Origin of the sequence: Rhizobium sp. WCS2018Hpa-16 (assembly GCF_031843705.1) — a bacterium.
Classification (GTDB): Bacteria; Pseudomonadota; Alphaproteobacteria; order Rhizobiales; family Rhizobiaceae; genus Agrobacterium; species Agrobacterium tumefaciens_C.
The window spans coordinates 281,795-338,573 of record NZ_JAVTIX010000001.1; the positions used below are offsets into that span (position 1 = coordinate 281,795).

Annotated in this window: 56 protein-coding genes (2 of these 56 cut by a window edge); 23 read left to right on the forward strand and 33 right to left on the reverse strand. The window is 57.9% G+C overall.

The features are described from left to right. Positions 1-408, forward strand: the 3' portion of a protein-coding gene (locus tag RQI55_RS01420) for an ATP-dependent Clp protease proteolytic subunit (protein WP_042617342.1). It extends 174 nt beyond the left edge of the window; 408 of the gene's 582 nt are visible here — the last part of the coding sequence; its start codon lies off the left edge, out of view; the stop codon is at positions 406-408. 62 nt (positions 409-470) lie between these two features. Here RQI55_RS01420 and RQI55_RS01425 read toward each other — a convergent pair whose 3' ends face one another. Next, the gene (locus RQI55_RS01425; RefSeq protein ID WP_243255291.1) at positions 471-2,030 is read right to left on the reverse strand and encodes a B12-binding domain-containing radical SAM protein; all 1,560 of its coding nucleotides are present in this window, start codon (positions 2,028-2,030) and stop codon (positions 471-473) included. 183 nt (positions 2,031-2,213) lie between these two features. After that, complete coding sequence (locus RQI55_RS01430) at positions 2,214-3,275, reverse strand: SDR family oxidoreductase (protein WP_243255292.1); 1,062 nt, start codon at positions 3,273-3,275, stop codon at positions 2,214-2,216. 99 nt (positions 3,276-3,374) lie between these two features. Between RQI55_RS01430 and RQI55_RS01435 the strand changes: the two genes are divergently transcribed. Continuing rightward, a complete protein-coding gene (locus RQI55_RS01435; RefSeq protein WP_243255294.1) occupies positions 3,375-3,758 on the forward strand; it encodes a helix-turn-helix domain-containing protein in 384 nt (127 codons plus the stop codon). A 2-nt stretch (positions 3,759-3,760) separates the two neighbouring features. Here RQI55_RS01435 and RQI55_RS01440 read toward each other — a convergent pair whose 3' ends face one another. Then, positions 3,761-4,435, reverse strand: coding sequence for an MnmC family methyltransferase (locus RQI55_RS01440; RefSeq protein WP_243255296.1), 675 nt, complete (start codon positions 4,433-4,435; stop codon positions 3,761-3,763). 163 nt (positions 4,436-4,598) lie between these two features. On the opposite strand from RQI55_RS01440, the gene RQI55_RS01445 reads away from it, so the two are divergent. Then, positions 4,599-5,783 carry a benzoate/H(+) symporter BenE family transporter gene (locus RQI55_RS01445; RefSeq protein ID WP_243255298.1) on the forward strand — a complete coding sequence of 395 codons (1,185 nt, stop codon included), beginning with the start codon at positions 4,599-4,601 and terminating at the stop codon, positions 5,781-5,783. 299 nt (positions 5,784-6,082) lie between these two features. Beyond that, positions 6,083-7,789, forward strand: coding sequence for a 2-isopropylmalate synthase (leuA, locus tag RQI55_RS01450; protein ID WP_243255300.1), 1,707 nt, complete (start codon positions 6,083-6,085; stop codon positions 7,787-7,789). Between the two features lie 58 nt (positions 7,790-7,847). On the opposite strand, the gene RQI55_RS01455 is transcribed toward leuA, so the two are convergent. Continuing rightward, on the reverse strand, positions 7,848-8,807 hold the full coding sequence (locus RQI55_RS01455; RefSeq protein ID WP_243256932.1) for a metallophosphoesterase: 960 nt from the start codon (positions 8,805-8,807) through the stop codon (positions 7,848-7,850). A gap of 228 nt (positions 8,808-9,035) precedes the next feature. On the opposite strand from RQI55_RS01455, the gene RQI55_RS01460 reads away from it, so the two are divergent. Continuing rightward, positions 9,036-9,434 carry an NUDIX domain-containing protein gene (locus tag RQI55_RS01460; protein ID WP_243256933.1) on the forward strand — a complete coding sequence of 133 codons (399 nt, stop codon included), beginning with the start codon at positions 9,036-9,038 and terminating at the stop codon, positions 9,432-9,434. A gap of 2 nt (positions 9,435-9,436) precedes the next feature. Here RQI55_RS01460 and RQI55_RS01465 read toward each other — a convergent pair whose 3' ends face one another. Then, positions 9,437-10,429, reverse strand: a complete 993-nt coding sequence (locus tag RQI55_RS01465; RefSeq protein WP_243255302.1) for a glutathione S-transferase family protein — start codon at positions 10,427-10,429, stop codon at positions 9,437-9,439. A 294-nt stretch (positions 10,430-10,723) separates the two neighbouring features. Between RQI55_RS01465 and RQI55_RS01470 the strand changes: the two genes are divergently transcribed. Further along, positions 10,724-11,290 carry a GNAT family N-acetyltransferase gene (locus tag RQI55_RS01470; protein ID WP_042617334.1) on the forward strand — a complete coding sequence of 189 codons (567 nt, stop codon included), beginning with the start codon at positions 10,724-10,726 and terminating at the stop codon, positions 11,288-11,290. Between the two features lie 4 nt (positions 11,291-11,294). On the opposite strand, the gene RQI55_RS01475 is transcribed toward RQI55_RS01470, so the two are convergent. Genes RQI55_RS01475 through RQI55_RS01495 form a run of 5 tightly spaced genes read right to left on the reverse strand, consistent with a single transcriptional unit; the run spans position 11,295 to position 18,566 of the window. After that, positions 11,295-11,717: an N-acetyltransferase gene (locus RQI55_RS01475; RefSeq protein WP_243255303.1), complete on the reverse strand. Its 423-nt coding sequence runs from the start codon at positions 11,715-11,717 to the stop codon at positions 11,295-11,297. After that, a complete protein-coding gene (locus RQI55_RS01480; protein ID WP_243255304.1) occupies positions 11,717-13,798 on the reverse strand; it encodes a hypothetical protein in 2,082 nt (693 codons plus the stop codon). The genes RQI55_RS01475 and RQI55_RS01480 overlap by 1 nt, the downstream gene beginning before the upstream one ends. A 1-nt stretch (position 13,799) precedes the next feature. Continuing rightward, positions 13,800-16,613, reverse strand: coding sequence for a DUF4159 domain-containing protein (locus tag RQI55_RS01485; protein ID WP_243255305.1), 2,814 nt, complete (start codon positions 16,611-16,613; stop codon positions 13,800-13,802). Next, positions 16,610-17,530 (reverse strand): DUF58 domain-containing protein, encoded by a 921-nt coding sequence (locus RQI55_RS01490; RefSeq protein ID WP_243255306.1) that lies wholly within the window; start codon positions 17,528-17,530, stop codon positions 16,610-16,612. The genes RQI55_RS01485 and RQI55_RS01490 overlap by 4 nt, the downstream gene beginning before the upstream one ends. Positions 17,531-17,555: 25 nt before the next feature. Beyond that, a complete protein-coding gene (locus tag RQI55_RS01495; protein ID WP_042617330.1) occupies positions 17,556-18,566 on the reverse strand; it encodes a MoxR family ATPase in 1,011 nt (336 codons plus the stop codon). Positions 18,567-18,746: 180 nt separating this feature from the next. Here RQI55_RS01495 and RQI55_RS01500 point away from each other — a divergent pair, with 180 nt between their 5' ends. From RQI55_RS01500 to RQI55_RS01510, 3 genes are read left to right on the forward strand one after another with little or no spacing between them, the layout of a single operon-like run. Beyond that, the gene (locus RQI55_RS01500; RefSeq protein ID WP_243256934.1) at positions 18,747-19,370 is read left to right on the forward strand and encodes a DUF1285 domain-containing protein; all 624 of its coding nucleotides are present in this window, start codon (positions 18,747-18,749) and stop codon (positions 19,368-19,370) included. Next, positions 19,367-19,996, forward strand: coding sequence for a CoA pyrophosphatase (locus tag RQI55_RS01505; RefSeq protein ID WP_243255307.1), 630 nt, complete (start codon positions 19,367-19,369; stop codon positions 19,994-19,996). The genes RQI55_RS01500 and RQI55_RS01505 overlap by 4 nt, the downstream gene beginning before the upstream one ends. Continuing rightward, entirely contained in the window at positions 19,993-21,255 is a 1,263-nt protein-coding gene (locus tag RQI55_RS01510; RefSeq protein WP_243255308.1) for a CCA tRNA nucleotidyltransferase, read from the forward strand. The genes RQI55_RS01505 and RQI55_RS01510 overlap by 4 nt, the downstream gene beginning before the upstream one ends. Here the strand turns inward: RQI55_RS01510 and RQI55_RS01515 are convergent. The 3 genes from RQI55_RS01515 to hemF form a co-directional block, all read right to left on the reverse strand. After that, the gene (locus tag RQI55_RS01515; RefSeq protein ID WP_311272414.1) at positions 21,246-21,434 is read right to left on the reverse strand and encodes a DUF1059 domain-containing protein; all 189 of its coding nucleotides are present in this window, start codon (positions 21,432-21,434) and stop codon (positions 21,246-21,248) included. The two genes, RQI55_RS01510 and RQI55_RS01515, sit on opposite strands and share 10 nt — an antisense overlap. A gap of 99 nt (positions 21,435-21,533) precedes the next feature. Then, positions 21,534-21,803 carry a hypothetical protein gene (locus RQI55_RS01520; RefSeq protein WP_243255309.1) on the reverse strand — a complete coding sequence of 90 codons (270 nt, stop codon included), beginning with the start codon at positions 21,801-21,803 and terminating at the stop codon, positions 21,534-21,536. Positions 21,804-21,922: 119 nt separating this feature from the next. Then, entirely contained in the window at positions 21,923-22,834 is a 912-nt protein-coding gene (hemF, locus tag RQI55_RS01525; RefSeq protein WP_243255310.1) for an oxygen-dependent coproporphyrinogen oxidase, read from the reverse strand. Positions 22,835-22,956: 122 nt separating this feature from the next. Between hemF and RQI55_RS01530 the strand changes: the two genes are divergently transcribed. Continuing rightward, positions 22,957-23,235 (forward strand): hypothetical protein, encoded by a 279-nt coding sequence (locus RQI55_RS01530; protein ID WP_042617324.1) that lies wholly within the window; start codon positions 22,957-22,959, stop codon positions 23,233-23,235. Here RQI55_RS01530 and RQI55_RS01535 read toward each other — a convergent pair. Next, positions 23,232-24,887, reverse strand: a complete 1,656-nt coding sequence (locus tag RQI55_RS01535) for a Na/Pi cotransporter family protein (protein ID WP_243255311.1) — start codon at positions 24,885-24,887, stop codon at positions 23,232-23,234. The two genes, RQI55_RS01530 and RQI55_RS01535, sit on opposite strands and share 4 nt — an antisense overlap. Positions 24,888-25,081: 194 nt before the next feature. Beyond that, positions 25,082-25,543, reverse strand: coding sequence for a tRNA (cytidine(34)-2'-O)-methyltransferase (locus RQI55_RS01540; RefSeq protein ID WP_243255313.1), 462 nt, complete (start codon positions 25,541-25,543; stop codon positions 25,082-25,084). Between the two features lie 407 nt (positions 25,544-25,950). On the opposite strand from RQI55_RS01540, the gene RQI55_RS01545 reads away from it, so the two are divergent. Beyond that, a complete protein-coding gene (locus RQI55_RS01545) occupies positions 25,951-27,807 on the forward strand; it encodes an ABC transporter ATP-binding protein (RefSeq protein WP_243255315.1) in 1,857 nt (618 codons plus the stop codon). Positions 27,808-28,047: 240 nt separating this feature from the next. Continuing rightward, positions 28,048-29,925 carry an ABC transporter ATP-binding protein gene (locus RQI55_RS01550; RefSeq protein ID WP_243256935.1) on the forward strand — a complete coding sequence of 626 codons (1,878 nt, stop codon included), beginning with the start codon at positions 28,048-28,050 and terminating at the stop codon, positions 29,923-29,925. On the opposite strand, the gene RQI55_RS01555 is transcribed toward RQI55_RS01550, so the two are convergent. After that, positions 29,922-30,857, reverse strand: coding sequence for an endonuclease/exonuclease/phosphatase family protein (locus RQI55_RS01555; protein ID WP_243255317.1), 936 nt, complete (start codon positions 30,855-30,857; stop codon positions 29,922-29,924). The genes RQI55_RS01550 and RQI55_RS01555 overlap by 4 nt on opposite strands. Positions 30,858-31,162: 305 nt before the next feature. On the opposite strand from RQI55_RS01555, the gene petA reads away from it, so the two are divergent. The 4 genes from petA to RQI55_RS01575 all read left to right on the forward strand — a co-directional run bounded on the left by petA (position 31,163) and on the right by RQI55_RS01575 (position 34,676). Further along, positions 31,163-31,741, forward strand: coding sequence for a ubiquinol-cytochrome c reductase iron-sulfur subunit (petA, locus tag RQI55_RS01560; protein ID WP_042617320.1), 579 nt, complete (start codon positions 31,163-31,165; stop codon positions 31,739-31,741). Positions 31,742-31,753: 12 nt separating this feature from the next. Further along, on the forward strand, positions 31,754-33,037 hold the full coding sequence (locus RQI55_RS01565) for a cytochrome b N-terminal domain-containing protein (RefSeq protein ID WP_243255320.1): 1,284 nt from the start codon (positions 31,754-31,756) through the stop codon (positions 33,035-33,037). 22 nt (positions 33,038-33,059) lie between these two features. After that, positions 33,060-33,944, forward strand: a complete 885-nt coding sequence (locus RQI55_RS01570) for a cytochrome c1 (RefSeq protein ID WP_243255323.1) — start codon at positions 33,060-33,062, stop codon at positions 33,942-33,944. 189 nt (positions 33,945-34,133) lie between these two features. Further along, complete coding sequence (locus tag RQI55_RS01575) at positions 34,134-34,676, forward strand: adenine phosphoribosyltransferase (protein ID WP_042617317.1); 543 nt, start codon at positions 34,134-34,136, stop codon at positions 34,674-34,676. 47 nt (positions 34,677-34,723) lie between these two features. Here the strand turns inward: RQI55_RS01575 and RQI55_RS01580 are convergent, their stop codons facing one another. From RQI55_RS01580 to RQI55_RS01615, 8 genes are all read right to left on the reverse strand, one after another. After that, positions 34,724-35,191: a MaoC family dehydratase gene (locus RQI55_RS01580; RefSeq protein WP_243255325.1), complete on the reverse strand. Its 468-nt coding sequence runs from the start codon at positions 35,189-35,191 to the stop codon at positions 34,724-34,726. Further along, complete coding sequence (locus RQI55_RS01585) at positions 35,188-35,643, reverse strand: MaoC family dehydratase (RefSeq protein ID WP_311272312.1); 456 nt, start codon at positions 35,641-35,643, stop codon at positions 35,188-35,190. Before RQI55_RS01585 ends, RQI55_RS01580 begins: the two co-directional genes overlap by 4 nt. 156 nt (positions 35,644-35,799) lie before the next feature. Then, complete coding sequence (gene ychF / locus RQI55_RS01590) at positions 35,800-36,903, reverse strand: redox-regulated ATPase YchF (protein ID WP_243255329.1); 1,104 nt, start codon at positions 36,901-36,903, stop codon at positions 35,800-35,802. A gap of 116 nt (positions 36,904-37,019) precedes the next feature. Continuing rightward, positions 37,020-37,646: an exopolysaccharide biosynthesis protein gene (locus RQI55_RS01595; RefSeq protein WP_243255331.1), complete on the reverse strand. Its 627-nt coding sequence runs from the start codon at positions 37,644-37,646 to the stop codon at positions 37,020-37,022. A 119-nt stretch (positions 37,647-37,765) separates the two neighbouring features. Then, positions 37,766-38,482, reverse strand: a complete 717-nt coding sequence (gene pth, locus RQI55_RS01600) for an aminoacyl-tRNA hydrolase (protein WP_311272311.1) — start codon at positions 38,480-38,482, stop codon at positions 37,766-37,768. A gap of 84 nt (positions 38,483-38,566) precedes the next feature. Further along, complete coding sequence (locus RQI55_RS01605; RefSeq protein ID WP_311272310.1) at positions 38,567-39,283, reverse strand: transporter substrate-binding domain-containing protein; 717 nt, start codon at positions 39,281-39,283, stop codon at positions 38,567-38,569. A 24-nt stretch (positions 39,284-39,307) separates the two neighbouring features. Continuing rightward, entirely contained in the window at positions 39,308-41,698 is a 2,391-nt protein-coding gene (locus tag RQI55_RS01610) for an EAL domain-containing protein (RefSeq protein WP_311272309.1), read from the reverse strand. Between the two features lie 311 nt (positions 41,699-42,009). Next, positions 42,010-42,624 (reverse strand): 50S ribosomal protein L25/general stress protein Ctc, encoded by a 615-nt coding sequence (locus RQI55_RS01615; protein ID WP_042617309.1) that lies wholly within the window; start codon positions 42,622-42,624, stop codon positions 42,010-42,012. A gap of 285 nt (positions 42,625-42,909) precedes the next feature. Here RQI55_RS01615 and RQI55_RS01620 point away from each other — a divergent pair, with 285 nt between their 5' ends. Continuing rightward, complete coding sequence (locus tag RQI55_RS01620; RefSeq protein WP_042617308.1) at positions 42,910-43,869, forward strand: helix-turn-helix domain-containing protein; 960 nt, start codon at positions 42,910-42,912, stop codon at positions 43,867-43,869. A 135-nt stretch (positions 43,870-44,004) separates the two neighbouring features. After that, positions 44,005-45,522: an aldehyde dehydrogenase gene (adh, locus tag RQI55_RS01625; protein ID WP_311272308.1), complete on the forward strand. Its 1,518-nt coding sequence runs from the start codon at positions 44,005-44,007 to the stop codon at positions 45,520-45,522. 82 nt (positions 45,523-45,604) lie between these two features. Here the strand turns inward: adh and RQI55_RS01630 are convergent, their stop codons facing one another. The 6 genes from RQI55_RS01630 to lgt all read right to left on the reverse strand — a co-directional run bounded on the left by RQI55_RS01630 (position 45,605) and on the right by lgt (position 51,594). Beyond that, entirely contained in the window at positions 45,605-46,537 is a 933-nt protein-coding gene (locus RQI55_RS01630) for a ribose-phosphate pyrophosphokinase (protein WP_042617306.1), read from the reverse strand. A 242-nt stretch (positions 46,538-46,779) separates the two neighbouring features. Then, complete coding sequence (locus RQI55_RS01635; protein ID WP_243255339.1) at positions 46,780-47,490, reverse strand: hypothetical protein; 711 nt, start codon at positions 47,488-47,490, stop codon at positions 46,780-46,782. Positions 47,491-47,575: 85 nt separating this feature from the next. Beyond that, entirely contained in the window at positions 47,576-48,727 is a 1,152-nt protein-coding gene (locus tag RQI55_RS01640) for a Xaa-Pro peptidase family protein (protein ID WP_243255340.1), read from the reverse strand. A 1-nt stretch (position 48,728) separates the two neighbouring features. Further along, positions 48,729-49,523 carry a peptidoglycan editing factor PgeF gene (pgeF, locus tag RQI55_RS01645; protein WP_243255341.1) on the reverse strand — a complete coding sequence of 265 codons (795 nt, stop codon included), beginning with the start codon at positions 49,521-49,523 and terminating at the stop codon, positions 48,729-48,731. Between the two features lie 145 nt (positions 49,524-49,668). After that, the gene (locus RQI55_RS01650) at positions 49,669-50,769 is read right to left on the reverse strand and encodes a class I SAM-dependent methyltransferase (RefSeq protein WP_243255342.1); all 1,101 of its coding nucleotides are present in this window, start codon (positions 50,767-50,769) and stop codon (positions 49,669-49,671) included. 15 nt (positions 50,770-50,784) lie between these two features. Next, a complete protein-coding gene (lgt, locus tag RQI55_RS01655; RefSeq protein WP_192064477.1) occupies positions 50,785-51,594 on the reverse strand; it encodes a prolipoprotein diacylglyceryl transferase in 810 nt (269 codons plus the stop codon). 134 nt (positions 51,595-51,728) lie between these two features. On the opposite strand from lgt, the gene RQI55_RS01660 reads away from it, so the two are divergent. From RQI55_RS01660 to RQI55_RS01680, 5 genes are all read left to right on the forward strand, one after another. Continuing rightward, on the forward strand, positions 51,729-51,905 hold the full coding sequence (locus RQI55_RS01660) for a hypothetical protein (RefSeq protein ID WP_243255343.1): 177 nt from the start codon (positions 51,729-51,731) through the stop codon (positions 51,903-51,905). Further along, positions 51,902-52,165, forward strand: coding sequence for an accessory factor UbiK family protein (locus tag RQI55_RS01665; RefSeq protein ID WP_042617301.1), 264 nt, complete (start codon positions 51,902-51,904; stop codon positions 52,163-52,165). Before RQI55_RS01660 ends, RQI55_RS01665 begins: the two co-directional genes overlap by 4 nt. 452 nt (positions 52,166-52,617) lie before the next feature. Next, positions 52,618-53,118, forward strand: a complete 501-nt coding sequence (locus RQI55_RS01670; RefSeq protein ID WP_042617300.1) for a YbjN domain-containing protein — start codon at positions 52,618-52,620, stop codon at positions 53,116-53,118. A 4-nt stretch (positions 53,119-53,122) separates the two neighbouring features. Beyond that, entirely contained in the window at positions 53,123-53,941 is an 819-nt protein-coding gene (proC, locus tag RQI55_RS01675) for a pyrroline-5-carboxylate reductase (protein ID WP_243255344.1), read from the forward strand. An 11-nt stretch (positions 53,942-53,952) separates the two neighbouring features. Next, positions 53,953-54,294, forward strand: coding sequence for a tRNA-binding protein (locus tag RQI55_RS01680; protein ID WP_243255346.1), 342 nt, complete (start codon positions 53,953-53,955; stop codon positions 54,292-54,294). Between the two features lie 20 nt (positions 54,295-54,314). On the opposite strand, the gene RQI55_RS01685 is transcribed toward RQI55_RS01680, so the two are convergent. The 3 genes in view from RQI55_RS01685 to RQI55_RS01695 are tightly spaced (at most 57 nt apart) and all read right to left on the reverse strand, a layout consistent with a single transcriptional unit that may run on beyond the window. Then, positions 54,315-55,676, reverse strand: coding sequence for an ATP-binding protein (locus tag RQI55_RS01685; protein WP_409233674.1), 1,362 nt, complete (start codon positions 55,674-55,676; stop codon positions 54,315-54,317). A gap of 57 nt (positions 55,677-55,733) precedes the next feature. Continuing rightward, positions 55,734-56,447, reverse strand: coding sequence for a response regulator (locus tag RQI55_RS01690; protein WP_042617296.1), 714 nt, complete (start codon positions 56,445-56,447; stop codon positions 55,734-55,736). 1 nt (position 56,448) lies between these two features. After that, a protein-coding gene (locus tag RQI55_RS01695) for a MarR family transcriptional regulator (protein ID WP_311272307.1) crosses the window boundary here: on the reverse strand, positions 56,449-56,779 show its 3' portion. It continues 188 nt past the right edge of the window; only the last 331 of its 519 coding nucleotides appear in the window; its start codon lies beyond the right edge, outside the window — the gene reads right to left on this strand; the stop codon is at positions 56,449-56,451.

Consider the following 56,779-nt stretch of genomic DNA (forward strand, 5'->3'; position numbering starts at 1 on the left):
GTCTACGTGAACTCGCCCGGCGGCCACGTCGAATCCGGCGACAGCATTCACGACATGATCAAGTTCATCAAGCCGAAGGTTTACATCATCGGCACGGGCTGGGTCGCTTCCGCTGGCGCGCTGATCTATGTGTCGGTTCCGAAAGAGCGTCGTCTCTGCCTGCCAAACACCCGCTTCCTGCTGCATCAACCATCCGGCGGCACGCGCGGCATGGCATCCGATATCGAGATCCAGGCACGCGAAATCATCAAGATGAACAAGCGCCTGATCACGATCTTCTCCAAGGCCACAGGCCAGACGGAAGAAAAGATCGCCAAGGATATCGATCGCGATTACTGGCTGGGCGGCGAAGAAGCCAAGGCATACGGTCTCGTTGGCCGCATCGTTGAAAGCCAGTCCGAACTTTAAGAGTTCGACATTTGAAATTTCAAAAGCCCGCGCTGGTCTCAAACCGGCGCGGGCTTTTTCGTTTATGTTACGCCTGTGTGCGTCATGTCATCGCCCGCCACTTCATGCCCCGGGACCGTTTTGTGAGTGCTGTTTGCACCCGCGGCCTGCTTGGTGAGGCGAGGGGTCTTGCCAAACCACTCGGCCAGCGTCATGGGGCCCTTTTGGGGTGGAGGCTGGCGGATGAATTCGGCAATTTCTGCCCGCCATACCCGGAAACTGAACCGGAAGCTCCAGCGCATATGTTTGCGCAACTCCTTGTCCGGATGGAATAGGATGCGCCACAATGCGCGTGGTCGACAGTGGACGGCCACCTCTAGCATTTTCACCATCGCAAAAATCATGCCCGGTGACAGGTGGCGGGATGACAGCAACTGATGTCGGTAATCCCACTTGCTGCGGTCGGTTTCGATGACGCGGCGTTCGCCATTTTCCGCCGTCCAGTCAGACCAGCTGTGGGGTGTCAGATACATGGCGTTCAACAAGTCCGGGTCATACAGGCTGATCTGACGCAGGGCACGGAGATAGTCGGCGAAGCGCTCTTCTTCAAAGCCGACGATATGGCCAAGCATGGACAGGATGCCATGCTGGCGGAGAAGCGTGACCGCCTGCTGGTCTTCACGGGTCGTCGAACCCTTTCGAATGGCTGCAAGCGTGGTCGGGTCGGTTGTTTCGATGCCCATCAGCACGCAGATCATGCCGGCTTTCTTCATCAAAGGCAGAAGGTCTGCATCGCGCACGATGTCGGTTGCACGGATCGTTGCAAACAGTCGCACTGGGACGTTTTCCTCGACCAGCGCCTCCAGAAATTCGCGCCACAGGCGTTTCGATGAGGTCGGGTTTTCATCCGCGAGGTCAACAAAGCAAACGCCGTGCGTGCGATGCAGCCAAGCAATTTCAGCCGCAACCGCTTTGGGAGCGCGGTAGCGCCAGCGGCTCCAGAACTGATACTGGCCGCAATAATTGCATCGGTGCGGACAACCACGCGAAAACTGGATGATGGCTGCGCGGCCAAGGCCGAAACACTGGTACAAGTCCCAATCTTCGATCAGCTCCCAGCCAATACGCCATTCGTTCAGGTCCTTGATCGTGGCGGCTGGTCTGGTTTCGACGTGACTGCTATTTTCGCGGTGGACGATGCCCGCGACGGTGGCGGGTGACACGCCGTCTGCCAGAGCCTGCACAAGCGCAAGTGCTATCGCTTCGCCTTCGCCTTTGATGATGATGTCGACCGACGGTTCACGCACCATGATGGCGGCGGCGTGATAGGTCGGGTAAACACCCCCATAGACCGTCAATGCCTGCGGACATGCACGCTTGGAAGCGTCAAGAACCAACATGCAGGCCGGGTGGGCAGGGGTGGAGCCAGCGTGCCCGGTCATAACCATATCCGGTGCGAACGCCTTGATCGCTACCTCGATTTCGTCCGCCGTCATGTGGTGGCGTTCTGCGTCGATCAGCTGGCACTCATGTCCTGCATCGATCAGCGGACCTGCGACGCAAAGGAGACCAAAGGGGATCTGGTGGCCAACGCCACGGGATGTGAGGGAGATGTAGGGTGGATTGACGAAGAGTATACGCACGAAGTCTTCCTTTCCAGCGCGCCAAGGTGGAGGTGGGATGGGGCGCGCGCTGTGATGGCTTCTGCAACCAGAATTTCTTTTTTCTACCGTGCGTTTATGTCTTGATGGTAATCAAGCGTCAAATAAAAAACCGCATTGGTCGGGCCAATGCGGTTTCGTTGAGCGAGGATCAGATAGTTCGCGTCAGGGAATGAGGCGATCCTTGCGTAGGGTCTCAAACAAGGAAAAGAACGCGTCATCCGTCGGCTGGTAGTCCTTGAAGCCTAGGCGTCGGCTTTTGCCCATGTCGGTGACGACCTCAAGAGGGCGACCGAGATCGGCGTCCGTGTGCCATGGCGATGCCAGGCGGTTGAGGTCGGGTTCGGCAAGGTTTTCGCGGAGCGCGATTTTCTGCCAGATTTCGGCATCATCCTTCATCTGCGCTTCCAGCGGAATGACAGTGCCATCGAATGGAGCGGCCTCAATGCCAAACCAGTCGGCGATGCGTTCCCACATCCAGCTCCAGCGGAAAATGTCGCCGTTGACGATGTTGAACGCCTCGTTCTTCGCTTCTGGCGTTTCCGTGGCCCATAGCAGTTGCTTTGCCAGAATTTTGGCATCCGTCATGTCCGTCAGGCCGTTCCACTGGGCAGATGAGCCGGGGAACCGGAAGGGGCGGCCTGTTTCGCGGCACAGGGTCGCATAGACGGCGAGTGTCGTGCCCATGTTCATGGCATTGCCGACTGCCTGACCGATGACGGTGTGCGGGCGGTGGACGCTCCATGAAAAACCATCACGTTTGGCCGCTGAGAAGACCTCGTCCTCCTGCGCGTAATAGAAGTTTTCCACGTCGAGGCGGCCTTGCTCCTCACGGAACGGCGTCTGCGGCAGCTTGCCTTTGCCATAGGCTTCGAAAGGGCCGAGATAGTGCTTGAGGCCGGTGACCAGTGCCACATGGCGTGTGGATCGACCAAAGCTCAGGCCATCTAGCAGATTGCGCACCATGGCGGAATTGACGCGGATGTTTTCGGCCTCGCTTTCCTGACGCGCCCATGTGGTGATGAAGACGGCGTCGGGTTTCACATCCACAAGGGCTTTTGCTGTTTCAGTCGCGTTTTGCAAATCAGCCGCAACGGGAATGATGTGCGCGTGCTGCGCCGGTTTGCGTGAGAGGCCATAGACCCGCCAACCCTGTTCCAACAGAAGATTTGCCGTAGCGCTTCCCACGATCCCGCTTGCGCCTACCACCAATGCCGTTTTAACCATGCTCGAACTCCATTTTTTGTAAGAGCTATAATTAGGCATTCCGCATAGTGTCGTGTAGACGGCACGGATTGGGGACATGGATACCAAAGGGTGACCACGATGAAACCGGGAAGCCACGAAGCGGAATGGCGCGAGGATTGTGCGCCGAGGCGCGTGCTGGAGCTGTTTTCGACCAAATGGACCAGCATGATCTTGCACACGCTGCATACTCTGCATGAGGGAACGGCCCGCACCGGCGTGCTGGAGCGTAGCTTGCCGGGCATTTCCAAGAAAATGCTGACGCAGACGCTGAAGGAAATGGAGCGAACAGGCCTTGTCACGCGCCATGTTCACGCAACCCGGCCACCCGCCGTGGAATATACCCTGACCGCGCTCGGCAACAGATTTCTGGAGCCTGTGGAGATGCTCTATGCGTGGGGAAGGGACAATGCCGATGCGCTGGACGCGTTGGGAGAGCGGTCAACCTCGCGGCGCAACGCTTAAGCTTAAGCTTTGGAAGCAATCCACAGCGTGTGGCGCGCACCGCCGCGCTTGCCATTGGCGCGAACGCTGACTTCATCTGTGGCGAAACCGGCCTGCCGCAGGCGGCGGGTGAAGGCGGCGTCCGGGCCTGACGACCACACCGCCAGCACGCCTTTCGGGCGCAAGGCGGATCTCGCGGCTTGCAGGCCATCGCCATCATAGAGGCTGTCATTCGATGGGCGAGACAGGCCATCCGGGCCATTATCGACATCCAGCAGAATGGCGTCATAAACAGCTTTTTTCGAGCGGATGAGCGCACCGACATCTCCGACATGAATGTCCACGCGGGCATCATCCAGCGTGCCCTCGTGCAAATCTGCCATCGGGCCACGCGCCCAGGCAACGACCGCCGGCACCAGTTCAGCGACGGTCACGCTTGCGTCCGCCGGTAATGCGCCCAAAGCTGCCCGCAGGGTAAAGCCCATGCCCAGCCCGCCGATCAGAATGCTCTGGTTCGGTCGCCCTGCAATGCGTTCGCATGAAAGCGTTGCCAGCGCTTCCTCGGAGCCGCTCAGCCGGCTGTTCATCAGCTCGTTTGAACCGAGCATGATCGAAAATTCCTGGCCGCGCTGCTTGAGGCGCAGCTCGGTGCCATCGCCGGGAATGGCGGCTCGGTCCAGTTCTATCCAAGGAAGCATCTGATGTCTCGCTGTGCATTTTATCAGATCGAACATCTACACGGGCAGACAGATGAGAACAACCGCGCCCTGCAGGCGGCCTGGCGGCCATATGCGGCTTGTCAGCGCTCGCGTTTTTTGATCTGTGACGGAGATTATCGTTTCCCATTGCAAGAGCCCCCATATGCTGAAAGATTTTTCGCTCCAAAGCCTTTTCATGGGGTGCCTCACGGCATTTGTGGGTTTTGCCAGTTCATTCGCCGTGGTTCTGCAAGGCCTGAAGGCTGTCGGCGCAACGGATTACCAAGCTGCGTCGGGCCTGATGGCCCTGTCGGTTTCCATGGGCATCTGTGCCATTGTCCTGTCGGCCACAACGCGGCTTCCCGTCTCTATCGCATGGTCCACGCCGGGCGCTGCGCTTTTGGCCACGACAGGCATTATCGAGGATGGGTTTGCGGGTGCCATTGGTGCCTTCATCATCTGCGCGGGGTTGATCATCATTGCGGGTCTGTTCAAGCCACTGGGACGGGCGGTTGCCTCCATTCCTGCACCGCTTGCCAATGCAATGCTATCCGGCGTCATCATCGGCCTTTGTTTCGCGCCCATCAAGGCCATCGGCTTCAACCCGGCGCTTGGCCTGCCCATCATTCTGGCATGGATCGTCGTCGGGGCCATCAATCGATTGTTTGCAGTGCCTGCAGCACTTGCCGCCTTCACGCTTGTGATGATTTTCGGGGTGGATATTCCTCCGGGTGCCATGGATAGCGTGCTGCAGTCGCTCGCGCCGCCGATGGAATTCGTGATGCCTGTGTTTCATCTGCAAGCCATTGTTTCCATGGCGCTGCCGCTGTTCATCGTCACCATGGCCTCGCAGAACATTCCCGGCATCGCCGTGCTCAAGGTCAATAATTACCATCCCGAACCGGGGCCACTCTTCGTAACAACAGGCTTTTTCTCGTTGCTGGCAACGCCATTCGGTGGCCACGCGGTCAATCTCGCTGCCATTACCGCCGCCATGTGTGCAAGCGAAGATTCTCATCCCGACCCCAGCCGTCGCTATTGGGCTGCCATCATCAGCGGTGTCGGCTACATTATTTTCGGCCTTCTGGCAGGCGTGGTCACCGCTTTCGTGGCGCTTGCACCGCCTGTGCTCATTCAGGCGGTTGCCGGCCTTGCACTGGTAGCTGCATTTTCCGGTTCTGCCGTTGCGGCTTTCAAGGAGCCAGACACCCGTGAAGCCGCTGCCATCACCTTCCTCATCACCGCATCCGGCCTGTCCTTTGGCGGCATTTCGGGCGCATTCTGGGGCCTGCTGGGTGGTGGATTGATGATGCTGCTGACGGGATTTGTGAAACGCCTGAAAAAGTGAAGATGCCCTTGCAACTGAAAATTTCGCCGCTTATAAGATTCGCATGACCCATTGCACAGCAACCATATCAGGGATGAGCACGCAGATTTCTGCGAAGGCTTGCCCATGCGGTGCACTCTCGCTTCTTAGCCTCGACCTTACACGCGGTTGCCGGGTCCAGTGAGGAGCGCCCGGCGGCCGAAAGCCCGCTGGTGCGAACGCTCCTCAAGTCAAAATTTCATTTTACTGGATTGAATACCCGTTAGGGTGCGCATTCGACGACGGCTTTTCAGCCCGCGATGCGTGGAAGGAGCAAGATAATGGACGCCAAGACACAGATTTCCAAGGGCATGCCGGACGCCAACGTAAAGTATCGGCCATACCCCGTCATCGACATCAAGGACCGCACCTGGCCATCGAAAACCATCGACAAGGCGCCGATCTGGTGTTCAGTGGATTTGCGCGATGGTAACCAGTCGCTGGTCAACCCCATGGGGCATGACCGGAAGGCGCGGATGTTCAAGCTGTTGCTGGAGATGGGCTTCAAGGAAATCGAGATCGGTTTTCCCTCGGCATCGCAGACAGACTTCGATTTCGCCCGCTGGTGTGTGGAGCAGGGCGGTGTGCCCGAAGATGTTTCCCTGCAGGTGCTGGTGCAGTGCCGGCCGGAACTGATCACGCGCACCTTCGAATCGCTGGAAGGCGCCAAGAATCCGATCATCCATTTCTACAACTCCACCTCGGAATTGCAGCGCCGTGTGGTGTTCGGAAAGGATGTTCACGGCATCAAGCAGATCGCGGTTGATGCGGCCAAGATGATTACCGACATGGCGGCAAAGGCCGGTGGCGGATATCGTTTCGAATATTCCCCCGAGAGCTTTACCGGCACTGAACTGGAAGTGGCGCTGGAGATTTGCAACGCAGTGGTCGAGGTGGTCAAGCCAACGCCAGACAACAAGCTGATCCTCAACCTGCCGTCGACAGTGGAAATGGCAACGCCGAACATCTATGCCGACCAGATCGAATGGATGTGCCGCAACATCGACAACCGCGAAAACGTCATCATCTCGCTGCATCCGCACAATGACCGTGGCACTGGCATTGCCGCCACGGAGTTGGGCCTGATGGCCGGTGCCGACCGCGTGGAAGGCACGCTGTTTGGCAATGGCGAGCGCACCGGCAATGTCGATGTCGTGACGCTGGCGCTCAACATGTACACGCAGGGTGTCGATCCCGAGCTGAATTGCCGCGATATCGAGCGCATCAAGTCGGTCTACGAATATTCCAACGAAATGACGATCCCTGAGCGCCATCCTTATGTGGGTGAGCTGGTCTACACCGCGTTCTCAGGTTCGCATCAGGATGCGATCAACAAGGGTATGAAGGCGATCAAGGTTGCCAACCACCCTGTGTGGGAAGTGCCTTATCTGCCCATCGACCCCAAGGATGTTGGCCGTTCCTATGAGGCGATCATCCGCATCAACTCGCAGTCCGGCAAGGGCGGTATCGCCTATATTCTGAACGAGGATTACGGCATCAACCTGCCGCGCAATCTTCAGGTGGAATTCCGCGAGGAGATTCAGCGCATCACCGATGAAGAGGGCGTCGAACTGCCGGCCAAGCGCATCTACGAACACTTCATCGAGCGATATGTGACGCAGTCTGACGCGCGGCTGAAATTTGTGGATCACCACACCTATCCGGCGGGTGATTTCAAGGGCATGCGCGTTGTTGCGGCTGAGATTACCGATAATGGCGAGATCAAGCGCATCGAAGGAAAAGGCACTGGCCCCATCGATGGCTTCATCAATGCGCTGTCGACCTATCTGGGCATCGACCTCTCGGTGAATGACTACTCGGAACACTCGCTGCAGCACGGCTCGAATGCCTCGGCCATCGCTTATGTCGAGATGGAGCATCCCGGCGGCAAGCTGTTCGGCGCTGGCATCAACACCAACATCGTCGGTGCATCGCTGGAAGCGATCGTGTCTGCCGCCAACCGCGTGTTGGAAGCGCGCGCGAAATAAGCATCATCCCCATTCCTGTGGTATCAACAGGAATGGGGACTATCTCCCGGATTATTCTTTATTGCCGCTGTTCAGCGGGGTTTGCGAAGCCCAGCGGCTTGCCATTGCTGTAAAACACCCGCACGTCTTCCAGCTCAACGCCTGTGGCTTTTTCGTTGAGGCCATAGCGTTCGCAGGTCACGTCCCATGTGCCGGGGCCACCATCGATGTGGAAGAGATTGTATCCCGCGCGTGGCTTTTTGCCGCCTGGACCCTGGCTGGTGGAGGCTATGCATACGACGGGCGTGTGGTCACGCCCGCGATGGGTGTTCAGCCAATAGACCGTGTTGAGGTGGGTGTGGCCGTGCAGAACGAGTTCTGCGCCACCGGTGGCAATGGCGGCAGCGAAGCGGCGAATGCCGATCATGCGCTTGTGGGTGGCCGCGGCGCCCCTGATGGGTGGGTGGTGGATCATCACCACGCGAAACAGACCTTTTTCGCCTGCTTCTTTCAGCAATTGCGCGGTGGCCCGCGCTTGCCTGCGTCCGAAATATCCGGTGGCGGAGAAGGGTGGCGTTGCGATGGATGTTGAGCATCCAATCATCGCAACAGGGCCGCGAACCCGCATGTAAGGGAAAATCTTGCGGTCTTCGTCCCAGGTTTCCTTGTCGCCATCGCCCCGCACATAAGGGTACCAGGCCGCCATGGCCTTGTCATGCGCGCCGGGCACGTAGGCGTCGTGGTTTCCCGGTACAACCGAAACCTTCAGTGGATCGCCGATTTCCTCAAGCCAGTCTGCGGCGGCGCGGATCTCGATGCCGGTTGCCAGATTGACCAGATCACCCGTAATGGCGATATGGTCCGGCGACCTGCTTTCCATATCATCGACGATCTTTTCCAGCGTATCGCTGAAAAGATGCTTGCGGCGGTTGAGACGCCAGTTCACAAACCCAAGAATGCGCTTGGATGCGAGTTCGCGAAAGGTGAGCTTCGGCAGCGGGCCGAGATGAATGTCGGAAATATGGGCAAGTTTGAACATGCGTTCAGACATAATCTATCCATGTTGGAGCGTACAATGCGAAATCTCGATTTTTCAAAGGGATAAGCGCTGAACGTGTGAGAGGGAAGCCCTATCTGGGGTATCGTACTTGAGTTGACGGAGAGTTGAGACGTGAGTGAAAACCATGGGCGGGGCGAAGGGTTCCGGCAATTGCTGCGGAATCTTGCCAAACGCCTGCTGCACACGTTCTTCTTCTTTCGTCGCGGCATGACACTTGGGGTGCGCGCCGCCTGTTTCGATGAGCAGGGCCGTGTGTTTCTGGTGCGCCACACCTATGTGCCGGGCTGGCATATGCCGGGTGGCGGTGTCGAGCGTGGCGAGACCTGCGTGGCGGCACTTCACAAGGAAATTCGTGAGGAGGGCAACCTTGTTGCGAGCTTTGCGCCGCAACTGTTCCATATCTATTTCAACAACCGCACCAGCGACCGCGATCATGTGATGTTTTATCGGCTGGAGGTCACGCAAAGTGCTGCGAAAGTACCAGACCGCGAAATCAGCGAGAGCGGATTTTTTGCTCTGGACGCTTTGCCTGATGGCACGACGCCCGCCACCCGCAGGCGTCTTGCGGAACTGGCGGGCAGCGCGATGCCTGCGGATTACTGGTAGGCTCAGCCTAGCTGCTCTCGCCCATGGGCCCTGTCCAGTTCCAACTCGGGGCCAACAGGCACGATGCCAGTCGGGTTGATGGTCTTGTGGCTACGGTAATAATGCTCCTTGATATGCCGCATGTTGACCGTCTCAGGCACGCCTGACGTCTGATAGAGATCGCGCAGATAGCCGGTCAGGTTGGGGTAATCATGAATGCGGCGAATGTTGCATTTGAAGTGGCCGACATAGACAGGATCAAACCGCACCAGCGTGGTAAACAGCCGCCAGTCTGCTTCCGTCTGGTCTGAGCCCAGAAGGTACCGCTTGGTTGCAAGACGCTCTTCCAGCATGTCCAGCGTCTCGAAAATCTTTGTGACGCTCTCTTCATAAGCTTCCTGCGTTGTGGCAAAGCCTGCCTTGTACACACCGTTATTGACCGTGTCGTAGATGCGATCATTGAGGGTGTCGATTTCGCCGCGCAGAGCCTGCGGATAGAAATCGCCTGTCGATCCGGTCAGGCCATCAAAGGCTGAGTTGAACATGCGGATGATGTCTGCCGACTCGTTTGAAACAATGGTTTCCTGCTGCTTGTCCCACAGCACAGGCACGGTCACGCGGCCGGAATAGACAGGGTCGGCCTTGGAATAGACCTGCCACATGGCGGAAAATCCGAAAAGGTGATCTTGCGTTGCGCCCGGCGTGCGGGTGCTCTCTGGTTTGAACTCCCAGCCGTTCTCAAGCATCAGCGGATCGACAACTGACACGGAAATGAGGTCTTCCAGCTTTTTCAGCTTGCGAAAAATCAGCGTCCGGTGCGCCCAGGGGCAGGCCAGAGAGACATAGAGATGGTAGCGATCTTTCTCCGCTTTGAAGCCACCCTTGCCGGAAGGACCTTCTTCGCCATCTGCGGTGACCCAATTGCGAAACTGCGAGGCGCTGCGTTTGAAGTGGCCCTTGGTTTCCTTGGTGTCGTACCAGACGTCCTTCCAGACACCTTCGACCAGCATACCCATCTGCGATCTCCTTATGGTTGTTGGCGCACTGTAAGCCATGCGCGAGCGCAGGCGAACCCTAGAGGTAGTGAACAGTGCGTTTCGTTTATGATTTGCCACACAAGGTGAATGGTTCTGGCGACGGATTTGTTCTGGACGCGTCGGAATTTTCCTGATATCCGCGTTTATCACAATTCTGAGGAAGTTCTGCTTTATGACCGTACTACGGATGCTCCGACGACGCTGACCCGCCGAACGCCTTAACCGGCGCAGCCGTCATATCGTCATGTCCGTATCCAACGTTCCGGTCCCTTCATGTCCAAGCACGAACTTGTCTACCTTACTGAAGACGCGTCCCATGACGCCATCATCGAACTGATCAACGCAGAAGCCTTCGGGCCCGGCCGCCACACCCGCGCTGCCGCCCGCATTCGCGAGCAGGGGCCGCATGATCGTGCGATTTCCTATATCTGCGCCGATGACGGCGAAACGATTGCGTCGGTGCGCATGACGCCGGTTCTGGCCGGTAATGTCAAAGGCCATATGCTCGGGCCTCTTGCCGTGCGGCCCTCCCACAAAAATCTTGGCATCGGCCGCGAACTGGTGCGGATTGCCATCGCTGCGGCCAAGCGCAAGGGTTCGGAAGCCGTGATCCTGATCGGTGATCCGCCATACTACATGCCGCTGGGCTTTGAAAAAGTGGCCTATGGTGCACTCGATTTTCCAGGTCCCGTTGATATGAACCGGGTTCTTGTCGTGCCCCTGGCTGCCGACACGCATGAGCGGCTTGTTGGCAAAATAGGCTGGCGGAGTTGCGCTGCGACCGTTGCCTTGGAGCTTGAAGAAGAAGGCTACGGCGCGCCACTGCGTGCGATCGGCTGAAACTCTAATACAGCCGTTTCTTGAGATAGGTCAGAGCCGTCGTATCGGTGAAGCCTTCAATCTGGCCAAATATCTCATAGCCGCATGCCTGATAGATCGCCAGCGCATCCGGGTTCATCGTGTCGATATAGGCACCCTTGCATCCGCGCTTGCGGGCTTCGTCTTCGGCCATTGCCAGCAATTTCGGGCCAAGGCCTTGGCCTCTCATCTCTTCCGGGATGAAGAGGAGCGATGTGTAGAGCCAGCCGCGTGCGGTGTGGCCGCTGAGGCCTCCGATGACAGAGTCTTCGTCATTGCGCAGCGCGATGACAAGCTCCCGCCAATCACTCGGGCCAAAGCGATCCACATTATAGGACTTGAGAGCCGCTAGAATTGCCGCTTCGCTATCCTTATCCGGCCCGTCGCTGATGGTGATCTGAGGCTCCATCAGCGGCCTTCACGCCACCACAGTGCGGAAAATGCCATGAGCAGCGCCGCAAGGCCTGCAAAACCGGCAAAGAGCGGCAGCGTGTTGACGCCCTTCAGCACCGTTTCATCGGTGAGGCGAATGAGCATGCGGTCATTGTCGGCAACACGAATGTCACCGCGAACAGGCAGAATATCCGGCAACACCACACGACCATTATCATTGACAACGCGGTGGATGCTGCCCTTCGTGGCATCGACCAATGGCTTCAACGGCTCGGTGGTCGAGATCATCGCCTTGAATTCCGGCGCATCGACAGCCCCCACATGGACAAGCGTGGTGAATTCGCCGTTGGAGATTTCGTAGAGGCCGGTTTCATCCATGCGCCGCTCGATCTTGTAAAGACCGGGCTCAGCCTCTGTAAATGCCATGGTTTCTGTCTTGCCGGTCGGGAACCGGACGGTGGCATTGCCGGGATTATCGCCAATGGTCTGGCGCGTGATTTCCAATGCGCGGCCATTGGCACGCGCCGTCAGCGCCTCTTCCTCAAGTTCCGGTTCCTTCATCAGCCAGTGGGCGATGCGGCGGTAGAGCCCCACATGCGGCCCGCCGCCTTCATAACCACGCGCCCACAGCCAACCCTGATCAGACAGCAGTATGGCGACACGGCCTTCGCCCTGCCTGTTCAGCACGAGAAGCGGGTCCTGCCCATCTCCCAGCATCACGGTCTGGCCCTGCGGTTGCTCGACGCCGACAGTGCGGAACCAGCGGCCCCATTGTGGCGGCTCCTGGTCTGAACCTTCCAGTCCGCGTGTCACGGGGTGTTTCTTGCCCGCTTCAGACAGACGCGGGTAAAAGGCGGATTGATGCACTTCGCCGGTGGGCTGCGCTGGCAGCACGGAGGCAAGCGGCGTCATGGCAATGGAATCCTGTCCCGCATGTTCAGGGCCAGCAGCAATCAAAAGCGCACCGCCCTTTTCCACATATTGGGCGATGTAATCATAATAGAGGATCGGCAGCACACCGCGGTGCTGGTAGCGATCAAAGATGATCAGATCGAAATCCTCGATCTTTTCCACAAACAGTTCGCGTGTGGGGAAGGCAATCAGCGAAAGCTCGTTGATGGGCGTTCCATCCTGCTTTTCCGGCGGGCGCAGAATGGTGAAGTGAACCAGATCAACTGATGTGTCTGATTTCAGCAGGTTGCGCCAAGCGCGCTCGCCCGCATGGGGTTCGCCGGATACCAGCAGCACGCGCAGGTTCTGGCGGATACCTTCGATAACGTGGACGGCGCGGTTGTTGGTGGTCGTCACCTCACCGGGAAGCTCGGCCACGGAAAATTCCATGACATTGTTGCCGCCGCGTGGAACCTTGAACTGGAACGGCACCGGCTGGCCGGGCGTCGCCTGTAGTCTGGCGATTTCCTGACCGTTCATCTTGATGGTCACATCGGCCTGGCCACCTTGCGCTCGACCATCATCGAACACCCGCAGCGTCAGTTCCTGCTGTTCGTTGACGATGCCGAAGCGCGGTGCGCGCACCACTTCAATGCGCCGGTCGAATTCATTGGCGCGGCCGGTGATAAGGCCGTGGACAGGGGCCTTCACACCCAGCGTCTGCTCGATATCAGATGTGACGTTTGGAATGTCATGGATCTGGCCGTCGCTGAGGAAAATGGCACCGCCGACGCGCGTGGGTGACACATCCGATATGGCAGCCGCAAATGACGAGAACAGGTTCGTGGCCGGTGAATCGCTGTTGGCATCGTTGGTGACTTCCACAATGCGTGGTTCGATGCGCGGAAAGCGGGCGAGACGCTCGCGCAGGGCGGCAAGCGCCTGATCCGTCTGCTCAGGGCGTTGCTGCACGTCCTGACTTTGTGAACGATCGACGATCACGGGAACGATGGTGGAAAGCGGTTCGTGTTCCTCATTGCTCAAAAGAGGGTTGGAGATGGCCAGCAGCAGTGCGGCGAGCGCCAGTCCACGCAACCACGCACCGCGCACGCCACGCCATAGGCCGATAATGGCAAGCAGGAATGCTGCGACGGCCAGAACCGCGATGACGGGCCACGGCAAGAAGGGGGAAAAGGCCAGTGTCATGCTATTGCCCCAACCGCTGGAGGATGTCAGGCACGTGGACCTGATCGGCCTTGTAGTTGCCGGTCAGCATATACATCATGATGTTCACGCCGGTTCGGAAGGCATGTTCGCGCTGCACTTCATCCGGTGGGACAGTAGGGAGAACCGCCGCGCCATTGGCATCGACAGCCCAGGCTCCGGCAAAATCATTGCCGGTGATGATGATGGGTGACACGCCATCGCCAGAGGAGGATATGCCCGACGTCGTTTTGGCCGCATCCTGCCGGGATTCCACCCACAATGGGCCTTGCGCATAGCGCCCCGGAAAGTGGTTCAAGAGATAGAACGAGCGCGTCAGCACGTGGTCGGTCGGCACAGGTTCCAGCGGCGGAATATCCACATTGGCGAGAATTTCCTGCAGGCGCTGCCCATTTGCGCTGGTGCCGCCCATGCTCTCAAGCGATGAGAACTGGTCTCGCGTATCAAACAGAACGGTGCCGCCCGCGCGCATATAGGCATCGATGCGGGAGATGGCAGCGGTGGATGGCATGGGTGCTGTGGCTGAAATCGGCCAGTAGATGATGGGGTAGAAGGACAGCTCGTCCTTGGAAATATCCAGCCCCACCGGCGCGCCGGGTTCAAGCGTGGTGCGCCACGTCATGAATTCCGTCAGACCCTGCAAGCCCTGTTCGGAAATGCGATCCACATCATCTTCGCCTGTTCGCACAAAAGCGAGGTGAGTGGTATCAAGCCTCTCGAAGATCGCTTCATCGCCTGGTTTGGGATCATCAGCACGGGCGCTGTCGGGCGAAAAGACCGCAAGGCTTGACCCGAGCATCAGCAGGATGGCCGCAGCCGAGCCGCGTGCGCGGGGCATGCGGGAAAACACGCCGTTCATGAAGAGAACGATCAGCGTATCAGCAAAGAGCATGAGAAGAGCCGCAATGAAGAGAGCAGGCCGCAGCGATCTTGCCTCTTCCCCCACCAAACCTTCGCGCACCGTTGCCATGCCGGCAAGCGAGGCATCTATGGGGCGAAGCACCGTGCCCTGCGGCAACAGGTTCAGCGCAACGAAACCGGCTTCCGTGCCGTAGAGGCCCGGCGGGTTGTCGAAACTGGCGCGAGGTGACTGGCCAGCCTTGATTTCCAGCGGCCGGGCAGACCCGATTTCCGTCGTCAAAGCGCCCTGTGCGTTCAGAACGCGGTAAGGCGCGAGCGCAGCAGCAGGTGCATTGGCGGAAGCCGAGGAGCCGCCGACCTGAGACAATTGCACGAGACGGCGCAGCATTTCCACGAAATGACCTGAAATCGGCAAATCCGACCAACTGGCTTCGGCGCTGACATGAAACAGCACGATACGGCCCGCATCCACATTACGCGTCGTTACCAGCGGCGTGCCATCGGCAAGGCTTGCCCATGTGCGCTCGGAAAGATCAGGTGTCGGCTCTGCCAGAACTTGGCGCTTGATGAGAACACCATCGGCTTTCGGCATGCCTGCAAAGGGACCGAAATTGGGGAAATCAGCCAATGGCTGCGGTTCTGCCCAGGAAAGCGCGCCGCCCAAGGCACGCTCGCCTTGGCGCAGCGTCACAGGCACCAGCGGGTCATCGGCAGGAGCGGCCGCAAGGCGCGGACCGGCGAAACGGATCAGCGTGCCGCCACGCGAGAGCCAGCGCCCGATGGGTTCATAGGTTTCCTGCGGCAAGCGACCAATATCGGCCATGACGATGACCGAAGGGTTTGATTGCAGCAGTTCCGGGATCGCCACGGCCAGATCCGCCTGTCGCTGCGGCACCAGATCGACATAGGGCTGGAGGGCGCGGCTGATGTAAAACAGCGGCTGAAGCAGCGGCTGGAAGTCGTTGCCTGTTTCCCCCGCCAGAAGGGCAACGCGGCGGCGGCGGAAACCATCATCCAGAAGACGCACAGAGCCTGCGCTCGCCAAGCGCTCCACCGAGAGACGGGCGAAATCATTGCGCAGTTCAAAGGGTGCGCTTAGAACAGCCGTCGTTTCGGCCGCGCCGGGCGCGAAAGCCGCGTCGTCGCTGGCGAGAATGCGGCCTTGGCTGTCATGGGCGTTGACAGTGAGGTTGGCAGGGCCGTCCGTCTCCAGCCGGGAGAGCGATACGGTCATGGTTTCGGCACCGTTTTCTGCGCCGGTAATCGCTGTAATTGCCTGCCCATCACCTTCCACCACGCGAAATTCCGCTGGATTGATGCTGGAAAGATCGGCAAGTGCGGTCTGGTCATCGGGTGTTGCGACACCATCGGTAATGTAGGCGAGGGTGCCGGGTGTCGTGCCATTCATGGCTTCGTTCACGGCTTGCGCGGCGCGCACCCGGTCCGGCACTAATGGCTGCGGTCTGGCTGCTGCCAGTTTTTCAAGCGCTGCTGCTGATGTGCCGGGTTCGGAATCGTGATCGCGGTCTGCCGTGAAGGTGATGGAAACGGGACGCTCCGCCCGCTCCGCATCCCCGATCAAGGCTTCTGCGGTGCGAACGCGCCGATCCCAATCCGGTGCCGAGGCCCAGCCATTGTCCATGACCAGAACCAACGGACCATCACCCGCCAGCGTGTTGTTGCGCGGGTTGATGACCGGATCTGCCAGCGCGAAAATAACGGCGGCGGCCAGTAACATGCGCAGCAAGGTCAGCCACCACGGGCTTTTCGACGGTGTTTCCTCGCGCTTCAGCACGCTTGCCAAAATGCGCAGCGGCGGAAACACCTCTGCTTTCGGGCGCGGAGGTGTCAGTCGCAGCAGCCACCAGATGGCAGGCAGCGCCAGAAGGCCGATGAGAATATAGGGGCTGGTGAAGACGAAGGGCAGGGCGCTCATGTCCGGCCTCCGGTCTTGGCCGTGGAGGGCGCGCCCGAGAGATACATGTGCATGGCAACAAGCGCTTCTGATGCCAGATGATCCGTGCGGTGAAACACAAAATTCCACCCCAGACGACGCAGCGAAGACGACAAGGCGTCACGCCGTGCGAGATAGGCGCGGGTGTAATCCTCACGAATGGTTTCGGCACGACCAGAGGTCAGCTTCTCGCCGGTTTCGGGATCGGAAAATTCGGTGCGCCCGCTATAGGGAAAGATCTCCTCTGCGGGGTCGGCAATTTCCACCACATGGCCGCGCATGCCGCGCCTTGCAAGCGGCGAAAGGCGCTCCATGACAGCAGTCGCATCATCCAGAAAATCCCCGATCACCACCAGATCGCTGGAGCCACGGATCATGGCTGTATCGGGTAATCCTGTCGTGGCTGGCGCGTGCATGATGGCGGTTGCGAGGCGCTCAGCGGCGTTGCGAGCCGAGATCGGTTCCATAATGCCGGGACAACCGATGCGTTCTCCAGAGCGGGCGAGAATTTCTGCAAGCGCCAGCATCAGAACCAGCGCGCGGCTTTCCTTGGAAACGCTGCCGAGCGTGGACTTGAACATCATGGATGGCGACAGGTCCGCCCAGAGCCAGATGGTGTGGGCCGCTTCCCATTCCCGGTCGCGCACATAGGTATGGTCATCGCGGGCCGAACGGCGCCAATCGATGCGTGAGAGACTTTCGCCTTCAGCATAGGGCCGGAACTGCCAGAAGTTTTCGCCGATACCGCGTTTGCGGCGACCATGCCAACCCGCGGTTACCGTGTTTGCAATGCGTTTGGCTTCCACCATGCAGTCGGGTACCAGTGCGGCGCGTTGGCGCGCACGGGCAAGAACGTCGCTGCCATGCGTCTGCTCTACGATCTGGCCGATGGATGCCACATGCACTCCTAATCCGACCGGGCGGTCAGTGTTTTGCCTGTTCCACAAGGCTTGCAATCACATCACGAACCGACATGCCTTCGGCACGGGCCGCAAAGGTCAGCGCCATGCGGTGTTCCAGAACCGGTTCAGCCAGCGCGTAGATATCATCGAGCGATGGCGCAAGGCGGCCTTCATAAAGCGCGCGGGCTCTGGCCGTCAGCATCAGCGATTGACCGGCGCGGGGGCCGGGTCCCCAGGCCACGTTCTTATCCGTCAAGGCATTGCCATGGCCGGGACGCGCCGAGCGCACTAGGGCAAGAATGGCATCGACCACCGTGTCGCTGACCGGCATCTGGCGAATGAGGGTCTGAATTTCAATGAGGCGATCGGCCTCGATCACGCGGCGCGCTTCACCGGAGGCGGTGCCTGTCGTGTCGAGCAGGATCTGGCGCTCAGCGGCGAGATCAGGATAATCCACATCCACCTGCAACAGGAAGCGGTCGAGCTGGGCTTCCGGCAGCGGATAGGTGCCTTCCTGCTCTAGCGGGTTTTGCGTGGCCAGAACGTGGAATGGCTTGGGCAGATCATAGCGTTCGCCTGCCACGGTGATGTGATATTCCTGCATGGCTTGCAGCAGCGCAGACTGCGTGCGCGGGCTGGCGCGGTTGATTTCGTCAGCCATCAGTAGTTGGCCGAAAATCGGGCCCTTTATGAAGCGGAAAGAGCGGCGGCCGCTCTCATCCTGATCCATGACTTCGGAACCAAGAATATCTGAAGGCATGAGGTCGGGGGTGAACTGAATGCGGTTGGCATCCAGACCCAAAACGGTGCCGAGCGTCGTCACAAGCTTTGTCTTGGCAAGGCCGGGCACGCCGACCAGAAGCGCATGGCCACCGGAGAGAACGGCCAGCAGCACATTCTGCACGACCTTTTCCTGACCGAAAATGACCTTGGAGACTTCGGCCCTGACAGCTGCAATATCCGACAGCGCTGTTTCGGCAGCGGCGATGATCGCTTTCTCGTCGAGGGTTTCGCTGGTGTTGATCATTCCCATATCGCTCTCCTCAAACTTAAGCCGCAGCCTTCGTTCCAAACCGGTCACTCATCGCATACAGGACTGATTTCGCGCTGCCTATAGCTTATTGCCATACTGCCCGCTGACAAGCATCCTTTGAATGACTATCTCGTTACCATCAGGCGACCAGATCAATAGGTGACAAAGCAGGGCTCGAATATGGCGGATGAGACGATAAATTCGGCGAAAGACGCAGCGGGCCTCGCCGCGATGATTTCCCATGCCGCTGAACAAAGCGGCGAAAAATCTCGCGGCCCGGCACCTGTGGAGCGCTGGGATCCGCCTTTTTGCGGTGATCTGGACATGGAAATCCGGGCAGATGGCACATGGTTCTACATGGGCACGCCCATTGGCCGCGCCCCTCTAGTGCGGCTGTTTTCCACGGTTTTGCGCAAGGATGAGGACGGCCAAACCTATCTCGTAACACCTGTGGAAAAAGTGGGCATCCGTGTCGTTGATGCCCCCTTTCTGGCGGTGGAGATGAATGTGGCCGAAAAAGACGGCGCACAGGTGCTGACATTTCGCACCAATGTGGGTGATGTGGTGGAAGTTGGCCCGCAAAACCCTTTGCGGTTTGAATTGAGCGGTGAAAACAAGGCGTTGAAGCCTTATCTTCGGGTAAGAGGTCGGCTCGATGCCCTCGTGTCACGGGCGGTCATGTATGATCTCGTAGAACTAGGCGAGGTCGTTGAAATTGAAGGAAAAGAGATGTTTGCCGTAAGGTCCGGCGGGGAGGTTTTTGCGATCATGCCTGCCGATGAGCTGGATGCTCTTTCAAGATGAGCGTTGATGTGATGGATTTCTCGGCCAATGACTTCCGCCGGCGTGTGCTGTCCGATGGTGAAGGCGTGGCCGAGGGTGAAGATGGCGACCACATTCTCAACCCTGATGCGCGCCTTTTTGGCGATGGTATCACGCTGAAAGACGCGGCAGTGCTGGTGCCGGTTGTGGATTACGGGGGAGATGCCCGGGTGATCTTTACCCAGCGCACCTCAACGCTTCGCAAACATTCCGGCCAGATATCCTTTCCCGGCGGCGGCATCGATGCGGATGATCGCTCGCCTGAGGATGCCGCCCTTCGTGAAACAGAAGAGGAAATCGGGCTGGGTCGGAGTTTCATCGAAACGGTGGGGCGCTTGCCTGATTATGTTTCCGGAACGGGTTTCCGCATCAAGCCGGTGCTCGCGGTGGTCAAGCCGGGTTTCGACCTCACGCCGAACCCGGCCGAAGTGGATGAGGTTTTCGAAGTGCCGCTGTCGTTTTTGATGCAACCGGCAAACCACAGGCAGGCAAGCCGCATCTTTCAGGGGAAGGAGCGGTTTTTCTACGAAATGCCCTATGGCGAGCGTCACATTTGGGGCATTACGGCGGGCATTGTACGCCGCATCTATGAAAGGTTCTATTCATGAGCAACGTTGCCGGACAGGACTGGTTCTTGAAACCAGGTCTCCAGCGGATTCTGGCGCTTTTGAATGCCGATGGCGGTGAGGCGCGTATCGTTGGCGGTGCCGTTCGCAATGCCCTGATGGGCATGCCGGTGGCAGATATCGACATGGCGACAACGCTTCCGCCTCAGGATGTGGTCGAGCGGGCGCAAAGTGCGGGCATCAAGGCTGTGCCAACCGGCATCGAGCATGGCACCGTCACGCTGGTGCTGGATGGCGAAGGCTTTGAAGTCACGACATTGCGCCGTGATGTGGAAACCGATGGCCGCCATGCGCAGGTTCTTTTTGGGACCGACTGGAACGAGGATGCGCAGCGCCGCGACCTGACGATCAACGCGCTTTATGCTGACGCCTCCGGCGAGGTGATCGATCTTGTCGGTGGGTTGGCAGATATCGAAACGCGCAATGTTCGTTTCATTGGTGACGCAGATACGCGCATTGCCGAAGACTATTTGCGGGTTTTGCGGTTTTTCCGCTTCTTCGCCCATTACGGTTCCGGTCGTCCCGATGCGGATGGGCTGCGGGCCAGCGCGCGCGCCAAGGACAAGATGTCCACACTCTCTGCCGAGCGTGTGTGGAGCGAAATGAAGAAGCTTCTCTCGGCCACCGATCCATCCCGGGCACTTTTGTGGATGCGGCAATCCGGTGTGCTATCTCAGGTTTTGCCGGAAACGGAAAAATGGGGCATTGATGCCATCCATGGCCTTATTGCTGCTGAGCAGGCATTAGGGTGGACGCCGGATGCGCTAGTGCGCCTTGCGGCCATTGTGCCTGTGGACGCGGAGCGTGTCGCGAGCATGGCGTCGCGGCTTCGCCTGTCCAACGCTGAAGCAAAGCGCCTCAAGCAGTGGGCCTCTGCGCCTGTTATCGATACTGCTATCACTGATGCCGCCTTTGATCGCCTGCTGTATCGCAACGGCGTCGAGGGAATAACCATGCGCCTGGTGCTTTCGCTCGCCGCAGCACGCGCAGATATCTCCGCAGGTGAGGGAGCCATGCAGAAGATTGCGCGTCTCTCGGCGTTGCTGTCTCGCACGCAGAAATTTGTGCGCCCAACTTTCCCGCTCACCGGCGCGGATGTGTTGGCTGCTGGAATAACTCCGGGTCCGAAAGTTGGCGAAATTCTTGGGCAGCTCGAGGAAAAGTGGATCGAGTTCAACTTCTCACTGGACCGGGCAGCCTTGACCGCCCGGCTGGAAGCAGCGGTGAAGGATCAGGCCTGAACCTCATCCTCATTGCGGATGCGCGTCTTGATGTTTTCGACCATGTTCTCTCGAATGACGTCTTCGCCGTGCGCTTGGCGCATATGGTCGACTGCGCGTCGCACAACTTCGGCATCTTCATCTGCACGTGTGTGCCACTCACAACCCGGCACCAGGGTTCCGCATTCATAAAGTCTCATCATAGGCCTCCCTTATGAGAAGCGTCAGGGCGGAACTTTCGCTTGGAAGGTTCTGCCCTGCGCATCAGCAAACGGGTCGGCAAGATAGAAGGTTCCGTGTCAGATCGTGTCTCGAAGTGCCCAGCAGTGGAATACGGATGATGTGGCTGCTGCCGGTGCACGCGACGGCGCAACGCCGTCATCATTGGCCGCAGTTTCGTTTGCAAGCCTGCGCTTGACCTGCTCTGCATAAAAGGAAAGCGGCAAATCTCTGTCGCCGACCGCCCTCATCTCCAAGGCTAGCCGGTTGATCAATTCGGGAGTTGGTAGAGCCTGGGATTGGCTATTGCCAAGGCCAGATATGGGCATGCTGTTTGAAGTAATCATCATGATATCTCCTCCAGTCCATCTACAACTGGAAGCGTATCACTGCCTTCAAATCTTAATAAGAGCTAAATTTCGTATTCACTGCTCAACCCTGTAACAAACGGGAAATTTTTTGTGATCTGTCAAGGCCAGCGCACCACGGGAGGCAGCGACGACAGGATTGAGTCGACATTGCCACCGGTTTTCAGGCCGAAAATCGTTCCACGGTCGTAAAGCAGGTTGAATTCCACGTAGCGGCCACGGCGAATCAGTTGCTCATCGCGGTCTTCTTCCGTCCACGGCAGGTTGAAATTGCTGCGCACGATCTTCGGATAGACCAGATTGAAGGCGCGGCCGACATCCTGCACGAAGGCGAAATTATCGTTCCAATCGCCCTTTTCTTCTTCCGGGTGCAGCCAGTCGAAGAAGATACCGCCGATGCCGCGTGGCTCGTTGCGGTGCTTGAGATGGAAGTACTCATCGCACCATTGCTTGTAGCGGGGGTAGTCCGCCACGGCGTGGCGATTGCAGGTGATTTCGAACACGCGGTGGAAGATCTGAGTGTCATTGTCTTCCTGCGTGCGGCGTCGGTCCAGAACCGGCGTCAGGTCCGCACCGCCGCCAAACCAGTGGCTGGAGGTCACGACCATGCGCGTGTTCATATGAACGGCAGGCACGTTGGGATTGACCGGGTGTGCAATCAGCGAAATGCCGGATGCCCAGAAGCGCGGGTCTTCTTCCGCGCCTGGTATCTGATTGCGGAATTCCTGCGAAAACTCGCCATGAACGGTGGATGTGTGGACGCCGACCTTTTCAAAGACGCGGCCTTCCATCATCGACATCTTGCCGCCACCGCCTTCGCCATTGTCGCGCTGCCATTCCTTTTGAACGAAGCGGCCGGGCTGCTGGTCGGCCAGCGGGCCTTGCAGCTCGTCTTCAATCGTCTCGAAGGCGGTCACGATCGTGTCGCGCAGGCTCTCGAACCAGGCTTTGGCAAGTGCCTTCTTGTCCTCGATGTCGTCAGGCAAGCCCTTTGGCAAAACCGGCCGTTCCATATCGATCTCCTAAGCGTCGAATCATTGCGATTGGCCCGGTTTAGCAGTCGTGCAGCAACGATACAAATTCGAGTCGCCAAGTCCCGTACTTCACACTATCTTTTGAACAGAGAGGTTGTGTCATGGCGAAATTTACCGGCCCGCCGCCGCTGGATGGCTTGAAGCGCAGGATCGATGCCCACAGGCAGGATCGCGCCGCTGCCGGTGGCCGCAAGAATGACAGACAGGGCATGTTCGTGCGCCAGACCTTCTGCCTTGCCCGCGAAGAGGCGCGTGCCAAGGCGCGGGAGTGGTTCGACGAGTATCCCAAGGCCGCCTACTGGACGGAAGTGGAAAGCTGGCGTCCGCTGGATGGCGACCGCATAGAGTTCACCATGCGCCGCCTGCCTTCCGCAGACTAGCTTTTACGGCTGTCCACGGTACGCAACCGGCTTTCGCCCAACACGCCGCCCTGGTCCAGAATGGGATGCGCCACGGAAACGATGTGGGCGTTAACGCGCTTGAGATCGCGCAGGATGTCCAGATGCAGCGAACTGGTTTGCAGGCTCTGCGTCAGCCCGTCGCGAAGGCGCTCGAGGTGGCGGCTTGATGACCGCTTTTCCAACCGTCTGATATCGACCTTGATTTCCATCAGATGGCGGGCGAGATCGAAATCACCGGTCACGAAAACGCTCTGGGCGGCGCGCAGGTTCTCGATGGTCATGTCGAAAAGCGTTTTCAGCTCGTCATAGCCTTCATCCGAAAATTTAAAGCCATTGACGATTTTCTTGCGGATCTGCTCGCACAGGCCCTTTTCGACGATATCGCCAATATGTTCGAGGTTGATGGCGTAATCGATGATGGTGATCGAGCGGCGGGCGGCATCCTCATCCAGTCCCTTGCGGCCCAGCTGAGAGAGATAGATCTTCACATCCTGCTGCAACATGTCGACCTTCGTCTCCAGCGCGGCGATTTCGGCCAAGGGGGCAAGGTCATTGTGCTTGAACGCGTTCTCAGCGCGGATCAGCATCCGTTCGATGGTGTCGCCGACAACAAGCACTTCGCGTGTTGCATTGGCAAGCGCCACGACGGGCGTATCCAGCGCGCTGGCATCGAGAAAACGCTGGCCTTCCTCGGCTTTCGCGTCATCCGGCACCATCTTCGCCATCATCTCCGAGATAAGGCCTGAAAACGGCCAGGCAATGGCCGCGAGCGCCAGATTGAAGATCAGATGGGCGTCCACCGGCAGCATGTCTTGTGAAAGCGGAAGCTGTTGTAGCAGCTGGGCACCTAAGCCCGCGAGTGGCAGGGCGATCAAACAGCCCACCGTGCGCACGACAAGATTGCCGAGGGTGATGCGCCGGGCCGATGCGGGGGCGGAGAGGGTGGCGATGACAGGCGGGATGGCGCCACCAATATTGGCGCCGAGAATGAGAACAATGATCAGCGCCGTGGAGAGAATGCCAGCGGAGGCCAGCGAGAGGATCAGCACGACAACAGCAAGGCTTGAGGATGACACGAAGGCAAGCGTTGCGGAAAGAAGAAGGGCGACTGGCCATGCATCATCCAGAAGGCCGATGAATGCGCCGAGCGCGGGGGAGTCGCGCATCGGTTCGGTCGCGGCGCTCAACAGGTGCAGCGAAAGCAGCATCAGGCCAACGCCCACCAGCGCCGTGCCGCCGCCTTGCCGTGCGCTGGATGAGCCCCTGCGCACAATGATGCCCGACAGGATGAGCATGGGCGAGAGCCATGCAACGCCTGTCGCGAAAATCCAGGCTGTGACGGCAGTGCCGATATTGGCGCCCAGAAGAACCACCTGCGCCATGCGCGGGCGAATGAGGTCTCGCTCCGCAAAGGACGAGACGGTCAGGGCCGTGGCTGTAGAACTCTGCAAGGCAATGGTGGCGAGAAACCCTGACAGCATCGAGCGTGGCCCGCTTTTTGTGCCGGTTGCGAGCACGATGCGCAGCTTCACGCCAAAGGCACGCGTAACGCCATCCTTGACCTGCGCAAGGCCGAATAGCAGAAGCGCGACAGCGCCGAGCAGGTTGACGATGATGATGGTGGATTGCATGCTTGGTCGCCCTCCGTCCGTCAGTCTTCTATCGTGAATACCTTGCCTTGCCCGAAACCGTTCTAGCCTTCGGACGACATGCTGCGCGGAAAGTTTTCGGAGGTAGGACTCTTTCGTTGGCTAATGAATATAGGCCTGAAACACTCTGCCGTACAGGGCTGATTACGACATTTAGACGCGAAATGGCGATGGACCTATCGCCAGGCCGTCTGTCGTAAAGCCTCCCCAGTGATCATCGCGGCCGACATGGCGACGTTGATGGAGCGCTGCCCTTCCATCATGGGAATGATCAGCCGCATATCGGCCTTGTCGTGGACGTGATCGGGAACCCCCGCGCTTTCGCGGCCCAACAGCAGAATGTCATCTGCACGGTATTCGACGTTCACATAGGGCAATGCCGCCTTGGTGGAGGCCAGAAGCAAGCGGCGGCCGGTGGTGGCGCGCCACTCTTCAAAGCGCTCCCAGTTGACATGGCGCGTCAGTGACGCCGTGGAGAGATAATCCATGCCTGCGCGTTTCAGGTTGCGGTCGGAAATATCAAAACCGGCTGGCTCGATGATATCAACGCCGATGCCGAGGCAGGCGGCCAGCCTCAAAATGGTGCCGGTGTTGCCGGGAATATCCGGTTGGTAAAGGGCGATCCTGATATCGGGCATGCTCATGTCTTTCCTGAAGGTCTTGACGCGACTTACCATGGCCCGGAATGCTTGAAACAAGGAACCGGCGCTGGCCAATCTGTTGTCTTTCGGTCGCAATGGCGTGTTACGGCTCAACCCCATTGAAACTTGTGGTGGTTTGGTGCTGGTCAATGCTTATTTTTTGAGCTACACATGCGCAACTTCAACACCAGCCATGGAGGTTCAGATGGATAAAATTGTTCGACATCGCCTCCCGGCCTTTGTAGCGCCTCTGCAGGCCTAGGTGTTTTCAGCGGTCGATCCGCATCTCTCAAAATCCCGTCATGTGGCTGTTGCGGCCATATTCCATTTTATTCCCGTTGTGGCTGCGAGCATTTCAGCTCCCTGCGCCATTTCATCGGGTTCTTTATGTCCGGAGTTTGGCCATGTTCGGCTGGTTTGAAAAACGTCTAAATCCATTTCCCGCTTCCACGCCCGTGGTGCCACCGGCTAAGCTTTTGCCGTTCATGTGGCATTACGTCAAACCCGCCGCACCTTGGCTGCTGCTGTTGGGGCTGATGTCGATGGGCATCGCAATTGCCGAAGTGATGCTCTATCAGTTCCTTGGCAATATCGTTGATTGGCTGTCGACAGCCAACCGCGAGACGTTTCTTCAGGATGAAGGCTGGCATCTGGTCGTCATGGCGGCCATCGTCCTTGTCGCGCTGCCGCTGATGGGCTCGATCCACACCATGACGATGCACCAGACGCTGGCTGGAAACTTCGGCATGATTGCCCGCTGGCACATGCACCGCTTTCTGCTGCGCCATTCCATGACGTTTTTCGCCAATGAGTTTGCGGGCCGCGTCTCCACCAAGGTCATGCAGACAGCGCTCTCCATTCGCGAAGTGGCGTTGAAGATCATCGACGTTTTCGTCTATGCGATCAGCTTCGTCATCTCCATGCTATTCATGGTGGCGGCTGCGGATTGGCGTCTGGTGATACCGCTTGTCGTGTGGCTGGCGATCTATATCTCCATCCTGACCTATTTCGTGCCGAAACTGGGACGTCTGTCCAGTGAGCAGGCCGATGCGCGATCCCTGATGACGGGCCGCATCGTGGATAGCTACACCAACATCGCCACGATCAAGCTGTTCTCCCACGCTGGCCGCGAGGAGGTTTATGCCCGCGAAGGCATGGACCTGTTCCTGGGCACCGTCCACCGGCAGATGCGCAAGATTTCGGCCTTCAACATCGCCATCGATATCAACAATGCGTTCGTGATGTTCACGACCACATCGCTTGGCCTGTATTTCTGGCTGACGGGCTCGGTGACTGTCGGTGCGCTGGCGGTCGCCATTGGCCTTTCCATGCGCGTCAACGGCATGTCGCAGTGGATCATGTGGGAAGTCACATCGCTGTTTGAAAACATCGGCACGGTCTATGATGGCATGAGCATGATGTCCAAGCCGCACGATATCGTTGATGAAGCCGATGCACCTGCGCTGTCTGCATCAAAGGGCGAAATCCATTTCGATAACATCCGCTTCCACTACGGCAAGAACAAGGGTGTCATCGAAGGCCTGTCTCTGGATATCAAGCCCGGCGAGAAGGTGGGGCTTGTTGGCCGTTCCGGCGCGGGCAAGACAACGCTGATGAACCTTTTGCTGCGGTTCTACGATCTGGAATCGGGTAAGATCCTCATCGATGGGCAGGATATTTCGACCGTCTCGCAGGATAGCTTGCGGGCGCTGATTGGCGTGGTGACGCAGGATACGTCGCTGCTCCACCGCACCATCCGCGAGAACATTGCCTATGGTCATCCCGGCGCCTCGGATGAGGAGATCATTGCGGCGGCAAAGCGTGCCAATGCGTGGGACTTCATCGAAACACTTGTCGATATGCACGGTCGCCACGGGCTGGACGCGCAGGTTGGCGAACGCGGCGTGAAACTCTCCGGTGGCCAGCGTCAGCGCATCTCGATTGCCCGTGTGTTCCTTAAAAACGCGCCGATCCTCATTCTTGACGAGGCGACATCGGCACTGGATTCGGAGGTTGAAGCCGCCATTCAGGAAAACCTGTTTGCGCTGATGGAAGGCAAAACCGTCATCGCCATTGCGCACCGCCTGTCAACGCTGACAGAAATGGACCGCGTGATCGTTCTCGACGCTGGCAAGATCGTTGAGGCTGGAACGCATACCGAGCTTGTGCAGCATGGCGGCATTTATGCCGACCTGTGGCTGCGCCAGTCCGGTGGGTTCATTGCTGACGAGGAACCCGACATGAAGGCGGCAGGGGAGTAGGTTCGGCCTTGGGGGACTTCCCCCTTGGCGTCATCCTCGGGCTTGTCCCGAGGATCTAACCACGTTTGATGCGGGGGTTCGTTAGATCCTCGGGTCAAGCCCGAGGATGACGTTGGGTCAACTGCTGCTTAAGCGATCGACATGAGCGTACAGTGTCTTCAGTCGCTCCACCCGCCATATTACAAAAATGTAATCTGCCTTGCGCTTTGCCCGTTCCGCGATTCCGCCTATATCCAGATCATGGTCATTACCCGCATTTTCCGCTTTTTCGAGAACTGGATCAAACCCTTCGATCGCAAGGATGATCTGCGGCCGCCGCAGGATACGCTGCCATTCATCTGGTTCTATCTGCGACAAGCCAAGGCCCCGTTTTTTGCCATGCTCGTTCTGGGCGGCATGACGGCGGCCATCGAGGCAGCCTTGTTCTGGTTCGTCGGGCGGCTGGTGGATATTCTTTCGGGCATTCAGCCGGGGGCGGGCTGGGCCGGGCTGATTGCCAGCCATGGCTATGAACTGGTGGGCATGCTGGTTCTGATTGCCGTTGTCCGCTTCATCGTGACGATGCTCACGGCGCTTGTGGATCAACAGATCATAACGCCCGGTTTCTATAATCTGGTGCGCTGGCAATCCTACATGCATGTGGCGCGGCAATCACTGACGTTTTTCCAGAATGACTTTTCTGGCCGCATCGTCACCAAGGTCTGGTCTGGCGGGCAGGCGGCGGGTGATCTCGTCACGTCGCTGATGGAAAGCGTTTGGTTTGTCGGCATCTATTCGGTGTCGATGCTGTTTCTGATTGGCGGGCTGGATTGGCGGCTGGCCGTTGTCGTCGTGCTGTGGGTGGGAATATTCTCGCTTCTGGCGCGCTATTTCGTGCCACGTATCCGGCTGCATTCCAAGGAAACCGCCGAAGCGGCCTCAATGCTGTCAGGCCGCATGGTGGATGCCTATAGCAACATCCAGACGCTGCGTCTTTTCGGGCGTGACGATGCCAATGATCGCTATATGCGCGATGGTTTCGATACGTTCCAGAACAAGACCATGATGTTCACCCGCTTCATCACCGGCGTGCGGGCCTCCATGGCCTTGCTGTCCGGCATCATGATTACATCGATGGCGGCGCTTTGCATCGATCTCTGGCTATCCGGCAAGATCAGCTCCGGTGCTGTCGCCTTCACGCTCGCACTTGTCCTGCGGCTGAATTTTCTGCTGGGCAGATTGATGACGCAGTTCAACGGCATCATGCGCAATTTCGGCACGGTCCAGAATGCTGCGGAACTGATTTCCCAGCCTATCAGTCTGGTTGATGCGCCCGCAGCCCCGGCGCTTGTCGTCTCTAAGCCCGGCATTCGTTATGAAGATGTCAGTTTCCATTATGGTCGCGCTAAGGGCGTGATCGATCATTTGAGCCTCGATGTTCAGCCGGGTGAGAAGATCGGCATTGTGGGCCGGTCGGGTGCTGGCAAGTCCACGCTCGTCAATCTGCTGCTGCGCTTCTACGATGTGGAGCAGGGTCGCATCCTTATCGACGGGCAGGATATTGCCAAGGTGAGCCAGGAAACGCTGCGCGCCCATATTGGCATGGTCACGCAGGATACATCGCTGCTGCACCGCTCCATCCGAGATAACATCATGTTCGGGCGCATGGATGCCACCGAAGAGCAACTGCTTGCGGCCATCCGGCGCGCCAAGGCGGATGATTTCATCGAACGGTTGGAAGATCAGCGCGGACGCAAGGGGCTGGACGCCCATGTGGGCGAGCGTGGGGTGAAACTCTCCGGCGGCCAGCGCCAGCGTATCGCCATTGCCCGCGTGATGCTGAAAGACGCGCCGATCCTTGTGCTGGACGAGGCGACATCGGCGCTGGATTCGGAGGTCGAGGCTGCTATTCAGAGCAATTTGGATGAATTGATGCGCGGCAAGACGGTGCTTGCCATCGCCCACCGCCTGTCCACGATTGCCGCACTGGATCGCCTGATCATCATGGATGCTGGACGGATCGTGGAGCAGGGCACGCATAACGAGCTTGTGGGCAGTGGCGGTCTTTATTCCGAGCTATGGGCGCGCCAGTCCGGCGGCTTTCTGCCAGCTGACGCAACGGTGCCGGAAAAGCTTTAGGGCGCTGCTATCGCGAAATCGGCAACCAGCCCGTAATGGTTGGAGCCATGATTGTTAGCTAGGCGTTCGAGCTTCATCAGGGTTGCCGGTTTTCGTGCGAAGATGTGGTCGATGGCGATGCCGAAATCGCCCGCCGAAATTGGCCATGTGGCAGGCTCCCACGGCGCTTTTTTCAGATCGGTCGTCAGAAGAAATTCCTGCATGTCAGGGGCAATGCTGGCCGAGTTGAAATCACCGGCGAGAATGAGCGGGCCTTTCACGGCAGTCAGCCTGGCGCGGATGCGGCCCAGTTCATTTCGGTGATACTGATCGAAATACGGCTTTGCCAGATGCGCTGCCGCAAGCGTGAGCTTGATGCCATCGATATCGACCATCGCCGTCGCAAACCGGTCGCGGCTGATATAGCTGGACGATCTCACGCGGGCATTTTCCAGCGGGCGTTTCGAGAGCATCAGAAGATCGCAGGATTGCGTGCCTTCGCCACAACCGAGGCGGTAGGGATAGGTCTGTTGAAGGCGCGGCAGGACGTCTGTCAAAGCCGCTGCTTCCAACACGTATACGGCATCAGCGTTCGAGGCGAGGATCGTGTCGGCAATTGATTCGGCGTTCGCGCTATTGTCCATCAACACGTTGAAGGAGAGCAGGCGGAAGGGTTTCGAACCATCAGGAGCAAAGGCGTCCGTCACGAATTCCGTGTGCATGTAAGCCGCGTGTGCGCTGAGCGTGAGCGCCCAGACAAGCAGAATGACAAAGACGCGGGACCGCAACACGACAAGGCAAAGCGCAGCAAAAATTGCTGTGACGATTGCGATGTGAAGCTGGAAGCTGTTGACGAAGCCCAGGAGCCAGAAATCAACGATATAACGGATACTTATCACGCCAAGCGCAAGAACAAGCGCGCAGGCGGTGACGCAAGTGAGCCTCGATTTCAATTCAAAAACCTCGTGTGTCGGCTCTCCCTGATTCTGATTAGCATGGGCCTTATCTCCGCACAATGTTGCAGGATGGACAGCCACGGCGGAAAAGGGTGAAAAAAATGGGGCGGAACGTAGAATTACGGCAGCTTTATGTGCTTTGCTCTTGCCAAGGTCGGCGATATTTTGCGATCAAGCAGAATAGGCGCGATTTATTGTCGCGCACGAACCAGGGCGCGGGGGATCGAGTTTGTCCTGGATCAAAACAGAGCTGGAGGACTCATGCGACTTTCAACGAAATCAGCGCAGAGGATGGTGTAGCGGTGAGTGAGCACGTAAATGATCATGACGCTGCGGGTGAACCCACCCGTCGCGATTTTCTCTATTTGGTAACGGGCATGGCGGGCGCTGTCGGCGTTGGCGCTGCTGTCTGGCCATTTATCGACCAGATGCGCCCTGATGCGTCCACCCTGGCGCTTGCATCTATCGAAGTGAATGTGGCGAGCGTCGAGCCGGGCATGTCATTGACTGTCAAATGGCGCGGCAAGCCGATCTTCATCCGTAACCGCACGCCGAAAGAGATCGAAGAAGCAAACGCCGTCCAGCTGGCCGAGTTGAAAGATCCGGTTGCGCGCAACGCCAACCTCGACGCCGCAGCGCAGGCGACAGATGTTGATCGCTCCGCCGGTGCCGGCAAGGAAAACTGGATCGTCATGGTCGGTTCCTGCACGCATCTGGGCTGTGTTCCGCTGGGTCAGGCCGGTGATTTTGGCGGGTGGTTCTGTCCCTGCCATGGCTCGCACTACGATACGGCGGGCCGAATTCGCAAAGGTCCGGCGCCGGAAAACCTGCACATTCCGACCTTCGCATTTACATCCGATACCGTGATCAAGATCGGATAAGGGGACATTTAAATGAGTGGTCATTCCAGTTATCAGCCCTCGACCGGTATCGAAAGATGGGTCGATTCGCGCCTGCCGCTACCACGTATGGTCTATGACAGTTTCATAGCCTATCCGGTGCCGCGTAACCTCAATTACGCTTACACATTCGGCGCCATGCTCGCCGTCATGCTGATCGTGCAGATCCTGACCGGCGTCGTGCTGGCCATGCATTATGCCGCAGAAACGACGGTTGCGTTCAACTCCGTTGAAAAGATCATGCGTGACGTGAACCACGGTTGGCTGTTGCGTTACATGCACGCCAACGGCGCTTCCTTCTTCTTCATTGCGGTCTATCTTCACATTGCCCGTGGCCTTTACTATGGCTCCTACAAGGCGCCGCGTGAAATCCTCTGGATTCTCGGCTGCGTCATCTTCCTTCTGATGATGGCAACCGGCTTCATGGGCTATGTTCTGCCCTGGGGTCAGATGTCCTTCTGGGGCGCGACCGTTATCACCGGCTTCTTCACTGCCTTTCCGGGCGTGGGCGAGTGGATCCAGCAGTTCCTGCTCGGTGGCTTTGCCGTTGACCAGCCAACGCTGAACCGCTTCTTCGCGCTTCACTACCTCTTGCCTTTCATGATCGTCGGTGTGGTTATCCTTCACATCTGGGCGCTGCACGTGACAGGCCAGACCAACCCGACAGGCGTTGAAGTCAAGACGAAGACGGACACCGTTCCGTTTACGCCTTACGCAACGCTGAAGGATGCGCTGGGCATTTCCGTATTCCTGCTTGTCTACGCATATTTCGTCTTCTACATGCCAAACTTCCTCGGCCACGCTGATAACTACATCATGGCTGATGCGCTGAAGACACCTGCGCATATCGTGCCGGAATGGTACTTCCTGCCATTCTACGCCATGCTGCGTGCCATTACCTTCAATGTCGGCCCGATCGATTCCAAGCTCGGTGGCGTTCTGGTGATGTTTGGTGCGATCGTGGTTCTGTTCTTCCTGCCATGGCTGGATACATCCAAGGTTCGCTCGGCTGTCTACCGCCCATGGTACAAGATGTTCTTCTGGGTCTTCGTGGTGAACTCCATCATGCTCGGCTGGCTCGGCTCGCGCCCTGCAGAAGGCACCTACGTGACGCTTTCGCAGATCGGAACGCTCTACTACTTCGGCTTCTTCATGGTCATCATGCCGCTTCTCGGCCTGTTCGAGACGCCAAGGCGCATCCCGAATTCCATCACTGAGGCTGTTCTGGAAAAGAACGGCAAGACTGCCGCGGCGCCTGCTGCTGCTGTCAAGATATGAGCGCGAAAGAAGGACGATTACAATGAAAAAGCTTGTAACGAGCATCGCGCTTATCGCTCTCATGGGTGGCTTCGGTTCTGCGGTTTCCGCAGAAGAGGGCCACGACCTGAAGGCGCAGACCGAGCATGCGATTGCGGGTGGGCACTTCCCCATCCTCAAGCCGCATGAAGAAAAATGGTCTTTCGCTGGTCCATTCGGAAAGTATGACAAGGCACAGCTTCAGCGTGGATTGAAGATCTACAAGGAAGTCTGTTCCGCCTGCCATTCCATGAGCCTCGTGTCCTTCCGCACGTTGGGAGATCTTGGTTATTCGGACGAACAGGTCAAAGCATTCGCAGCCGAATATGAAGTGCAGGATGGCCCGAACGCCGATGGTGAAATGTTCACCCGCAAGGCAGTTCCATCCGACCACTTCCCGTCGCCTTACCCGAACAAGGAAGCGGCTGCGGCATCTAACGGCGGCGCTGCACCACCGGATATGTCGCTGCTTGCGAAGGCGCGCGGTATCGAGCGTGGCTTTCCGCAGTTCCTGATCGACATGATCCCTGTTGTCGGTGGATACCAGGAAGGCGGACCGGATTATATCCATGCTCTGCTGACCGGATATCAGGAAGCGCCAGCCGGTATTGAAGTTGCCGAAGGCACGCACTTCAATCCATACTTCAACAGCGCGATTGCGCTGAAGATGGCGCCGCCGATCAGCGATGATCAGGTGACCTATGACGATGGCACACCGCAGACGCTGGACCAGTATTCGCAGGACATTTCCGCGTTTCTGATGTGGGCTGCAGAGCCGCATCTGGAAGAGCGCAAGCGCACCGGTTTCATGGTCATCATCTTCCTGCTGATCTTCACGGCACTGATCTACCTGACCAAGAAGTCGGTCTATTCCAGAACAGAGCACTGATCGTCTCGGCATTGATGAGTTGGAAGCCCTCTCGGTTAGACCGGGAGGGCTTTTCTCTTTGTGAGATATCAGAAGCTGTTAAACCCGTGGTCACAACGATGAATTTTCGGTTGTTGTCTATTGGTCTGCCGCGTCCGAATGGGTAAAGTCGAAGGACATTCGACCCCTCCTGAAACCATCGGAATTTTCATGACCGCTATTGCCTCGGAACTTGCTGCTGCCATTCGTTCCATCAACGACTATCCCAAGCCCGGTATCATCTTTCGTGACATCACCACGCTGCTCGGCAATCCGCGTGCATTTCGCCGTGCTGTCGACGAGTTGGTGCAGCCCTATGCTGGAATGAAGATCGACAAGATCGCTGGTATGGAAGCACGTGGCTTCATTCTGGGCGGTGCCGTAGCGCATCAACTGTCCGCTGGCTTCGTGCCCATCCGGAAGAAGGGCAAGCTTCCGCACACCACGGTGCGCGTGGCCTATAGCCTGGAATATGGCGTCGATGAGATGGAGATGCATGTGGACGCCGTACAGCCCGGCGAGAAGGTTATTCTGGTGGATGATCTGATCGCAACCGGTGGCACGGCTGAAGGTGCGGTCAAGCTTCTGCGTCAGATGGGTGCCGAGATCGTATCCGCCTGCTTCGTCATCGACCTGCCGGATCTCGGCGGTCGCAAGAAGCTCGAGGATCTCGGTGTCGACGTGCGGACGCTGGTGGAATTTTCCGGTCACTGATCCGGATCGCCCTTGAACGGCAAGGGCGACGCCGGGATTGCGTCGCCCTATTCGAATTCCAGAACATTGCTCTCGAAGGTCACAACCGTCTCACCGTGCTGGTTAACGCCTTCGTTGAGGGTCGTGTTCAAAAGTATGCCGGGCCGGGATGCCAGTGGGCGTGATGCGATCATCGTTGCGAAATAGGTCACGTCGTCCCCGGCATAGACGGGGCGCAGCCATTTGAGGTTGCGAAAGCCCGGGGAGGGGCCAAGCTTGGGCGGTTCGATACCTTCCGAGGTCAGGCGCCTGACCTCTTTGCCCCAATAGGCCAGAAAACACTTCATCCATGATGCGCTGGTTTGCCAACCGGATGCGCAGAGACCTTCAAAGACCGAGTTCTTTGCCGCGTCAGCGTCGAGATGGAACGGCTGCGGATCGAATTTCGTCGCATAGCGAATGATGGATTCGGCGGAAAAATGGACCGTACCGAGTTCAAGTTTCAGATCCGTCGGGTAAAGCTCGATAAATTTCATGATTCCGCTTTCCCTGCCGTTGCCAGCATGGCGTTCACTTCCGCCACGCAAACCGTCTCACCGCGCTGGTTCTGCAATTCATGTCGCAATTTGATAACGCCCATATCGGGGCGCGAACGGGACACGCGCTGCTCGACAACGGTCGATGTGCCGCTCAGCGTGTCATCGGCCCGAACCGGTTTTTTCCATTCGACAAAATCGACGCCAAGCCCCGCCTGTGATGGCGCGTCCTTCATGTAGCTGTCCACCGTCATGCGCATCAACATGCCGCATGTGTGCCAACCTGAGGCCGCAAGCCCGCCCAGAATACTGGCCTTGCCTGCTTCTTCAGAGAGGTGCATGGGCTGAGGATCGAATTCCATCGCAAATTCAATGATTTCATCTGCAGTCACTGTTTTCGGCCCAAGCGGAAAACTCCGACCGGGCGTAAAATCTTCAAAGGCATATTTCACTCGCGAGCTCCTCCTTCGCTGACTTCGACTAGAACGTAAACTAGCTTGGCGGTTTACGTAAAGGTAAAATAGGCGCACGCATGCAGAATTTTGGTTGGCCAAAACGCAAACGGCCCGCGACGAAGCGCGGGCCGTTTGTTTCAATAGATGGTCAAATCAGGTGTTGAAGCGGAAGTGGATGACGTCGCCGTCATGCACCACATATTCCTTGCCTTCATCGCGGCCCTTGCCTGCTTCCTTGGCCCCGACTTCACCCTTGAAGGCGACGTAATCGTCATAGGCAATGGTGAAGGCGCGGATGAAGCCGCGTTCGAAATCGGTGTGGATCACGCCAGCAGCGCCGGGTGCCTTGGTGCCGCGCACGATCGTCCAGGCGCGGGTTTCCTTGGGGCCTACGGTGAAGTAGGTGATGAGGTCAAGCAGCTGGTAACCAGCGCGAATCAGGCGGTCGAGACCGGCTTCTTCAAGGCCTAGAGCCGACAGGAATTCTTTGGATTCCTCTTCTGGCAGCTGCGCCACTTCAGACTCGATGGCAGCAGAGATGATAACGCATTCTGCACCCTGCGCCTTGGCCATTTCGGCCACGGCCTTGGTGTGCTCATTGCCATCAACAGCATCGCCTTCCGCCACGTTGCAAACGTAGAGAACGGGGTGCGATGTCAGAAGGTTGAGGCCCTTCAGCACTTCGATCTCGTCGTCTGCCAGTGTCTTCAACAAAAGACGGGCAGGCTTGCCGTCGTTGAGCAGCTTGATAACCGCTTCCATGACGGGCAATTGCGCCATTGAATCCTTGTCCTTGGAGGAGGCGCGCTTGCGGGTCTGCTCAACGCGACGCTCAAGGCTCTCCAGATCGGCCAGCATCAGCTCGGTTTCAATTGTGTCAGCATCACCAACAGGGTTGATGCGGCCCTCGACATGGGTGATGTCATCATCTTCGAAGCAACGCAGAACGTGAACCACGGCATCGACTTCGCGAATGTTGGCAAGGAACTTGTTGCCCAGACCTTCGCCCTTGGATGCGCCACGCACGAGGCCCGCAATATCCACGAAGGAAATGCGTGTGGGAATGAGTTCCTTGGAACCGGCAATATCGGCCAGAACCCGCATGCGTGGGTCCGGCACGGCCACTTCACCCGTGTTGGGCTCGATTGTGCAGAACGGGTAGTTTGCCGCCTGTGCAGCCGCTGTTTTCGTCAGCGCATTGAAAAGTGTGGATTTGCCCACATTGGGCAGACCGACGATACCGCATTTGAAGCCCATGGCTTGAACCTGCCTCTGTTCTCTTGAGAATTCCGTTAGTCGAGCCTTTTGCGGAAAGGGCAGGGCAAGGTCAAGCCTTGAAGCCGCAAACGTTCAGGATTCCCCGCAAAAGCAGCTTAGACGGCGGGTTGCCCCATGCCGAGCCAGCCCGAAATGAGCGCCCAACCGCCATAGATCAGCGCAACACTTGTCAGCACGGAGAGAACGGCGAGAACAAGCCCCACCAGCACAGCCACATCATCGCGCTGGGCCAACCCCAAGGCGATGGCAAGAACCGCGAGACCCGGCAGGACGTTACCAAACGGAATGGGCAGTGCGATCAGCACCGCCATGATGAAGACGACAATGCCAAGCCCGGCCGAGCCCAGCATTCGGGTCAGCACATGGCCGCGCGGGCGCAAAAGGCTTTCCAGCTTCGCCAGACGCGGCGCGGCTTTTTCCGCCGTCAATTCAATGATGGACCGCGACACTGACAGGCGACCGAGAAAGGCTGGTAGCTTCATGCTCTTCGCGCCGAAAATGATCTGCAGCGATAAGATGGCAAGCGCCGTTCCGAAAATCATGCCTGCTGGAATGCCCGGCGTTGGAATGATGGCGGGGATAGCAAAGACCAGCAAGACAAAGGCAATCGCCTTGTCGCCAAGCTTATCGAGCAGCCCGGCCAGCGTGACGTTTTCCGGCAGTTCGTCAGGCAGCCGTCGCAAAAGCTGCGCCATGGTCTGGTGGGGAATATCCTCACGCATGGACGAGATATTCGCGTGATGCAGGAAATGAGCGGCGATCGGCGTCTGATGTTTTCATCAGCGTGAAATGGGTATGCTGCGAAAAGTTTCAAGCGGCGATGTACTTGCGGCCCACGATCTCAGTCCTTCTTGGCAAACATCCGTTTCAGCATTTCGGCCATGGGTCCGGTTTCCGGCAGCTTCTTCGGCTGGGCGAAATTGCGTGCCGCGTGGATGTGCGATTGGCCGGCGGGCTTAGAGGGACCCGCGACTTTTTTTTCCTCTGACTTCACGCCAGCGGCCAGCGCCAGCTTGTTCATCAGCTGCGAATCCTCGCCTTTCACCAGCATTTCGGCATTGTCGGCAATGGCATCGATCAGCGGCTCCAGCCAAACCTTGTCGGCCTTGGCGAAGTCTCCCAGCACATGGCCGTTGACACGCTCCTTGTCGCCGGGATGGCCGATGCCCAGCCGCAGGCGGCGATATTCCTTGCCGCAATGGGCATCGATGGATTTGAGGCCATTGTGACCGCCATGGCCACCGCCAACCTTGATGCGGGCGCGACCCGCAACCAGATCCAGCTCATCATGGATGGCGATGATGTCGCCGATCTTGACCTTATAGAAGCGCATGGCTTCACCGACGGATTCGCCTGAAAGGTTCATGAACGTCAGAGGCTTGAGGAGAAGCACTTTTTGCCCTGCGATCTCGCCTTCGGAAATCTCCGCCTTGAACTTTTTCGACCAGGGCGCAAAAGAGGGCAGGCGTTGCAGTGCATCGACAGCCATGAAACCGATATTGTGGCGATTGCCCGCATATTGCGTGCCGGGATTGCCAAGGCCTGCAATGATGATCATGGACGCTTCCGCTTCGTTCGTTGGACCGATGCCTTCACCATCGAAAAATCAAGCGGAAGTCAACGCTTTTGTCGCGGCTTTTGGCTAGGGACGCGTTATGAGGCCCTGTTTTTCAAAAATCTGGCGCTGGGTTCCGTCCGAAATAATGCCATTGAGGACATGCTGCATTTTGGCAATCAGAGGGTCAGGAACAGAAAGATTGCACGCCATGCCGAGGCTCTGGTGGGTCAGAACAGCCACTTCCACAAACTCGCCGGGCGCAAGTTTGTTTAAAGAGCTTTCAGACATCGGCATCAGATCAATGCGCCCCGCCGCCAGCTTGATCAGGGTCGTGTCAAAATCCGCGCTGAGATCGATCCGCTTGAAATCTAGGGATTTCAGAACGGATTCGGTATAGTCGGTCCGCTGCGTTCCCACGACATAGGCCTTGGCATCCTCTAGACTGTTGATCTGCAGGCTGTGGTCCTTGCGCGCAACCAGAATGTTGCGATCCGTATGGAGGGGGAAAACCCATTTGAACAGGGGCTGGCGCGCAGGCGTGCGGGCTGCTGCAGCAACGCAGTGCATGGGTTCGGATTGGGCCAAGGCCAAAGCTCTAGCCCAGGGCAATATGTCCGCCTGATATTCAATGCCGCTACGCTCAAATATGATCTTCAACTGGTCCATATAGACGCCGCTCGGGCGTCCCTGGCTGTCCCTCACATTGTAGGGCGGGTAGTTCTCAGTTGAAATGTGCAGCCGCTCGGCTGAGGCCGGTAGAGCCGCGGCAAACAACAGCAGTGCTAATAGAGTTCGCAACATTGACGTTCATCCTCCCCGATGACGTTACGTCCTGACATTTGCCGTTCTTGGTAGTCCCTGCTGTTCGAAAGCAGCCATGAAGGTGCTGATGGGCTGCGGTCTTGCGTAAAGATATCCCTGTCCGCAATCTACGCCAATATCTTTCAGCATCGCTTCCTCTTCTGCTGTCTCAATTCCCTCGGCAATCACGATGCAGTTCATTCTGTGCGAAATGGCGTTGATGCCTTCCACAAGCATGCGGCTTCTGTGGCTAATCTCCGCCACTTCGTCCCGGATGGAGCGCGTAAACGACTGGTCGATCTTGATGATATCGATCGGGAAGCGGTTGAGATAGCTCAGCGACGAATAACCGGTGCCAAAGTCATCCAGCGCGATCCGGCATCCCAGTTCGCGGATGGCGCTCAGAACGGCTCGAATTTGCGGGTCGTCATGCATCAGCACGGCTTCGGTAATTTCTACCACAAGCCGGTTGGGCAAAATGCCGTAACGGTACAGCAGGCCGGCAATGCGTGTGGGCAAACCTGGTTCGAACTGAAGCGCAGAGAAATTCACGGCAACATAGGCGTTGAAATAGGCGGGGACATGCGAAATAGCGGCGAGGTCACGCAGGGCGTGTTCAAGGATGGCGTTGCCGATGCGCCTTATCGTGCCGTTTTCTTCGGCAACATTGATGATGGCTGCGGGCGACAGAATGCCCTTGCGTGGGTGGTTGAGGCGCATCAATGCCTCAAAGCCAACTGTCTCGCCATTGGTCAGGTTGCGAATGGGCTGGAAATGAGCCTCCAGCCAATCGCCTTCCAGCGCCTGTTCAATATCCTGCTCAATGTCTGCGCGCTCTCGCGCCTGCGACATGATGGAGGGATCGAACATCTGCGCGCCGTTCTTGCCCGCACGCTTCTTGCTGTACATGGCCATATCGGCATTTTGCAGAAGTTCGGATGCCGTTTTTGCGTGGGTTGGGTAAAGCGCCAGGCCGATACTGGCACTGAGGCGCACATTGTGGCCGACAGCGTCGAAAGGCGTGTCGAAAATCGAGCAAATGGCATCGCAGAGCTTGTTGGCGCGTCCATCAGCCATCGGTCCTGTCAGCAGGATCGCAAACTCGTCACCGCCCAGCCTCGATGCCGTATCGAGCGGGGTGAGAAGCCCCTTCAAGCGGTCGACAAAGGTCTGGAGCACGGCATCACCCGCCGCATGGCCAAGATTGTCGTTGATCATCTTGAAACGGTCGAGGTCGATGAACAGGCAGGCAAGCTCGGTATTGTTCGCATCGGCCTCGAGAATCTTATCATCAAGAATGGCTTCAAAGCCCTGGCGATTGAAGAGCCCGGTCAGATGGTCGGAAATGGCCTGCAAGCGATTGCGCTGCTCCGATCGGCGAAGCTCGGTCACGTCGGTCATGACGCTCAAGCCCTCGGAGCGATGGTGGCCATCGCCAAGATCCAGCGTCTTTTCCGCAATCAGCACGTCCATGTGGCGGCCATCGCCGCATTGAAAATGGAGCGTGAGTTCGGAACTGCCCGCAATGGCGTCAGCTGTTGCTTCATGGTGTTTGCGCAGGACAAACCGCGCCCGATCTTCGGGGACGATCAGTTCGGCGAAACTGCGGCCCAGAACATCTTCGCGCTGGTAGCCTGTGGCCTCCACCCAGTAATCGCTGACGGCGGCAATGCGGTCTGCCGGGTCGAGGGAGAACAACATGGCCGGGGTGCGATTGTAAATCTCTGTCGTGCGCAGATGCGCCTTCTTGATTTCCTGTTCTTCCCGTTCCAGCTGAATCTGCATTTCATTGAAGCTGCGCGCCAGCCGTCCCATTTCGTCCTTGGAGCGCCAGTCGACATGGTGGCGGGAGCCGAGCCTGCGTGTCGCCTCAATGGCCGCAGTCAGCCGCAGCAAGGGTTTCATCACCATCAGCCGGTTGCCAATGATGGCTGCGGTGAACAGGGTGAAGATCGCCAGAATGAAAATCGAGATGAAGGCCAGCTCGATATTGCTCAGCGAATTGAACAGTCCAACATTTTGAAAGAAAACGGTGATGGTGCCGACCTTTGTCTCACCATCCAGGTTCTTGTAATTGATGTCGCGTGAGATTGAGGACGTATCGCCTGAGGCAACGGAACCTGCTGTCTGGGTAATGTCCAGATGACCGAGCGTATCGCGGACTTTCACCATGTAGACGGCGGGATCGGTAACGAGTGTGCCAGTGATCTGGTTGATGGTCTCGTCATCAAGGTCCCAAAGCGGGCGGCCAAGTGCCTGCGAATTGGCAACCAGCAGGATTTCCAGGCGGTCTCGCTGGGTGGCGACCGACTCATGGTGGGAAATCATAAGCAGAATAGTAAAAAGCGGCGCGACCAACGCAAGAAGTGCGCCGGAAACAATCGCGATAAAGCGACTTTCAACGGAATGGGTCATCTGCAGCTATATCGTCCTTTGTCCTTCAAACCCTTGCCGCAGAGATGCGATAAAAGCTTCATGTTCGAATTACGACGCGTCCGATAGTCGGTGCAAAGCCTTGGCGTGGCTCTACAACCGACAATACGCAAAGTCGTAAACCCAAAGCTTTGACTTATCGTTTCCGGGCATGATTAACCCTTGCTGAAGACAAGGCCGAAACGGCTGGTGTTGCTGTTTCGTTGTGGAAAAAGTCCATAAAAAATGCCCCGCATCTTGCGATGCGAGGCATTGAAGAGAGAGCGATGGACAGCGCAGATGCGCTGAACAGATTACTCGGAAGCGCCTTCGGCTGCTTCTTCCGTTTCATCAACAACTGCAACAGTTGGTGCAGCGATTGTCGCAACTGTGAAGTCGCGGTCAGTGATGACAGGAGAAACGTTCTTTGGCAGCTTGATATGCGAAATGTGAATGCTATCGCCGACCTTGAAGCCATCGAGGTCAACAGTGATTGCTTCAGGAATATCATCCGCAGGCACGTGGGCTTCGATTGTGTGACGAACGATGTTCAGAACGCCACCTGTCTTGATGCCAGACTTCTCTTCGTTGATGAAGTGAACTGGAATTTCAACAGTGACCTGCGAGTTGCCAGATACGCGAAGAAAATCGACGTGCATCATGAAATCGCGGACTGGGTCGCGCTGGTAATCCTTTGGCAGGACCTTGTAGATCTGGCCGTCAACGTTGATCGTTGCGACAGTCGTCATGAAACCACCGGCCTGAACGCGCTTGGTGACTTCATTGGTCGAGATAGCGATAGAAACCGGGGCTTGCTTGTCACCATAGATGACAGCAGGAATCAAACCGTTGCGACGAAGTTCACGAGAGGACCCCTTACCAACTCGTTCGCGCGCCTCGGCCTTGAGCTCATACGATTCTTTGCTCATGGCATAATCCTTTTAGGTTGTCTGGAGAGTTCATTCCGGCGTGCCGGAGCAAACTGGAGAAAGCTCTTTCAAAAGCCGTCTCGCCCGCGTTGCCTCCAAGGGTGTCTACACGGATGCGGGCGCTATAGTATAAAGACGGTTTAAAGGCAAGTCCGTTCAGCCCCGGCCTGCGTCCCAGCCACGCCTTATGCCTGACAACCGGGCCGCATCAACACGGATGACGCTTTTTTTCGTTGAAAGAGACACGCATCAGGTGCACCATCGGTTCAAGATCGGGAGGAGATCATGACCAACGGCACGGCACATGCTGACCACGTGTATCGAAGCGCCAGCCAGCCTTCGGCTGCGGCAAGTTCACCCATCATCGCATCGTGGCGGCGGTGCATGACCATGCACCATCTGGCACCTGAACAAAGCAGCGAGCCCATCTTCCTGGGCGATGCGGAGTTTCGCCGCGCCCGGGAAATCTCGGCACGCCTGATTGCCGAAAGTGCCGACGAGCTGGACCGCATTTTTCTGAGCGTCGGCAAGGCCGGGTGTTGCCTTCTGTTGACGGATGCGGATGGCGTTGCGCTGGAGCGGCGCGGTGCGGCGACCGACGACCGGGATTTTCGCAGGCTTGGCCTGTGGTCTGGTGCCGTCTGGAGCGAAGCGAGTGTCGGCACCAATGGCATCGGCACGGCGCTGGCCGATGAGCGGTCCGTGACCATCTACCGCGACCAGCATTTTTTCTCGTCCAACATCAATCTTTCCTGCACCACCGCGCCCATTCGCGATCATCTCGGCCATGTCACCGGCGCACTGGATATTTCCACCTGCCGCGATGACGTCAATGATCTGACATTCTCGATGTTGACCCAGGCGGTGCGTGATGCTGCCCAGCGCATCGAGGGTAATCTGTTCCGGGCGGCATTCCCCGGTGCCCGCATCCTCATGCTGCCATCTGGTCAATCGGCTGCGCTGTCGCTTCTGGCCGTGGATCAGGATGATATCATTCTCGGTGCAACGCGGGCTGCACGTCTGGCCTTGAAGCTGGATGATGCGCATCTGGCTGCTGGTATTCCAGCATCTGATGCCCTGCGGGAAGAGCGCCATGACAAGGGGGCAGAGCTGGCTGAGGCCGAGCGTGCAGCGCTTCGCCGGGTTCTGGCGCGTGCCGAGGGCAATATCAGCAAGGCCGCAACTCTGCTGGGGATTAGCCGCGCCACGCTTCACCGGAAGATGAAGAGGCTCGCTGTTCACTAAGGGGCATCTGTCGCATATGTGAAACACTGTGCACTGCGGTATTGCGGCGGCACCCTATGAAGGGCAGAATTCTGGGTTCACCATCCTCCCCAGGCGGTCCGATACAGGTCGCATTTCATCAGGGAGGATGAACGCATGAACATTCAGGTCCAGCAAAGAGCCGGCGAAGCTCCATTCAAATTGAAATACGGAAATTATATCGGCGGCCAGTGGGTGGAGCCGAAATCCGGACGTTATATGGATAACCTGTCACCCGTGACAGGCCAGAAGATTTGCGAAGTTCCCCGTTCAGACGCCAGCGATATCGAGTTTGCGCTGGATGCTGCGCACAAGGCGCGCGCCGCCTGGGGAACGACGAGCGCAACGGAACGCTCCAACATTCTGTTAAAAATTGCCCAGCGCATCGAAGACAATCTCGAGCTCATTGCCCGCGCCGAGACATGGGACAATGGCAAACCGCTGCGCGAAACAACGCATGCCGATATTCCGCTCGCGATTGACCATTTCCGTTATTTCGCCGGTTGTATCCGTGCACAGGAAGGCTCGATCGGTCAGATCGACAATGACACGGTCGCTTACCATTTCCACGAACCGCTTGGCGTCGTTGGCCAGATCATTCCCTGGAACTTCCCGATTCTGATGGCGACATGGAAGCTTGCACCGGCGCTTGCTGCTGGTAACTGCGTGGTTCTGAAGCCTGCAGAACAGACGCCAGCGTCCATTTTGCTCGTCATGGAGCTGATCGAGGATCTGCTGCCTCCGGGTGTCGTCAACATCGTCAATGGCCTTGGCCTTGAGGCCGGAAAGCCGCTGGCGCAGAGCAACCGCATTGCCAAGATCGCCTTCACCGGCTCAACCTCGGTCGGCAAGGAAATCATGCGCTATGCCGCTGATAACGTTACCAACATCACGCTGGAACTGGGCGGCAAGTCCCCCAACATCTTCTTTGCCGATGTGATGAATGAGGATGATGCTTTCCTCGACAAGGCACTCGAAGGCTTTGCCATGTTTGCGCTCAACCAAGGCGAGGTGTGCACATGCCCGTCCCGCGCTTTGGTGCACGAATCGATCTATGATCGCTTCATGGAAAAGGCCATCAAGCGCGTCGAAGCCATCAGCCAGGATGACCCGCTGAATGCCGCCACCATGATCGGCGCTCAGGCTTCGCAAGAGCAGTTCGACAAGATCATGAGCTATCTCGAAATCGGCAAAAAGGAAGGCGCGAAAGTGCTGACTGGCGGCGACAAGAAATCGCTCTCCGGCAATCTGAAAGACGGCTTCTACATCCAGCCGACGGTGTTTGAAGGCAACAACAAGATGCGGGTGTTCCAGGAGGAAATCTTCGGCCCCGTCGTATCCGTCACCACCTTCAAGACGGTCGAGGAAGCCATCGAGATCGCCAATGACACGGTCTATGGCCTTGGCGCTGGCGTGTGGAGCCGCGATACCAATCTTGCCTATCGAGCAGGGCGCGGCATCGAAGCGGGTCGCGTCTGGACCAATTGCTACCACGCCTATCCGGCTGGTGCAGCGTTTGGCGGTTACAAGCAATCGGGCATTGGTCGTGAAACCCACAAGATGATGTTGGATCACTACCAGCAGACCAAGAACCTGCTGGTTTCCTACAGCCCCAACAAGCTCGGCTTCTTCTGAGGCCAGCGATTTCCAATCGCCAAACAGCAAAAAGCCGGGGCAGATGCTCCGGCTTTTTCATTGATACGATGATCGTAGAATATCAGTCGAAGAGGCCGGAAACAGACTGTTCCATTGCCGTGCGGTTGATCGCTTCGCCGAGCAGGGTGGCGGTGGTGATCACGCGGATATTGTGCGCGGACTGTACAGCGGTGGTTGGCTGAATGCTATCAGTGATGACAAGTTCACGCAGCTTGGAGGATGCCACACGGGCAACTGCGCCGCCGGACAGAACCCCGTGGGTGATATAGGCGGTAACGCTGGTCGCGCCATTCTTGAGAAGCGCCTCAGCCGCGTTGCAGAGTGTGCCGCCGGAATCGACGATATCGTCCATCAGCAGGCAGTCTTTGCCGGTCACGTCACCAATCACGTTCATGACTTCGGACTCGCCGGGACGATCACGGCGCTTATCGACGATGGCCAGCAGACAGTCGAGACGCTTTGCCAACGAACGGGCGCGGACAACACCGCCAACGTCAGGGGAAACGACCACGACGTTCTTGGTGTCGTAATGTTCCTTCACGTCGCGCGCCAGAATAGGGGCGGCGAAGAGGTTGTCGGTTGGAATGTCGAAGAAGCCCTGGATCTGTCCAGCATGCAGATCAAGCGTCAGAACGCGGTCTGCACCGGCTTCGGTAATCAGGTTGGCAACCAGCTTTGCCGAAATCGGTGTGCGGGGGCCAGCCTTGCGGTCCTGCCGGGCGTAACCGAAATAGGGAAGAACCGCCGTGATGCGCCTTGCCGATGAACGACGCATGGCGTCGATCATGATCAGCAGTTCCATCAGGTGGTCATTGGCCGGGAAAGACGTGGACTGAACGAGGAAGACATCCTCGCCGCGCACGTTTTCTGAGATTTCTACGAATATTTCCTGGTCAGCAAACCGCTTTACAGTGGCATTTCCAAGAGGGACATTCAGATACTTGCAGATCGCTTCGGCCAGATGCCGGTTCGAATTGCCTGCGAAAACCTTCATTGTTGCCGCCTGTTTCCATGCCAATGCTGAAGATCCATCAACGTTGCTCGCTGTGGTCTCCGCGTCGTTCTACGGGAAGGAATACCCGACCCGAATGGGTGCCGGACATGCCGTTTTGCCATGGGCGCTTTAATAGCGGTGTTGCCCGTGAATGCAATAGGTCAGAGGGTGTTAGCCTTAATTTTCATGAAAACTTTGTGACTCGGTCGAAGCTTATCCGCCTTGATTCTATCACAGGTTGCTCATCCGCGTTGAGCATTTTTCCATGACTGGTAATCCTGAAGTGTTTTGGCCGCGATTTTCTGCATGGCCGCGTCTGTTGCGCCAGACCACGGGTCTGCTCCGCGTGCAGGCACAACCTCCTGGCCCTGAAGTCGGTGAAGCCGCGCGCCATTCGCATCCAGCACATCCCACACATAGACAATGGTCACGTTGCCGCCATCGGCAAAGGCCGAGAGATAGCCTTTCAGAATATTTTCAGCCGTGGTGTCTGAGGAGGGGCGGATCGTCAGACCTTTTGCGCGGGCTTCCGCACCCAATTGTCTGGAAAGCGGAGTGACGGCCTGAACGGGCGCGCCGATGATCGGCAGAAACCGGATTGTTCCCGTGGATCCACCAGCGGGGAGTGCAGCCGTCTTTACCTCTGGCTGCGGCTGCGCCGCAGGCATGGGCTGGTCTGCCACCGGCTTGCCATATTGAACACCGCTGGTCATGGCCTGCGCCTGGGCCTGTCGGGTGTTTTGCGGGGCGTAGGCTGGGACCTGAGATGGTATGCCCGTTGGGGTCCGGTCAGCGGCCGCGGCTACCTGATCGAGATCGCCCTGATTGACGGGAGTCGATTGCACGTTGCTTTCCCCCACATTCACAAGCGGGGTCAGCGTATCGGTGGTGTTACAGGCCGATAGTGCGAGGGTCAGGATCGGGATTGCGATGACCAATCCTAACCGGCGCATGTCAGATGTCCCTTCATCACGTCCTCCGCCCAACCATCATATGTTTGTAATGTAGGGTTTGAGGTCGTTGCGAGTCAAATCGAGTTTAGACCGTCAACAGATCAAGGCTGTGGCGCGAGAGTGATTCCGGCGCCCCTTCCGTGGTGAGGTAGGTCTGGCCAAGGGTCATCGCCGCGCCCGTGTCGCTGTCCATGATGATCATGTGGACGAACAGCGTCATGTTGGGCAGGATTTCCTGCGTGTTGCCCGCATAGAACATCTGGTGTTCCATCCATGAGGGCGAGAAGCGAGCGCCAAGAGAATAGCCGCAGGCATTCAGGCGGTGGCGCGTCAATCCGCGCTCGTCCATGATGCGGGCGTGGACATCGAACACATCACCGAAGGTGTTGCCGGGGCGCAAAACCTCCTCAATAGCGCGGATGTTTTCGGCACAGGCGTTGTAAAGCTCCTTGTGACGGAAATCCGGCTCGCCGATGATGATGGTGCGCATCATGGCCGCGTGGTAATGGGCGCTGACACCAGCCCATTCCAGCGTCAACTGGTCTTTCGCGTCCAGTTTGCGGCGTCCCGCCTTGTAGCGGCACAGAAGCGCGTCGGGGCCAGAACCGATGATGAATTCATTGGCGGGGTAATCACCACCGCCCGCAAAGACTGCACCCTGCATAGCAGCAAGAATATCCGCTTCGTCTGCTCCTTGGCCCACGATCTTAAGCGCGGCATCCAGCGCATTATCGGCCAATTCACCAGCGCGTTTCGCATAGGCGACTTCGGCGGGGCTCTTGACCAGTCTCAAGCCGCTGACCACAGCCGATGCATCGATGATCTGGCAGAAGCTTGCGAGTTGATTGTCGAGGAGGCGCGCGACCTTGCCCGTCATGCCGTGGGTATCGAATTCGATGCCGATGCGGCAGCCAAGCAGATCCATATCGCTCAGCAGGTCTTTGAGGTCGAGCGTTGGATCGGCATTGATGCGATCCACCCAGATGACGATGTTTTCGATGTTGGAGGTCTGGCGTGCCTGACGCAGATCGGCCGAGCGCGTCAAAAGCGTCATCGTGCCATCGGCCTTGACCACCAGCGTCTGGAAAAAGCAGTAGCCGAATGTGTCGTAGCCGGTCAGCCAGTACATGCTTTCCTGCGCAAACAGCAGGATAGCGTCCAGCTTTTCCTCTGCCATCTTCTCGCTCAGGCGGGCGCGGCGTGCCTCGAATTCGGCTGCGTCGAAGTGCAAGGCCATATCAGTTCTCCAGAATTGCTATTGCTGAAATCTGCCGTCCATAATCCGGCTCGCGGAGATGCGTGGTTCGGCGGAACGAGAAGAACCTGTCATCATCCGGGTAGGTGCAGAGATCGAGATTTTCCGCCGTTACGCCAGCGCCAGCCAGCCGGTCGATGGTCAGTTGCTTCAGGTCAAAAAAGGCATGGCCCTCATTGGGCGAGGGCGAAAGATAGGCAGCGTAGGCTGGGTTCATGTCTTCAAGGCTCTCGACACGCTCCGGCCCGACCTCGTAATTCAGGCGACTGATGGAGGGGCCGAGGCTTGCCACGATCCGTTCCCGCTTGGCGCCAAGGCCAATCATCGCCTCGATGGTGTTTTCCAGAACGCCCGTAACGGCGCCCTTCCAGCCCGCATGGGCCGCGCCCACGACGCCGGCCTCTGCGTCCGCAAAAAGAATGGGTCCACAATCCGCGCTGAGAACGCCGATGATGATGCCCGGCGTGGCCGTCACCATCGCGTCGGCTTCCAGTCTCTCGCCATTATAGCTCACGTCGATGACGTTCACATTGGGAGAGTGCATCTGGTGAACGGTCGCGAGTTTTTCCACCGGCAGTCCGAACCATTGGGCAACGCGCCGTCTGTTTTCCATAACCGACTGGCGGACATCATGAGATCCCAGCCCGACATTCAGACCACGATAGATGCCTTCCGAGACACCGCCGTGACGGGTGAAGAAGCCATGGCGAATGGCCTTGTTTGCGCCCGCGGCCAGCAATGGGCTCTGGATGGGCAGCGGCAGAGTTTCGTCCTGCATACGGTGTCATTCCTTGGCGATGTCGCTGATTCTGAAACGAATATTCGCGTGCGAGTGTTTCCGGTTAAGCGCATCTCTTGCGATGCAGACGGCAGATTTTTCTGCTTCGTATTTATCCAATGGTGGCCCAAGGGCGGTGCCCCTGTCAATCCAGGGGGCGGAAGGGCAGCAAATGCACGGGCGCGCTGGACACTGCCAGCACCTTGAACAGTTCACCCATTTTACCCGCCCCTTCACCCGCCAACCGGTTGACGGCCTGGGCAATTTCCATCTCCTGATCGGGGGTGGCTTTGGATGCCAGCGCCTGCGCACGCTCCCGCAAGCCAAGGCCATAGAGGAAATCTCCCTGCGGCAGACAGCCATTGACGTGAACGCCAAAACTCTCCGCAGTTCTCATGAGGCTTTCAAAGTCCACATGGCTAGTCAGATCGGCCTCGCCGGGATGGGCCAGAACCGGATCATATTCATGCATGCGAAGCGCCTGCAACGTGTCGCCAAAGCCTGAAACGATATAGCCATAATCGATGATGAGCGCCACGCCGCCCTGACTTTTCAGCCTTTGTGCAATGGCTGTCATCACGGCTTCGCGGGCAGGGGAATACTCGAATATGGTGCCAATCGGCTGGCGCTCCGGCAGGGGTGGCAGCAGGTCAGGGTCGATGCTGGCGAGACCGGCGGTGAAGATCAGTTCGTCTTCGGCATCCATCGCCACCACGCGTTCGCGGAAGCCTTGCGGCGTCTTCACGAACTGGCGGATGGGAATGGCGTCGAACAATTCGTTGGCGGCAATCAGCAGAAATCCCGGCGGCACCTCGACGAAGCTCTCATGCCAGGCAATCTTCTCGCCGTGCGCGGCCAGCGTCTGGCGTTGAATGTCGCTCAGTTTCGGGCTCGTTTCCACCAGATGGACCGTCATGGCGTCATAAAGCGGTGGTGCGATGCGCTGGATGACCCGGAGCATATCAGCCATCATGGTGCCGCGGCCCGGGCCGATCTCCACCAACCGCACAGGGGCAAGCGCACCGTGTCGCTGCCATGCGTGGACGATGAAAACGCCGAGCATTTCGCCGAACAGCTGGCTGATCTCGGGCGCGGTGACGAAATCACCGGTGCGGCCAAAGGGTTGGCGCGTTTTGTAGTAGCCATGCTCCGGGTCTGCGAGACATAGCGCGAAGAAGTCGGTCACGCTCATGGGGCCATTGAGGCGGATGAGGGATTTTATGCGGCGTGCAAGTGGTGTCGGCATGGTGTCACCCGGTCCCTATGCTGCCGAAGCGCGGCGCGCGCGTAGAACTGCCCAGACGCCCAGCAGGAACATGGGTGTTGATAAAACCATGCCCATGGTCAACCAGTCCCCGGCAAGATAACCGATCTGCGCATCCGGCTCACGGAAAAATTCCACAAAGATTCGCGACAGCGCGTAGCCGCAGACAAAAACACCCGTCACCGTACCGGGGCGTCGCAGCGCCTTGAAGCCATAAATCAGAATGGCGAGGATAATCAGCAGGACGATGCCTTCAAGCGCTGCTTCATAAAGCTGGCTCGGATGGCGCGCAAACGGACCGCCCGTTGGAAAGACCACCGCCCAGGGCGCATCACTCAACCGACCCCACAACTCGCCATTCACGAAATTGGCGAGACGGCCGAAAAACAGGCCGATGGGTGCAACGGCCGCAATGATGTCGAACATGCTCCAGACAGGGATGCCGTTGCGGCGCGCAAATAGAACCATGGCGATGGTTGTGCCGATGAGGCCGCCATGAAACGACATGCCGCCATTCCAGATCTGCAGCGCGCGGATCGGATTGGCGATGACGGCGCCCATATCGTAAAACAGAATATAGCCAATGCGCCCGCCAAGCACGATGCCGGCGGCGGCCCAGACGATGAAGTCATCGAGATGGACAGGCGTGATCGGCGATTTTTCGTGCGGCCATAGGCGATCGGTAAGGCTCAATGTCCGGGCATAATACCAGCCCAGCATGATGCCGAAGACATAGGCGATGCCATACCAATGGATTGGCAGGGGTCCCAGGTTGAACGCCACCGGATCGATATTAGGGAAAGGCATGATGGAGAACTGGGCCAGCGGTGCAAACAAATCGCGTATTCCATTGTCATTGCGTTGAGAGCAAGGAACTTAAGAGTGCTACGGTTGGGCGCCGGATACCTCTTCTATTCTTTTACCCGGCGAGAAAATGGCGATTGAAAGAGGTATGGTCAAGGCGATTCTTCGGCGCAATGGTGGCCGGGCCCGTGGCGTTTGAAGCGGTGTCGCTTCCTTATTTTTCTTGCAAGGCGGCGGATGAGTGCCTACCTGAGATGCATGACCCGGAAGAGCAAATGACCTTTCCAGATATTCATGAGGAAACAGCACCATGACAACGACCGGAACCAACCGAATTTTCGATGAATTCGCCAAGATCATGACTGATGCGGCCGGTGCCGCGCAGGGAATGCGCAAGGAAGTTGAATCCGCTTTTCATGCGCAGGCCGAGCGTTGGCTGAACAGCCTCGATCTCGTCAAGCGCGAGGAGTTCGAAGCCGTCCGCGAAATGGCCATTCAGGCCCGCGACGAGAATGATGCTCTGCGTGCACGCATCGAAGCCTTGGAAGCAAAGTCCTCCACGACCGCTTCCTAAGCCGTTTTTTCGACTGCTGATTCTGATGCCGGGCCTTCCCAAAGGTCCGGCATTTTTCATTTCTGTATCATTTCGAAGCAGTTTGCGCCGTAGTGGGGATTCGGGACCCACAAGCAAGCAATTTCATTCAGTTTTTTTTAACGTCTGTGGAAACGTCCAAAAAACACAATTGGCAGAGTCAGTTATGACTCACAACTGAGGTTTCGTAAGAGGAGATATACACAGTTCTGATTGTAAAAACGGGATGCCGGGGGTGGCGCGGGGACTCGCTCGTTATACACTGATTTTCAATGATGATTCGAAACGAACCCCGTAAGCTCCAGACATGTTTGCAGCGTTATTCTGGCGGCGTCGGGCATCATCCGTAAGTATTGAAATCCGGCATTTGCGTGTGCGTTTTTGTGCCTTTGCGTGCGAGACAGAACATTCATTTCCGGCTGAGAAGGTGCCGTATGAGCCTAATGGAATTTGAAGTCGAGCGTTACTCAAACCCGGTCGATATGATCGAGTTCGTTGCCGCGTCTAACGACTGGTCGTTCGAGCGCTCCGGCGAAGATGAAATCGCTATGACCGTCGAGGGCAAGTGGGCTGATTATCACGTCTCGTTCTCGTGGATGGAGCAGTTCGAAGCGCTGCATCTGGCGTGTGCATTCGATCTTAAGATCGCCGATCACCGGGTCAATGAAGTCATCCGCCTTCTGGCGCATGTCAACGGCCAGACGCTGATGGGGCATTTCGATCTGTGGCGTCAGGAAGATGTCGTCATTTTCCGTCAGTCCTTGTTGCTGGCAGGTGGCGCGGAGCCGACAAACCAGCAGGTCGAAGTGCTGCTCTCCAGCGCGCTTGAGGCTTGCGAACAGTATTTCCAGGCATTCCAGTTTGTTGTCTGGTCCGGCATGGAAGCCAAGGCTGCCATGGAAGCCGCGCTGTTCGAAACAGTCGGGGAAGCCTGAGCCTATGGTGTCGCTTGCATCTGGTCCGCTTGTTCTCATCGGCGCTGGCAATATGGGCGGCGCCTTGCTCTCTGGATGGCTGAAAAAGGGTGTCACGGGCTCATCGGTCATCGTTATCGATCCCGGTCCGTCCGATGCGATGATGGGCGTGATTGCGGAAGCCGGTGCCACACACCTCACCGCGCCACCGGAAGATACGGTTGCGGGCATTCTGTTTCTGGCAGTCAAGCCACAGTTGATGGATGTCGTTCTGCCTGCGTTGAAATCCATGGTCGGGCCACAAACCGTTGTCGTGTCCATCGCGGCGGGTAAGACGCTTGATGGTATCGAAGCCCTTCTTGGTAAGTCCGCGGCCATCCGCGCAATGCCGAACACGCCTGCGATGGTTGGACGCGGCGTGACGGGTGCATTCGCCAATGAGGCGGTGACAGAGCAGCAGCGTTCCCTCGTCGAAACGCTGCTGAAGGTCAGCGGTCCGGTGGAGTGGGTTGCGACCGAAGGCGATATCGACGCGGTTACTGCATTATCAGGCAGTGGCCCTGCCTACGTTTTTTATCTCGTGGAGTGCATGGCAGAGGCAGGTCGCAAATGCGGCTTGCCGGCGGACCTCGCCATGCGCCTGGCACGGGAAACCGTCGCGGGGGCTGGTGAATTGCTTCATCAGTCCCCCGAGGACGCTTCACGCTTGCGCAAGAACGTCACGTCGCCCGGCGGCACGACTGCGGCAGCACTCTCGGTTCTGATGGATGACAATGGCATGCAGCCGCTGTTCGACAAGGCCATTGCTGCCGCCAGAAAACGCGCCGAAGAGCTGGCTGTTTAAAGAGGGTCTCGATGAGTGAGCCGATCACCTATGCAGACTTCGAGAAGGTCGATATTCGCGTCGGCACTGTTGTCGAGGTCGAGGCCTTTCCCGAGGCGCGGAAGCCTGCATTCAAGCTGAAAATCGATTTCGGGCCAGAGATCGGCGTCAAGAAATCGTCGGCTCAGATCACCGTGCATTACACGCCGGAAACGCTTCTGGGACGGCAGGTTATGGCGGTGGTCAATTTTCCGCCACGCCAGATCGGTCCTTTCCGCTCCGAAGTCCTGACGCTTGGTTTTGCCGATACGGACGGTGCCATCGTGCTTGCCGGTGTGGAACGTGCCCTTCCCAACGGCGAGAAGATGTGCTGAGGCAAGCGGTCCCCGCGATCTCAGACCGGGATTTTGACGATCACCCTTAATCCACCCTGCGGACTGTCATCCAATGTTACGTCGCCACCATGGCTTCGGGCGATGTCGCGCACGATAGACAGGCCAAGCCCGGTGCCGGAGGCGTCCAGATTGCGCGCTTCATCCAAGCGATGAAACGGCTTGAACACATCCTCCCGTGAGTGCTCAGGAATACCCGGGCCATCATCATCGAAGACGAAGCTAATCGATTTCGGTGCCTTGCGGATTTCAACGGCGAGCGTTGTGGCATAGCGGTGGGCGTTTGCGGCCAGATTTCCGAGCAGACGTGAGAATGCAGTGGGGCGAACGGAAAGCTCCTGTATGCCATTGAGCTGATAGCTGAAGGTCTTTCCGCAGGACTGGAAATCATTGGCAAACCTGTCGAACAGGGGGCCAAGTTCCAGCGTTCCAACCGTCTCTTCTGTGTCGTCGCGTGCGAAGGCCAGATAGGCCTCCAGCATGGACTGCATATCGTCGACGTCCTTGTCCAGTCCTTCAAGATCGGGGTTGTCAGCTGCCAGCGCCAGCTGAAGCTTGAAGCGCGTCAGGATGGTGCGAAGGTCATGGCTGACGCCGTTCAGCATCGCGGTGCGCTGCTCCATCTGCCGCTCGATGCGCTCCCGCATCAAAATGAAGGCAAGGCCCGCGCGGCGCACCTCGTCGGCACCTCTGGGCGAATAGGCTGTCATTTTCTGCCCACGACCAAAGCTTTCTGCGGCTTTTGCCAGCGCCAGAATGGGTCTGATCTGACCACGCAGGAACAGAATGGAAATTCCAAGCAGGACCAGCGACGCCCCGGCCATCCAGACGAGGAAGATATGCGTGTTGGAAGCATAGGCCTGGCTGCGACGCGTGAAGACGCGCAGGGTCTTGTCGTCAAGCTGGATGCGTATTTCCACCAGCGCACCATTGCCGAAAGTGTCGAGCCAGAAGGGTTTGCCAATCTGCTGGCGAATCTGGTCTGCCAGAATGGTATCGAGGATGGAGAACAGGGGTTGTGGTCGCGCCTCCGGCAACTCCTGTTTCGGCTCGATATAGACACTGAGATCGAGCTTCTCGCGCGCGATGTTGATGACCCGCTGGTAGTCATCTTCCTCAGGGTCGGTTTCCAGCAATTCGATGACGGCTGCAATATCGCGGGTCACGGCGGCAGAGAGGCGCTCGGTCACAAGCTGCCAATGGCGTTCCATGAACACAGCAGCGACAACGACCTGCAACAGAACCATGGGCAGAATGATGATGAGAAGCGAGCGTGTGTAAAGGCCCGTCGGCAGCCAGTGCCGCAGCCACCGGGCGGAAGAACGCCAGGCTCGCATGGGGGCGCTGTCTTGAACTGCGGTCATCAAATCGCCGATTGCCATTTTCGCCCACTCTCACTCGCCTGCGCGGGGCACAGGCTTTTAATCGACACTCAGACGATAGCCGATGCCACGCACTGTCTGCAGGTAAACCGGGTTTGCAGGGTCGTCCTCGATCTTGCGACGAAGCCGGTTGATCTGCACATCGATGGTGCGTTCGCCCACATCTGCCTCCGCATCCACAAGCTCGTGGCGCGGAATGGTTTCGCCGGATCGCAGAGCGAACAGAAGCATGATGTCCTGCTCGCGGTCGGTCAGCCTGATGATGTCGGCGCCGCGCCGCAATTCCTTGCGGGGCACGGAGAAATTATAGGGCCCGAAGATGATCTGCTCAATCTTTGGCGTGTCGGGCGAGGCGTTGCGCCTCAGGATATTGTTGATGCGCAGCACCAGTTCACGCGGATCAAACGGCTTTGCCAGATAGTCGTCGGCACCAGCTTCCAGACCGGCAATCCGCGCATCGGCTTCGGAGCGGGCCGTCAGAAGAATGACCGGAACCGACTTGTTTTCGTTGAGCGACTTGGTCAGCGACAATCCGTTTTCGCCGGGCATCATCACATCGAGGATAAGCAGGTCGAAGCGTATGCCTTCCATCTTCCGGCGTGCTTCGGCGGCATCTGCTGCTGCGGTAATGCGGTAGCCCTTGTCACCCAGAAAGCGCTGCAGCAAAGCGCGGATTCGCGAGTCGTCATCAACGATCAGCAGGTGAGGGGCGTCGTCATCCGCCAATGGCTGCCGGGGCGAATTGCTCACCATGTCATTCCTCCACTGCGTTCAAAACTCTGTCGGTGGCGGGATCACGCATGCGCGCCAGAAATTCGCGCACGCAGGCGCGCGCTTCTGGCTGCATGGCTTCCAGCGCCCGGTCGATGCGGCGAGACTGGGGATCGCTGAGTGCCAGCGCCAGCTCACGGCCCGTTAGTGTCGGATAGAGCCTGCGCTGGCGGCGATCTTCAGGCCCGGCCATCTGGCGGATATAGCCATCATCGATCAATTGCTTCAGCACGCGCGCAAGGCTTTGCTTGGTGATCTGCAACGTGTCCAGCAGGTCGGCCACGGTCATGCCCGGCTGGCGGCAAACAAAATAC

Coding starts and splice junctions, on each gene's coding strand:
- RQI55_RS01430 (WP_243255292.1), bottom strand. CDS start 3,275: ATGGTTAAAACGGCATTGGTGGTAGGCGCAAGCGGGATCGTGGGAAGC.
- RQI55_RS01435 (WP_243255294.1), top strand. CDS start 3,375: ATGAAACCGGGAAGCCACGAAGCGGAATGGCGCGAGGATTGTGCGCCG.
- RQI55_RS01440 (WP_243255296.1), bottom strand. CDS start 4,435: ATGCTTCCTTGGATAGAACTGGACCGAGCCGCCATTCCCGGCGATGGC.
- RQI55_RS01445 (WP_243255298.1), top strand. CDS start 4,599: ATGCTGAAAGATTTTTCGCTCCAAAGCCTTTTCATGGGGTGCCTCACG.
- leuA (WP_243255300.1), top strand. CDS start 6,083: ATGGACGCCAAGACACAGATTTCCAAGGGCATGCCGGACGCCAACGTA.
- RQI55_RS01455 (WP_243256932.1), bottom strand. CDS start 8,807: ATGTTCAAACTTGCCCATATTTCCGACATTCATCTCGGCCCGCTGCCG.
- RQI55_RS01460 (WP_243256933.1), top strand. CDS start 9,036: ATGACACTTGGGGTGCGCGCCGCCTGTTTCGATGAGCAGGGCCGTGTG.
- RQI55_RS01465 (WP_243255302.1), bottom strand. CDS start 10,429: ATGGGTATGCTGGTCGAAGGTGTCTGGAAGGACGTCTGGTACGACACC.
- RQI55_RS01470 (WP_042617334.1), top strand. CDS start 10,724: ATGTCCAAGCACGAACTTGTCTACCTTACTGAAGACGCGTCCCATGAC.
- RQI55_RS01475 (WP_243255303.1), bottom strand. CDS start 11,717: ATGGAGCCTCAGATCACCATCAGCGACGGGCCGGATAAGGATAGCGAA.
- RQI55_RS01480 (WP_243255304.1), bottom strand. CDS start 13,798: ATGACACTGGCCTTTTCCCCCTTCTTGCCGTGGCCCGTCATCGCGGTT.
- RQI55_RS01485 (WP_243255305.1), bottom strand. CDS start 16,613: ATGAGCGCCCTGCCCTTCGTCTTCACCAGCCCCTATATTCTCATCGGC.
- RQI55_RS01495 (WP_042617330.1), bottom strand. CDS start 18,566: ATGGGAATGATCAACACCAGCGAAACCCTCGACGAGAAAGCGATCATC.
- RQI55_RS01500 (WP_243256934.1), top strand. CDS start 18,747: ATGGCGGATGAGACGATAAATTCGGCGAAAGACGCAGCGGGCCTCGCC.
- RQI55_RS01505 (WP_243255307.1), top strand. CDS start 19,367: ATGAGCGTTGATGTGATGGATTTCTCGGCCAATGACTTCCGCCGGCGT.
- RQI55_RS01510 (WP_243255308.1), top strand. CDS start 19,993: ATGAGCAACGTTGCCGGACAGGACTGGTTCTTGAAACCAGGTCTCCAG.
- RQI55_RS01515 (WP_311272414.1), bottom strand. CDS start 21,434: ATGAGACTTTATGAATGCGGAACCCTGGTGCCGGGTTGTGAGTGGCAC.
- RQI55_RS01520 (WP_243255309.1), bottom strand. CDS start 21,803: ATGATGATTACTTCAAACAGCATGCCCATATCTGGCCTTGGCAATAGC.
- hemF (WP_243255310.1), bottom strand. CDS start 22,834: ATGGAACGGCCGGTTTTGCCAAAGGGCTTGCCTGACGACATCGAGGAC.
- RQI55_RS01530 (WP_042617324.1), top strand. CDS start 22,957: ATGGCGAAATTTACCGGCCCGCCGCCGCTGGATGGCTTGAAGCGCAGG.
- RQI55_RS01535 (WP_243255311.1), bottom strand. CDS start 24,887: ATGCAATCCACCATCATCATCGTCAACCTGCTCGGCGCTGTCGCGCTT.
- RQI55_RS01540 (WP_243255313.1), bottom strand. CDS start 25,543: ATGCCCGATATCAGGATCGCCCTTTACCAACCGGATATTCCCGGCAAC.
- RQI55_RS01545 (WP_243255315.1), top strand. CDS start 25,951: ATGTTCGGCTGGTTTGAAAAACGTCTAAATCCATTTCCCGCTTCCACG.
- RQI55_RS01550 (WP_243256935.1), top strand. CDS start 28,048: ATGGTCATTACCCGCATTTTCCGCTTTTTCGAGAACTGGATCAAACCC.
- RQI55_RS01565 (WP_243255320.1), top strand. CDS start 31,754: ATGAGTGGTCATTCCAGTTATCAGCCCTCGACCGGTATCGAAAGATGG.
- RQI55_RS01570 (WP_243255323.1), top strand. CDS start 33,060: ATGAAAAAGCTTGTAACGAGCATCGCGCTTATCGCTCTCATGGGTGGC.
- RQI55_RS01575 (WP_042617317.1), top strand. CDS start 34,134: ATGACCGCTATTGCCTCGGAACTTGCTGCTGCCATTCGTTCCATCAAC.
- RQI55_RS01580 (WP_243255325.1), bottom strand. CDS start 35,191: ATGAAATTTATCGAGCTTTACCCGACGGATCTGAAACTTGAACTCGGT.
- ychF (WP_243255329.1), bottom strand. CDS start 36,903: ATGGGCTTCAAATGCGGTATCGTCGGTCTGCCCAATGTGGGCAAATCC.
- RQI55_RS01595 (WP_243255331.1), bottom strand. CDS start 37,646: ATGCGTGAGGATATTCCCCACCAGACCATGGCGCAGCTTTTGCGACGG.
- pth (WP_311272311.1), bottom strand. CDS start 38,482: ATGATCATCATTGCAGGCCTTGGCAATCCCGGCACGCAATATGCGGGC.
- RQI55_RS01605 (WP_311272310.1), bottom strand. CDS start 39,283: ATGTTGCGAACTCTATTAGCACTGCTGTTGTTTGCCGCGGCTCTACCG.
- RQI55_RS01610 (WP_311272309.1), bottom strand. CDS start 41,698: ATGACCCATTCCGTTGAAAGTCGCTTTATCGCGATTGTTTCCGGCGCA.
- RQI55_RS01615 (WP_042617309.1), bottom strand. CDS start 42,624: ATGAGCAAAGAATCGTATGAGCTCAAGGCCGAGGCGCGCGAACGAGTT.
- RQI55_RS01620 (WP_042617308.1), top strand. CDS start 42,910: ATGACCAACGGCACGGCACATGCTGACCACGTGTATCGAAGCGCCAGC.
- adh (WP_311272308.1), top strand. CDS start 44,005: ATGAACATTCAGGTCCAGCAAAGAGCCGGCGAAGCTCCATTCAAATTG.
- RQI55_RS01630 (WP_042617306.1), bottom strand. CDS start 46,537: ATGAAGGTTTTCGCAGGCAATTCGAACCGGCATCTGGCCGAAGCGATC.
- RQI55_RS01635 (WP_243255339.1), bottom strand. CDS start 47,490: ATGCGCCGGTTAGGATTGGTCATCGCAATCCCGATCCTGACCCTCGCA.
- RQI55_RS01640 (WP_243255340.1), bottom strand. CDS start 48,727: ATGGCCTTGCACTTCGACGCAGCCGAATTCGAGGCACGCCGCGCCCGC.
- pgeF (WP_243255341.1), bottom strand. CDS start 49,523: ATGCAGGACGAAACTCTGCCGCTGCCCATCCAGAGCCCATTGCTGGCC.
- RQI55_RS01650 (WP_243255342.1), bottom strand. CDS start 50,769: ATGCCGACACCACTTGCACGCCGCATAAAATCCCTCATCCGCCTCAAT.
- lgt (WP_192064477.1), bottom strand. CDS start 51,594: ATGCCTTTCCCTAATATCGATCCGGTGGCGTTCAACCTGGGACCCCTG.
- RQI55_RS01665 (WP_042617301.1), top strand. CDS start 51,902: ATGACAACGACCGGAACCAACCGAATTTTCGATGAATTCGCCAAGATC.
- RQI55_RS01670 (WP_042617300.1), top strand. CDS start 52,618: ATGAGCCTAATGGAATTTGAAGTCGAGCGTTACTCAAACCCGGTCGAT.
- proC (WP_243255344.1), top strand. CDS start 53,123: ATGGTGTCGCTTGCATCTGGTCCGCTTGTTCTCATCGGCGCTGGCAAT.
- RQI55_RS01680 (WP_243255346.1), top strand. CDS start 53,953: ATGAGTGAGCCGATCACCTATGCAGACTTCGAGAAGGTCGATATTCGC.
- RQI55_RS01685 (WP_409233674.1), bottom strand. CDS start 55,676: ATGACCGCAGTTCAAGACAGCGCCCCCATGCGAGCCTGGCGTTCTTCC.
- RQI55_RS01690 (WP_042617296.1), bottom strand. CDS start 56,447: ATGGTGAGCAATTCGCCCCGGCAGCCATTGGCGGATGACGACGCCCCT.